Source organism: Anoxybacillus eryuanensis (assembly GCF_051200995.1).
GTDB classification, from domain to species: Bacteria; Bacillota; Bacilli; order Bacillales; family Anoxybacillaceae; genus Anoxybacillus; species Anoxybacillus tengchongensis.
This window is the reverse complement of sequence record NZ_JBPODS010000002.1, coordinates 304,835-361,776: the sequence shown is the minus strand read 5'-3', so window position 1 is coordinate 361,776 and position 56,942 is coordinate 304,835. Positions and strand designations below refer to the sequence as shown.

Sequence of the window (56,942 nt, the reverse complement as noted above, 5' to 3'; positions counted from 1 at the left end):
CATTCCAGCGATCGCTCATGCGATTGCGATTGAAGCGGTGACGTAAAGATGGAAACGTACGTATACGCATTTCTCGTTGGCGGTATGTTATCACTTATTGGGCAATTATTGCTTATAAAATGGTCGTTTATTCGCATGATGACGATATTGTTGTTCATCGGTATGGCGATCGAAGCAATGAGTTTATATGATCTTATGCAGTTATTTGCGCATGCTGGGATCGAGATGACGCTTGTTCATGTTGGTGCTTCTTGTATACAAGCGGTAAAAACGGGGGACTTTACAAATGTCATCTTTTTCATTTCATTTCCGATTTTTGTCGCATGGATGACCGCTATCGTTTGTAGACCGAGAGGAAGGATCGAATGAAAAAAAGGAAAGTCATTTTAGTGACAGATGGTGATCAACATGTACAACGTGCGCTTGAGAAGCTGGCAAAGCAGCTTGGTGCTCGTTGTATTAGCCAATCGCAAGGCAATCCATCGCGGTTAACAGGGAAACAGCTTGTTGACCTTATTTTACAGACGCCATATGACCCTGTTTTTGTCATGTTTGATGATAGTGGCGTTATTGGTGAAGGAGCTGGTGAGCAAGCGCTCCGTTATGTTGCGACACATGAACAAATTGATGTGCTCGGAGCGGTTGCTGTTGCGTCTGACACGAATAATCAAGAATGGACAAAAGTCGATGTTTGTGTCGATTATGATGGGAATTTGACAACATACGGTGTCGATAAAGAAGGCATTCCAGAATGGGAGTTTGGCCGAGTGAATGGAGATACGGTATATTGTTTAGATCAATTATCAATTCCGATCGTCGTCGGAGTTGGGGATATCGGAAAGATGAGACGTCGGGATGACATTCGTAGCGGTTGTCGCATTACTCGCAAAGCGATTGAATATATTCTCGAAAGGAGCAAACATGATGAAAATAGAAAGTTACACACCGATTTCTCCGAAGTTGAATGAAAACGAACAGTTTTTCAAAGACGCAATCGGGGTCGGAACGAGCTTCGATTTAGGTGTGCGTAAGCTACACATTTTAAAAACAGATGTCCACTTATATTATTGTAACGGACTTTGTGATACGCAATATATTATTGAGCTGCTTGAAATGCTCGTTCAAGTAAACGATCGTGAGCGCCAACCAGCTAAGTTACTTGAAATTATCGAAAATCGTCTCGTTCACCAACAAGTGAATCCTGTAAAAAGTTTAGATGAAGCGGTTGACTTTTTGTTAACCGGTCTCATTTTATTGTTTATTGATGGAGAGACGAAAGCGTTTGCTGTCGATGTGCGCAGTTATCCAGGTCGCTCGCCTGAGGAACCAGATACAGAAAAAGTGGTGCGTGGGGCGCGCGATGGGTATGTTGAAAATATTGTCGTTAACACGGCACTCACGCGTCGACGCATTCGCGATGAACGGCTTCGCTTTGAAATGATGCAAGTAGGTGAGCGGTCAAAAACGGACATTTGTATCGCATATATTCAAGACGTGGCCGATCCGGGGCTTGTTGAACTCATTAAGAAGGAATTAAACGAAATTCAAATTGATGGGTTAACGATGGCAGATAAAACGATTGAAGAATTTTTAGTGAAACAAGGATACAACCCATACCCGCTCGTTCGTTATACAGAGAGACCTGACGTCGCGGCCACTCATTTGTTAGAAGGGCATGTCATTATTATGGTTGATACGTCGCCAAGCGTCATTATTACACCAACGACGTATTTCCATCACGTTCAACATGCAGAAGAATATCGGCAATCGCCAGCTGTGGGGACGTTTGTGCGTTGGGTAAGATTTTTAGGTATTTTTGCTTCACTTTTTTTACTTCCTCTTTGGTTTTTATTTGTTCTTGACCCATCGTTATTACCTGAGAAATTAGCATATATTGGTCCAAATGAAAAAACAAACATCCCGATTTTTGTGCAACTTCTCATTGCTGATATTGGTATTGAGTTTTTACGTATGGCTGCAATCCATACTCCAACACCTCTCTCCACAGCAATGGGCTTAATTGCAGCAGCGTTAATTGGACAAATCGCGATTGATGTTGGGCTGTTTGTACCGGAGGTGATTTTATACGTATCTGTCGCAGCGATCGGTTCTTTTGCGACACCGAGCTATGAATTAAGCATTGCAAATAAAATTTTTCGCCTTTTATTTTTAGTTGTTATTGCTTTGTTCGGTGTTCCTGGGTTTATGATTGGCGTTACGGTGTTTTTACTTTTCCTTGCAAACATTCGCTCGTTAAATACTCCATATTTATGGCCGTTTATCCCATTTGATCCGGGGGCGTTTATGCAAATTATTGTGCGACGATCTGTGGCTGGTTCATCGATTCGACCGAGCATTGTGCATCCACAAAATAAGCAAAAGCAGCCAACATAAAAAGGTTGAAACGTACCAAAATTTATGGTACGTTTTCTTTAATTATTTCGGAATCATCAGGGGGAATGTATAATTATGCACGGAACGATGCGAATTAATGAACGGGGTCATTTAGAAATTGGTGGTGTCGATACGATTGAACTTGCTCGCACATATGGAACACCGCTTTATATTTACGATGTTGCCCTTATTCGAGAACGCGCGCGAGCATTTAAACGAATGTTTGATCAACACGGTGTGCGCGCGCAAGTCGCTTATGCAAGTAAAGCATTTTCGACAATAGCGATCGTGCAATTAATGGAACAAGAAGGTTTGTCGCTTGATGTTGTTTCTGGTGGCGAGTTATATACGGCGTTAGCTGCTAAATTTCCTGTAGAACGCATCCATTTTCACGGAAATAATAAAAGTGAAGAAGAGTTACAAATGGCGATCGAAGCGAAAATTGGTTGTATCGTCGTCGATAATTTTTATGAGTTAGAGATGCTACAACAGCTTTGTCATACTCATAAATATACGATGCCGATTTTATTACGTGTCACACCTGGAATTGAAGCTCATACACATGACTATATTTTAACAGGTCAAGAAGACTCAAAGTTCGGATTTGATTTGCATAACGGACAAGCGGATGAAGCGTTGCAACGTGCTCTGGCTTCCCCACATGTTCATGTACTCGGCATTCATTGTCACATTGGCTCGCAAATTTTTGATGCGACGGGTTTTGTGCTTGCGACAAAGAAATTATTTGAAAAACTTGCTGTATGGCGTGATACGTATCATTTTACTGCGCAAGTTGTCAATCTTGGTGGCGGTTTTGGCATTCGATATACGAAAGAAGATGACCCGCTCGCACCTGAACAATACGTGGAACAAATTATTGAAGAAGTGAAAAGAAATGTGACATCGTTTCATCTGCCATTCCCGGAAATTTGGATTGAGCCGGGTCGTTCGCTTGTCGGGGATGCTGGAACAACCATTTATACGGTCGGTTCCCGTAAAGAAGTGCCAAACGTTCGCCAATACGTTGCGGTAGATGGGGGAATGAGCGACAACATTCGGCCTGCGCTATATGAAGCGAAATATGAAGCGGTGCTAGCAAATCGGATGCATGACCGTTGTGAAGAAGTGGTAGCGATTGCGGGGAAATGTTGTGAGTCAGGTGATATGCTCATTTGGGATTTACCGCTTCCGCAGGCCCAACCAGGCGACCATTTAGCTGTTTTTTGTACCGGTGCTTACGGCTATGCAATGGCAAATAACTACAACCGCATTCCGCGTCCAGCCGTCGTATTTGTTGAAGATGGCGAGGCAACGGTTGTTGTAAAGCGTGAAACGTATGAAGATTTAATTCGCCTTGATTTGCCATTAAGAACGAAAGTGAAAAAATAACCGAGGCGACAACCTCGGTTATTTTTATGATCCAAATGCTCCGCGAAGGGCATTCCATATTTCGCGCAAAATGTCAACGATGCGTTGAATAAACGTCCGACCTTCTTCCGTTTGTAAAAAAGCAGATAGCTTGTCTTTCGCTTGAGCAAGCTGTTCGTTTACTTGATTCCAATCAATGTTGACGTTTTTCATTTTATTGAATAAAGAAAGCAAGCTGTTTATTTCGTCCTCTGTTAACGTAATGCCAAGCTCTTGAGCGATTTTCTCAATGAGTGCACGCATATCCGCATCTGTTTGCGGTGGATTTTTCGCTATTTCTTCTTTAATTTTTGCAAGCAGCGCGACCGCTTTATCGTTTCCGATTGATTCGCCGAGTTGCGCTGTTTTTACCATTTCTTCGTTTGCTACTTTTTTTACTTCATCAGGAATGACCTCATTTGATGAAAGTTCGTACGCTTTCATTAACCCTGTTAACGCAGCTGTCCCTGATACAGGAAACGGTGCAGTAATATAAATGACTGCATCTTTCACCCCTGCGGTAATGAGTGCATTCATATACATTTCTTTTGTTACCCAGTTAATGTTATTTGTTTCAACTTGCAACCCCGAACCTGGTGCTCCAATTGTAATTTTTGATGACGAAATCGCCTTCGTTCCGATTTGTCCTTTTGGAATAATGTCACCGAGATATTTATGCTCTTCTGCATTTGTGACCGTAATCATTTCCGCGTTCTCTGGTGCATTCATCTCTTTTAATATTTGTTGCTTTTGCTGTTCTGTTAAATTTTCTCCGAGCGTAATAATGACATCTCCTTCAATCGCATCAGCTAAACTAACCGATGGAATCATAAACAGTAATAAAATAAATATCGTAAACCACTTCTTCATTTCATGCCCTCCTTCAGTCTCCTTCTGTACTATTGTACAAACATTTGCGTGAATATAGAAGCGAAATATAGTAAAATGAAGCTACATTTGTTTTTACGATAGAAAGGTGGAAAAGTTTCATGAAGAAAAAAGGATACATTTTAATGGAGAATGGTGGAAAGGTGCAATTTGAACTATTCCCAAACGAAGCGCCAACAACAGTTGCGAATTTTGAAAGGTTAGCGAATGAAGGATTTTATAACGGATTGACATTTCATCGCGTCATTAAGGGATTTGTGAGCCAAGGTGGTTGCCCAATTGGAAATGGAACAGGGGATGCAGGTTACACGATTCCTTGTGAAACAGATAACAATCCACATAAACATATCGAAGGTGCGATATCGATGGCGCATCGCGGTCGTCATACGGGAAGTTGTCAATTCTTTATTTGTCATGAGCCACAGCCACATTTAGATGGTGTACATACAGTATTTGGTCAAGTGACGGCTGGAATGGATGTTGTCAAAGCGATGAAAAATGGTGATGTGATGAAAGAAGTGAAAGTGTGGGACGAACAATAAAAGGAAGATGAAGAGATGAAAAAAAACTGGGTATTATTTTTCATCCTTTTGTTTGTTAGCTTCATTTGGGGAGTCGTGTATTGGCTAGTTATAGCAAAATCATAGACATTTCGTTTTATTGTGCTATAATGAATAAAAATGGAATAAACGCATCCTTCGGGGCAGGGTGAAATTCCCGACCGGCGGTAATGAAACAGATGTTTCTCAGCCCGCGAGCCGTTAAGGCATGATCCGGTGCGATTCCGGAGCCGACAGTATAGTCTGGATGGGAGAAGGATTGCCAAAACTCACGTCACTTATTGGAAAAAATAAGCTTGGCGATGGGTTATTTTTGCTATGCAAAAAAGGCGATCTTTACATACATCTTGCCCTAGGACGTCGTTCCTAGGGTTTTTTATTCATGCTGGAAAGGTGGTGTGATATGGACGAACGATATATGCGCTTGGCGTTACAATTGGCGGAATCGGCACGGGGACAAACTTCACCAAATCCGCTTGTTGGCGCAGTTGTTGTAAAAAATGGTGAAATTGTCGGCTTTGGGGCGCACTTGAAAGCAGGGGAACCGCATGCGGAAGTACATGCGCTACGCATGGCGGGCGAGAAAGCGGAAGGAGCAACTGTTTATGTGACGCTTGAACCGTGCAGTCATTATGGAAGGACGCCTCCTTGTGCCGATTTGTTAATTGAAAAAAAGGTGAAGCGTGTCGTTGTGGCGACAACGGATCCAAATCCGCTCGTTGCAGGAAAAGGCATTGAAAAATTAAGGCGAGCGGGAATTGATGTCACCGTCGGGGTGTTGAAAGAAGAAGCGGATGCGTTAAACGAAATGTTTTTTCATTATATTTCAACGAAAACACCGTATGTGACGTTAAAGTATGCGATGAGTTTAGATGGAAAAATTGCAACGAAAACAGGTGAAAGCAAATGGATTACGTCGGAAGATGCGCGGCGTGACGTGCATCGCGAGCGACGGATGCACGATGCGATCGTTGTCGGTGTTGGCACGATTTTAGCGGACGATCCGAGTTTAACCGTTCGTTTCGGTCATGAAGGGAAGCAACCGATTCGTATTGTGCTCGATACGCATTTGCGCACACCGCTTCATGCGAATGTTGTCACAGACCGAATGGCGCCAACATGGATCGTCGTCGGCCATCACGTCACAGAAGAACAAATGAAGCCATATGAACATGCAGGTGTACAAATCATTCGTATGAATGAAAATAAAATTGATGTTCCAACACTTTTACTTGAACTTGGTAAGCGCAACGTCATGTCCATATTTGTTGAAGGTGGCGCACATGTGCACGGCAGCTTTTTACGTTCCCGTTCCGTGCAACAAGTGTTGGCATATATCGCCCCCACATTAATTGGGGGGAACGAAGCGCCTTCCGCTGTTGGTGGGGAAGGTTTTGGACGAATGATAGATGCGCTTCGCTTGCAAGTGAAACATGTCGAAAGGATCGGATCAGATATAAAAATCGTTGCTAAAGGATGATCGCGATGTTTACAGGAATTATTGAAGAAATTGGCACGATTCAACAAATGAAACAAACAGGGGAAGCGATCGTTTTGACGATCGGGGCACAAAAAGTGTTACAAGATGTACAGCTCGGTGACAGCATTGCGGTCAATGGCGTTTGTTTAACGGTGACGTCATTTACAGATCGCTTCTTTACTGTCGATGTCATGCCTGAGACGGTCCGGGCAACATCGCTTCGCACGCTTACAGTAGGAGCAAAAGTAAATTTAGAGCGGGCGATGGCAGCAAACGGTCGTTTTGGCGGACACTTCGTTTCGGGGCATGTCGATGGCATCGGACGCATCGTGCGTAAACAACCTGTCGCAAACGCTGTTTATTATGACATTGAAGTGCCAAGTCATTTGCGTAAATATATGATTTTAAAAGGCTCTGTTGCTGTCGATGGCACAAGCTTGACGATTTTCGGTTTAACGGATCGAACGTTTACGATTTCGCTCATTCCGCATACGCGTGAAGCGACGATTTTAGGAGCAAAAAAAGTCGGTGATGTTGTCAATATTGAATGTGATATCATTGGAAAATATGTTGAACAGTTCGTCAGCGGTAAACGTGAAGGATTGACGATGCAATTTTTACAAGAGCACGGATATAAGGAGTGAGCGCGATGTTTCATACGATTGAAGAAGCGATTTACGATTTAATGCAAGGAAAAATTATTATCGTTTGCGATGACGAAGACCGTGAAAACGAAGGTGATTTTGTAGCGCTTGCTGAAAAAGCGACACCGGAAGTCATTAACTTTATGATTACACACGGTCGTGGCCTCGTATGTGTGCCGATTACCGAAGAACTAGCTGATCGGCTCGATTTAACGCCAATGGTCAATCATAATACAGATGCTCATGGCACAGCATTTACTGTCAGTATTGACCATAAAGCGACAACAACAGGCATTAGCGCATTTGAACGCTCGTTGACGATTCAAGAAATGCTCAATCCAGAAGCAAAAGCAAGCGATTTTAAACGACCAGGTCATATTTTTCCGCTTGTTGCGAAAAAAGGTGGGGTATTGCGCCGCGCTGGACATACGGAAGCAGCTGTCGATTTAGCCCGTCTTTGCGGGGCGAAACCGGCAGGCGTCATTTGCGAAATTATAAAAGATGATGGAACGATGGCGCGCGTACCTGATTTGAAACAAATCGCTGAAAAATTTGATATGAAAATGATTACGATTAAAGATTTAATCGCCTATCGCAACCGGAAAGAAAAGCTCGTCAAACGCGAAGTCGAAATTACGTTACCAACCGATTTTGGCGAATTTAAAGTGATCGGATATTCAAATACGTTAGACGGGAAAGAACATATCGCCATCGTCAAAGGAGAAATCATCCCAGATGAACCTGTGCTCGTGCGCGTTCATTCGGAATGTTTAACAGGTGACGTATTCGGCTCGCATCGCTGCGATTGTGGCCCGCAACTTCATGCCGCATTAGCGCAAATCGAAGAAGAAGGTCGCGGGGTATTGTTATATATGCGCCAAGAAGGTCGCGGCATCGGCTTGTTAAATAAATTGCGCGCCTATAAGTTGCAAGAACAAGGATATGATACGGTAGAAGCGAACGAAAAATTAGGCTTTGCGCCAGATTTGCGCGACTATGGAATCGGTGCGCAAATTTTAAAAGATTTAGGTGTCACAAAAATGCGTTTATTGACGAACAATCCACGCAAAATTACCGGATTGAAAGGATACGGCTTAGAAGTCGTTGAGCGCGTTCCATTGCAAATGCCAGCGAAACGCCATAACGAGCGCTATTTGCGCACAAAATACGAAAAGCTAGGACATATGTTGCACTTTTAAGGAGGAGAATGAGATGAACGTATATGAAGGAAATTTAGTTGGAACAGGGTTAAAAGTAGGCATCGTTGTTGCACGATTTAACGAATTTATTACAAGCAAATTGCTAAGCGGTGCGCTTGATGGCTTAAAGCGCCACGGAGTAGAGGAACAACATATTGATGTCGCTTGGGTGCCGGGGGCGTTTGAAATCCCGCTTGTCGCGAAAAAAATGGCGGAGTCGAAAAAATATGATGCAGTTATTACGCTTGGCGCCGTCATTCGCGGAGCAACGAGCCATTACGATTATGTATGTAATGAAGTGGCGAAAGGAACGTCCCATGCAGCGCTTTCATCAGGCGTTCCGGTTATTTTTGGTGTGCTGACGACAGATACGATTGAACAAGCGATTGAGCGTGCTGGGACAAAAGCCGGAAATAAAGGTTGGGAGGCCGCTCTTAGCGCCATTGAGATGGCGAATGTCATGCGCACATTTTCTTAAAAAATGTTTAAAAAAGCGACAAGACCGTTTATAATAGCAATAGCGAGTAAACAATAAGTCTTGTCGATAATGAGGGATTCGTATGCTAGTTCGCTATCGAAAAAACTATGAGAAAATTGCGATGGGTCTTTTGTCGTTTATGCCAAATGAAAAAGACTTAAAACAGCTTCAACAAACGATGAAAAACTACGAGACTAACGACGATTGGCATCTGTTTTTATGGAAGCAAGAAGAAGATTTTATTGGCATCATCGGTGCAATCGTGCGCGAACATGCGGTTGAAGTGCAGCATATTAGCGTTAATCCGTCCCATCGCCATCAAGGAATAGGAAAACAAATGGTGAAAGCATTAAAAGAATTGTATCCAAATAAGTCGTTATGTGCCAATGACATGACCGCTCCATTTTTGGATAAATGCGAACAATGACAGGGATCAACGCCCCTGTCTTTTTTGTTTTTGTCGTTCGCGTTCAGCAATGACATCACTTCGGTCGCGCAACTTATGTTTATGAATGAGATACTCGTTTGTCATATCGCTTTTTTCTCCCCATACAAGCCTTTGTTGCCCACATTGTTGTTGACATGTGTGTAATAAGGAAGCATCAATGATCGGCAAGTAAGAGCTTTCATACGGTTGTCCATGATGGATTCGCTCTACATATGTATGAATAAGCGCAATAAGTTGTTCTGCATGTATGCCTAACGCTTCATATGCTTGTTTTTCTCTTTCGCATGCGTTCAATGCTTTTGTAAACATTCGTTTTGCCCCCGCAATATTTCCTCGGCGATAATGATACATCCCAACTGCGAGTTGAATAAAGCCGACCCATACATGTTCGCCTGTTTGTTTCCAATGTTCTTCTAGCACTTCATGACATTCAAAATAATCGCGCGTAGCGTGAAAATGAAGTAAATATTCGATATATGCCTTCGGATACAAGTGAAAGCCCCCTTTTTTTCATATGCATACTTATATTATACTATTGGTTATGAACAAAGGTGGGATCGATGTGCATTATCATGTGAAATTAGATCAATTTGAAGGACCGCTTGATTTGTTGTTACATTTAATTCATCGCTATGAAATTGATATTTACGATATTCCTGTCGCGCAAATTACCGAGCAATATATGGCTTACATTCACGCGATGAAAGAATTGCAGCTTGATGTAGCGAGCGAATATTTAGTAATGGCGGCGACGCTTATTGAAATGAAAAGTAAAATGTTGTTACCTAAACATGAAGAAACGCTTGAGAATGATGAATTTTTTATCGAAGAAGACCCGCGTGAGCAATTAATGCAACAGTTAATCGAGTATAAAAAGTTTAAAGAAGCGGCGAAACAGTTGCGCGAGCGAGAAGAAGAGCGAGCGCTCTTATTTACGAAGCCGCCAAGCGATTTAACCGCTTATGCGTCAAACGGTGCACCGCTCGCACTTGATGTCGATTTGTACGATATGCTTGGGGCGCTTGCGAAATTGTTGCGGCGAAAAAAATTACAAAAGCCACTTCATACGAAAGTAGCACGTCAAGAAATTCCGATCGGACGGCGGATGGAAGAGATTTTACACATATTAAAACATGGAGAGCGAATGAACTTTTACGATTTATTTCCGTATGACGATCGCGAACAAATTGTCGTGACGTTTTTAGCTTTGCTTGAATTGATGAAACGAAACGAAATTATTGTTGAACAAGAAAACAATTTTGCTGATTTATATATTCGACGAAAAGGTGATCGATATGAATGAATTAGCGATTATGGAAGCGTTATTGTTTGCAGCAGGTGAAGAAGGATTGACGTATAAACAAATGGCTGATGTGCTTGATATACAAGAAGAACGTGTATATGAGCTTGTGCAGCAATTGAAGCATATGTATGAAACAGCGGAACGCGGCATTATGGTCGTTGAGATGGCAGGAACGCTTCAGCTTGTGACGAAAAAACAATGCGCGCCATATTTGCAAAAGCTTGTTGAGTCACCAGCGACGTCATCGTTATCACAAGCTGCGCTTGAAACGTTAGCGATCATCGCATACCGCCAACCAATTACGCGTGCGGAAATTGAACAAATTCGCGGTGTCAAAAGCGATAAGCCGCTTCAAACCTTATTAGGAAAAGCGTTAATTAAAGAAGTAGGCCGCGCAGAAGGAACAGGTCGCCCGATTTTATATGGGACGACGAAAGAGTTTTTAGACTACTTTGGCTTAAAGACGTTAGACGAACTTCCGCCTCTTCCAGAATGGGACGAACAAGAAGAAGAACGCGAAGCCGACTTATTTTTCGAACGTCTAAACGAACAACTGCAAGAAGTGAATGAGTAAATCAAAGGTGATGGGGGATGAGTTCTCGTTTTTTCTTTGGGCTTCTTTTTATTTTTGTTTTTGGAAGAATGGTTGAGTACCATGTAGAGACGTATATTTTACATCCAATTTTGCAAAGTGCCGTTTTCGCTATTTTTGTTGCTGTTGTGTTTATATTAAGTGGGAAGGTGAGTAAGCGTTACGATCTTTTGGATAAAAAAGTGAAGATGCACATCTGGCTCTCAAGCCTGATCGGTGCGTTATGTGTAGCGATCTTTTTATACGAAATTGGCATATTGCCAGGAAAGTAAACAGGTGCTTTTATGCGCCTGTTTTTCTTTTTGGAGAAGAAGTTTTATTAATTTGTTAGGTTTCTAGTAACGACTCTGGGGTGAAATTAATCCTATTTTTATTTTTAAATTTCTAATATTGACAAAAAAAAGAATCTGTAGTAACATTATTACGTAATTACGTAATTACGTAATAATGTAATTATGTAATTATATGAGGAGGAATGGTCAGTGATTGACTTGAGAAGCGATACGTTGACGTTACCAACTCAAGAAATGAGAAAGGTTATTGCTGATGCGATAGTTGGTGATGATTGTTATGGAGAAGATGGAAGTGTTATTGAATTGGAGGAATATTGTAAAAAATTATTTTGTGTGGAAGATGCTCTATTTGTTCCAACGGGCACAATGGCTAATCAATTAGCAATTAAATCACAAGTAACTGAAGGAAATGAGGTGATTACAGAAACAAATTATCATATAAACTTTTACGAAAGTTCTTCAATTGCTATGTTAAGTAGAGCTGTTTTGCATACATGTAGAACAGAAGATGGCATTTTAAGAGTCGAACATGTTGACGAGTTAATTCATTCTAAGCCTAGAGGTTCTTTTTATGCTTATCCTCAATTAGTTTCTATCGAGAATACTGTTAACTATTATCAGGGAAAAATATTTCCTCTTAAAGAAATCGAACAATTGTATGAGTTCACGAGAGAGAAGAACATATCTTTACATATGGATGGAGCAAGGTTGTTTAATGCACACGTAGCAACGGATATTCCATTAAGTAACTATGCAAAATTTGTGGATTCACTTAGTATATGTTTTGCAAAAGGACTTGGTGCTCCATTTGGGTCGATGCTTATGGGAAAAAAGGAAGTGATCAGCAAAGCTAGGATTTATAGAAAACAATTTGGAGCAGGATTTCATCAAATAGGTATGTATGCAGCTGCGGCGTCGTATGCTTTAAAACATCATATATCCTATTTGCATACAGATCATCTGCTTGCAAAAAAATTAGCAATGATGCTATCTAAAATAGATGGACTGTATGTCGATCCTCATGCCGTTGAAACAAATATGATCTTTTTCCATGTGAATAACTTTCATATCAATTCATTTGAGTTTGCCGATAGGTGCAAGAAAAAGGGATTACTTTTATTTCCTTGGTTACCTTATGAAGTAAGGATTGTGGTTAGTAGAAATGTTAATGAAGAAGATATATGTGAAGCAGCTAATATTATTGAAGCAGTATGTAAAGAGCTGACGAGAGGGATTATGTATGCTTTCTAAAGTTAATGAAGGAGTTTTAACGTTTAGTATCAGAATTTTCAATTCCATCGGTTTTTTTGTGTATGTTCCGTTACTTTCTTTATGGTTAGTGAAAATGAAAAATCTCGATATTACGGAAATGAGTGTGGTGGTGGCAGCGTTTACGTTTGTATCGAAAGCAGGGAATGTATTGGTTGGGGGAGTTGTTAATAAGCTTGGAATTAAAAATAGCCTTATTGTTGGTTTATGGGGATCGGCTTTGTTGCTCACAATTTTAACGTTCATTCAATCTTATACATTCATATTTGTAATCGTGTTACTATTGGGAATATCGATCTCGCTTTACAATGTGAGTTTGAAAACACATATTTCGTTATTAAAGGAAGACGAGAGGTTGCAGGCGTTTGCATTATTAAACGTCGCTGTCAACGTTGGTGCTTCTGTTGGCCCTTTATTAGGTGGATGGTTATTGGATTGGAATTCTTTTGGTATCATCATTGCTGCGATTGTTTGTTATGTTTTGGCCGGATGTGTTTCGTTACTATTACCTCGCATCATCATTGAAGATGCAGAGAAGGGGATTAATATCGTACAGTTCGTTAAAAGCAGCAAATCGAACCCGCATTTTTTTGTCTTTGTAAGATTTATTGCTTTTTCAGGGTTATTTTGGTTTTTGTACACACAACTATTTACGACTTTTCCTGTCGTAGTTTCTCAATATTTTTCTGGAAAAACGATTGGATTGTTTTTTACGGTAAATGCGATGACGATTATTGCTCTTCAAGGCTTCTATCCAAAAATACAGCCGAAATGGAAGTTGGAGTATTGGTATGCGCTAGCCTTAGTTCTCAACACCATATCTTATTTCTTACTATGGATTTCACATCATTTTTGGATCATCTTTGTCGGTGTGATCTTGTTCAGCATTGCGGAAATTATTTGGGTTCCTACCGTTGATCATCAAATTGTAGAAAAAAAGGGGATGTTAAGCTCTTCGTGGGCTTTTGGACTATCAGGTGTAATATGGGGAATGTGGGAGTCTATCGGTGGATTCGTTGGTCTGAATCTGTATGAGTATGTTGGACAGAAAACCTTTTTCTATCTAGCTATGATAAGTACCATGATTTTTATTGGCTATATGCTTCATCTATCATATAGAAAAATGTCTTTTTTCACGAATAAAAATCAAGTAGAGAGAAAGGACTGGCGATGATGCACTTGTTATTTGTCGAGACGAATACAACAGGTACTGGTACAAAGGCGATGAAAATCGCTAAACAACTAGGTTATAAAATCCATTTTTGGACGATGGATTTAGAACAATATAAGTCCATGACAGATGACCATCCGCTGAATTTTGCTGATCAAGTCGTTATTATCGACACGTATGATACGGAGCGGATGAAAGAAGAAATGGTACGCTCTGGGGTGAATTTTTCCGGAATCCTTGCTTTCGATGACTACCATTTGATCCCAGTTGCTGAATTAGCGAGTTATTTGGGAGTGAGGGGTCACGATATCGAAGCATTGAAAAGAGCTCGTTATAAACATATAATGAGAAATTATCTAAAAAATAAAAAAATTAGATATTTTTTACAACCTAATTTCCATATCATTCATCATCCTGACGAAGTCATAAATTTGGAAATCTCGTTTCCATGTGTCATTAAACCTGTGGATGATAGCGGGAGTAATGGGGTAACGATTTGTCAAAATCGTTGTGATTTAGAATTGTCCCTGCGCGAAGAATGGCAAAGACAGCGTAATGAACGTGGATATGTACTGGAAAGGAAATGGCTGATTGAGGAACGGATCGAAGGTCAAGAATTTTCAGCTGAAATGTTATATACGATTGATGGATGGAAATTAATATCCGTTACGAAAAAAGAAACGTATGGTTCTCACGCTGTTGAATGTGGACATGTAACAGGTCCGAAATTAAATCCTTTTTATGATTTAGAAGAAAGATGCAAAAGGCTACTGAACTTATTGGGATTGACCTATGGAGCAGCACATATAGAATTTTTTGTTCGCGGAAACAACTTATATTTGGTTGAAGTCAACCCTAGACTAGCAGGTGACTGTATCCCTGAATTAGTAGAATTAGCTACAGGGGTGGATATGATTAGGCATGTTGTTTTACAATCCATAGGAAAATATGAAGAAACAGTGAACACTAGACGACGCTATGCCGCTATTAAGTTTATCCTGCCTGTTGAGCAGGGGATATATCAAACGGTTAGGGGGATGGAGGAAGCGCAAAAAGTAGCGGGAGTAAAAAGGATAAGCATAGGGAAGTTGCCTTTTAAGGCGAATGAAATTAAAAGCAGCTACCAAAGATTAGGGTTTGTCATAGCTGAAGGAGATAGTATGGAAAACGCCATCGCTTCGATACAAGAAGCAATGGATTTATTAGAATGGGGGATTGTACATGAATAAATACATCATCATTTTAGGGGCAAGTCGCTACGGAGCGGAAGCAGCGTCTAAATGTGGATTGCATCCAATTATTGTGGCGGATCAGCATTCAAGCATTGACAAGGAAATAGCACAGTGGGCTAAAGCTGTATTTTATGTTCACGATATTGCGGAGAGGACAGAGGTATTTTGTGTTGTTGAGAAAATCATGAATTTATATCAAACAGTAGAGCTCGTGGTAAGTTTTACAGAATTAGGGCTAGAAACAGCTGCTTATATTAGTGAAAGGCTACAATTGCCGACGAATTCACTCGAAACAGTCGTGAATACGAGGAATAAGGGATTGATGCGCCAGATTTTGTGGAGGGATCCAGAATTACGATTAGACGTTGTGAGTGGAAAAGCATCTGATCTTCCTAAAAAGTTCCCATATTCAAGATCGGCCATCATCAAACCACTTGACGGATTTGGAAGTAAAGAGGTTGATTATGTTTCCGATCAACAGGAGTGGGAAAAATGGTTAAAGAGAAATCAAGATCATCCTCACGAATGGATCTTAGAGCCGTATGTTAAAGGTCCGGAATATAGTGTGGAGACGGTTTCTTGTAGAGGAAAACATTTCATTTTAGGAATAACTGAAAAACAAACAACTGGAAAACCTCACTTTATTGAGACTGGGCATATTGTGCCTGCGAGAATGGAACAACAAAAAGTTAAACAAATTGAACAAGTGGTGATGAAAGCGTTGCATTTGTTAAATGTCCAATATGGACCGGGGCATATCGAGATCAAATGGGATGTAGAAGAAGATAGACCAGTGGTGATTGAAATGCATACGAGACCCGGGGGAGATTTTATTCCTTATTTACATCAATTAGCGTCTGGTTTCAATCAATATGAGTTAGGAATTTTATCTTATATGAACCAGGTGCCACTTGATGTAAAACCAATTTATACAAAGGCAAGCCTTGTCAAATTTTTTATGTTTCCAGAGGGCGAGTTGCGACAGATTTCCCTTACCACAGAAGTTAATCGAGAATATATCCGAGATTGGACCATCTACTATCAAGTAGGGGATCATATAAAGAAAACGGTGGATTCTTATACACGTTCTGCTCATGTGATTATTTGTTCATCGACAGTTGAAGAATGCCAGCGGTTATGCGACAATTTTGTTAAGCAGTTGAAGTATCAAATTGTTCAAGAATAAAAACAGAAAGCATGGGATGTCGAATGGCTGTATATACAATGGAAGAAGTGAATCATCATTGCAAAGTAGAACTATCGACCTCTTCTTTATTTGAGATGATGGCGTGTTTAAGGAAGTGTTACGTTTCATCGGGAAAAATGGAAGGTGTAACTCATTTACCTGTTGCTTGTTTTGAGGAGTTTTTTCAACAACATGAATCATTATTGAAAAAGTTTTACGGTCGGTATGAATACGGAGCTCAGTTGGCGGAATTTTTGGTCGATTTGCCCGTCCCCCATACCTTTTCGCAACTCATGTCATATATTGGTCGCGTATCTCCGTATGAATTTTTGTATTATTTATTCGGTCGTTACTTGTCTGAAAAGGAGATCGAGATTTGTCTAACGAACACCGCTTCTCCCCTTGATGAGATTCGCTCGAAAATCACATCTTTGGGCGGATTTGTGAATGACGAACAGTTGGAATTTGCACAGAACTATGAGCAGTATTTACGGGAGCTGACCTATCTTTGGGAACAATTTTATCGGCAATGTTACGTTCATATTGAGCCAATCCTATCCCCTCTCTGGGGTCAAGCAAATGAGCGATTGAGAGTGGAACTCAACGAGTCGGGAATAGAGAAAATGGTTCGAAAATTGTTGTACGATTACCCAATTCCAGAACAGTTTCCAACGAAAGAGACAAAATTGATCAAATTGTATCCCTCGTATTTTGTGTCGCCGAAATTCATCTTGGTTTGGGGGCTCGGTGAACTTCATATTATTTATGATATGAGACATTGTATTAATGAAAAGAAGCTCTCTCTCATCGGATATCCGATGGAAATGAAGTATGATGAAAGTCAGCTTCAGTATGTCGTTGATATTTCCAAGGCATTGTCTGAAATCGTTCGTATGAAAATGCTGTCGTTTATTGCAAATAAAGAAAAAATGAAGTCGCAAGAGATGGCAAATCAATTAAATATTACGGCTGCTACCGTTTCACGACATTTAAATCTTTTGAAACAAGCGAATCTCATTACGGAGCAGAAAGAAAATGGCTATCATGTTTACGAGGTTAACGAAAATGAGATACAAAGATATTGTTCTATGCTAAAAGAAACACTATGTGTAAAAAAAGGGGGAAAAGATAACTAAGTGTCGTTTGTCATTTGTTCATCCCCTTTATTTAACAAAATTCTTTTGCTGATTAATTAATAAGACAAACACAGGTGCCTTTGTGCGCCTGTTTTTTCTTTGTTATAGAAATGATAAAATTTTTCGCACGATTCGTAATTTATGGTAAAATAAATGTAGCTTCGTTGTTGAAAAAGGGGTGTATCGTTTGTGAAAATTATTTCTTGTCATGGGTACGAATTACAAAAAGCACAGCCGAATACGTCGGAAGATTTTTTTAACCGTTCGGAAGTGACGTTTGTTGATGATGATGGAACGGAGCGGACGTTGCGTGTGTTATATGTTCGATATTTCGATGAGCGTTTTTCACAATGGACGCCGTATGAACAAGACCCGATATTTCAAGCAGGTGGGAAAGACGTATATTTTAAAGATGTTGTCGCGCTCGTCTGTTTGCTTGTCGATCCATCGCTTCGGATGAGAAAACGTGTATATATAAGTGAGGAAGAAGAGCTTCGTCGCTATTTTTCATCGATCGACTTTGCCAAATTGCCAGAAGTATTTGAATCGCTTGCGAAACAACAAGCGTACGATGTGAAATCATCGCTTTTATTCATCGCGCAACCGTAAAGGAGGATACTATGGGTAACACTGTTGTTTTTAACCAAACAAAGCAAGTTGAGCAGTTGCTAAGTGGCATTGTAGCACAAATTACTCGTTATTTGAACGAAACGACGATTGAACAAATGCAAGCAGAATGTGCGGGCGACCGCCATTATTATGAAGGGGTGCTTGCGGATTTACGCCGTTTAGCTGTATATGGCGAAGAAGGGATTGACGCATGTCGCATCGTCCTTCAAGAAGAACCGTTTCGGAAAGCTGCTGCAGAACAGGCACTATATAAAATTTATCACTCATGTGTCGCGGAGTTTTTTACACCAAAGCGCGATTTATGGTATGAAGATAGCCGCTCGGCATACACAGGGAGACATTCGATTAAATTGCGGCAACCTGCGCCTCAATCGTTACAACAATTGCTTCATGCGATTGAAGCTGATTTTCAAACGATGCGGGAAGAGCTCGAGTTTTACGAAACAGACTACCGAACAAAAATGATTCAATCGCAATAAAGAAGCTGCGTGTGTCAGCTTCTTTTTTTGCTGCATATGATGCCGAAGGAGGTGTGAAGATGAACGAATATATTCATAACGTGCAAATGTGGCTTGAGCGCATAAAGCCGTTTGTCGACGAAGAGGCGGTTGAGCAATTAATGTTAGAGCTTGAACGTGGAGATGTCGTACGCATTCATGGGCAAGTGACAAACATATATGAACAATTACAGCGTAAGCGCGTGCCGATTGGAGGACATACGCTACCTAAGCTGCCGTATGCGTACAATGCATTAGAGCCATATATTGCGGAAGAGATTATGCGTTTGCATCATGAAAAACATCATCAAAGCTATGTGGATGGATTAAACCGGGCGGAGCGAATGATGCAACAAGCGCGTGAAAAAAATGACTATGCGCTATTAAAACATTGGGAAGGTCAAGCTGCATTTCATGGATCGGGACATTATTTGCATACAATTTTTTGGAACAATATGAAACCGCGTGGCGGTGGGCGTCCAACGGGGATGCTACTTCAACAAATCGAGCGCGATTTTGGCAACTTTGAAGCGTTTCAACGACATTTTACAGAAGCGGCAAAACAAGTAGAAGGAAATGGATGGGCACTTCTCGTTTGGTCACCATTTGCAGGACGGTTAGAAATTTTACAGACGGAAAAACATCAATGTGGTACACAATGGACGACTATTCCACTCCTTGTATTAGATGTATGGGAGCATGCGTATTATTTGCAATATAAAAACGATCGTGCGACGTACGTTCAACAATGGTGGAACGTCGTGAATTGGGACGATGTCGAGCGACGATTTGTAAAAGTGAAAGACCGTGCTATGTAGCGGTCTTTTTGTCATACATCGTTGACTAGCGCATACACTTGTACAAAACGGACAAAGGGATGAGGGTGTTATGCGACGGCAATGGTTCATATGGATGATCGCGCTTTGTTTTTTTTGTTCACTATTTCCGAATGAAGCGAAAGCGATGTCGGTTAGTGCCAAAAGTGCGATTTTAATGGAACAAACGACAGGACGGGTGCTATTTGAAAAAGATGCGCATACGAAGCGACGCATTGCGAGCATTACAAAAATTATGACCGCCATTTTAGCGATCGAATCGGGAAAATGGGAAGAACTTGTGACGGTAAGTGAACGGGCAGTTCGTACAGAAGGATCTTCAGTTTATTTAAAGCCTGGTGAAAAAATTGCGCTCAAACATTTAGTATATGGGCTTATGCTTCGTTCTGGAAACGATGCGGCGGTAGCGATCGCTGAGCACGTTGGTGGTAGCGTTGAAGGCTTCGTTTTTTTAATGAATGAAAAAGCGGCAGAAATCGGTATGACAAATACGGAGTTTGCAAATCCGCACGGGTTAGATGACGCGGAAAATCATTACTCTACTGCGTATGATATGGCGCTATTGATGCGATATGCGATGCAAAACGAGCAATTTCGCGAAGTATCGGGAACGAAATTGTATCGTGCACCAAATCCGACAGAAGATTGGGATCGTGTTTGGCGCAATAAAAATAAGCTGTTGACGCATTTGTATGAATATTGTACAGGTGGAAAAACAGGGTATACGAAGCGGGCGAAGCGTACATTAGTGACAACGGCTTCAAAAGACGGGCTTGACCTCATTGCAGTGACAATTGACGCGGGCGATGATTGGAACGATCATATCGCGATGTATGAACACGGATTTGCGCATTATGAACTTGTAAAGATTAAAGCAGATACGATTGTGAAAGATATGGACGATCCTTTTTATGATCATCATTTGTTTGTTGCACGCGATTTTATATATCCGGTCACAAAAAAGGAAGAGTCGTTAATTCGTTTAGAGCGAAAATTACTTCGCCCACAAGAACGATGGGAAGAGACAGGCGTCCCATCTGTTGTTGGTAGAGCGGAACTATATATCGGAAACGAAAAAGTTGATGAAACACCGATTTTTTATAGGCAACAAAAGAAAACACGTTCTTTTTTTGACTGGCTGTTGGGGGTGGGGCGAGATGGTTAATTTCATTTGGGTTGCGCTTTTGCTTATCGGGCTTATGTTTGCGGGAATAAACGGGACGATGAAAGACGTCAACGAGGCGATGTTTCAAGGAGCAAAAGAAGCGGTAACGATTAGCATTGGGCTAATTAGCGTGCTCGTTTTTTGGCTCGGTTTAATGAAAATTGCTGAGCAATCTGGGCTACTTTCGTTTTTTGCCCATTTGTTCCGCCCGATTGCGAAAAAAATTTTCCCAGAAGTGCCGCCTGATCATCCTGCGCTCGGATATATATTATCTAATATGATTGCAAATATGTTCGGGCTAGGAAATGCTGCGACACCCCTTGGCATTAAAGCGATGGAGCAATTAAAGCAATTAAACGGTCAAACAGACGAGCCGAGCCGTTCGATGATTACGTTTGTCGCTCTCAATACTGCAAGCATTACACTTATTCCTGCGACCGTCATTTCCATTCGCATGACATATCACTCTGCCTCACCAGGAGAAATTATCGGGACGACGTTTGTCGCTTCCCTTATTGCCACGATATCAGCGATCATGATCGACCGCGCATTTTACATACGGAGGCGGAAAAAAGGAGGGATGTAATGTACGTCATTCAATTTTTGTCGCTTTGGCTTATTCCGATGGTCATCGCTTGCATTTTATTGCACGGGACGTACAAGCGTGTGCCGACGTATGAAGCATTTGTCGAAGGAGGAAAAGAGGGAATTCAAATCGCCTTTTCCCTTATTCCGTATTTAGTTGGCATGCTTGTAGCTGTCTCCGTTTTTCGCGCTTCTGGTGCGCTAGATTTTTTTATTTCATATATGAAGCCGTTTATCGTCCCGCTCGGCTTGCCGCCAGAAGTCGTCCCGCTTGCGATCATCCGTCCGATTTCAGGAACCGCATCGCTCGGCATGGTCACCGACTTAATCGCAACATACGGACCCGATTCGTTTATCGGACGATTAGCCTCTACGATTCAAGGAAGTACAGAAACGACGTTATACGTGCTCACTGTTTACTTCGGTGCGGTCGGCATTCGCAAAATGGGCGATGCTCTAAAAGTCGGCTTGCTTGCCGATCTCGTTAGCTTTATCGTATCATTTTTTATTGTATTATGGATGTTTGGAAAATAAAGCGGTCGATATGCTTGTTGCCCGATGACAGATATATTGGTAACATGATCAGAGTATACGGGATCGACTGGTTTGAATAATAAAATACAATGTTTAGATTGGTGTGAGTGTGGGGAATGACTGAAAACAAGAGATTGATTCTAAATATTACTGTTTTATCCTTTATTTTAAGTTTTGTATATAGCTTGGTACTTCTGATGATTGAACACCCTCTTTTTTCTAACGAGATGAGTAGTCCGGGAAGTATTGTTGTTTTTACAGCTATATTTTTGATTTTATATATGTTTCATCTGTTTATTTCATGGCTACATTACATGTTTGTAAATAAAACAGTGGGTTCGATGAGAAGGAAGGCTATTGCTTTCTATTTGGTAGGTCTTGTTTTATTATTCTTTTTATATATGTTTTTTCAAGTGAAAATCGTTTGGTTACTGCTTATTTCTTTTGTTATTGTTTCTTTTCCTTCATACAAGCGTTGCTAGGAGAAAGTCGCGTTCTATGCGATTTTCTCCTTTCTTATTTTTGAACTCCTGTACCGAATGTGGTAAAACTATATAGTGAGGTGAATGAAATGGAACGATTACAAAAAGTGATTGCTCATGCAGGCGTGGCATCGCGAAGAAAAGCAGAGCAATTGATCGTCGAAGGAAAAGTAAAAGTGAATGGAAAAGTGGTGACCGAACTTGGGGTGAAAGTAAGCCCACAAGATCGCATTGAAGTAGATGGTATTCCGCTTGAGCGTGAAGAGCCCGTATATTATTTGTTGTACAAGCCACGGGGCGTCATTTCGAGCGTAAAAGATGAAAAAGGAAGAAAAGTAGTGACTGACTTTTTTAAACATGTAAACAAACGCATTTATCCAATCGGACGGTTAGATTACGATACGTCAGGATTGTTGTTGTTAACAAATGATGGAGAGTTTGCGAATTTATTGATGCATCCGCGTTATGAAATTGAAAAAGTGTACATCGCAAAAGTAAAAGGCATTCCAGCGCGTGAAAAAATAAAACAGCTAGAAAAAGGTATAGTGTTAGAAGACGGCATGACGGCGCCAGCGAAAGCGAAAGTGTTATCCATTGATAAACGAAAACAAACAGCCATCGTTGAACTTCGTATTCACGAAGGACGAAATCGCCAAGTGCGTCGCATGTTTGAAGCGATCGGTCACCCTGTGTTAAAGCTAAAACGAGAACGTTACGCTTTTTTAGATTTAAAGGGACTCAATCCCGGAGACTACCGCGAGCTATCGCCACATGAAGTGAAGCAATTACGCGCATTGGCGTCGGCTGGTTCGCCTTTTCCATCATAATTTTGTCACAATTTGTTCAAATCATTTTCATTATTTGTATAGTAGTAACTTGTATAATGGGATTGATGAAAACGGTTTATAGGAGAGTTGGCGATGAAAGAAAAGCGATTTTGGCTTCGGACGGTCATTTTGGCTATCATGCTTGCAGCGATCGGTTATACCATTTATTCGAACGTATTTGTCGAGAAAAAAGCAATTCAAGTTGGCGATTCGGCACCAGATTTCGTCCTTACCGATTTAAATGGCAACAAAATTCAACTATCTGATTACCGTGGAAAAGGTGTATTTTTGAATTTTTGGGGAACGTGGTGTAAGCCGTGTGAAAAAGAAATGCCATACATCAATAATCAATACAATCTATATAAAGATGAAGGGGTAGAAGTGATCGCTGTGAACGTAGGAGAAGCGAAAGTAGCTGTACAAACGTTCGTTAATCGTTTCCAGCTTTCATTTCCAGTTGTCATCGATCAACAAGATCAAGTAATGAACGCGTATCATATCGGTCCATTGCCAACGACATTTTTAATCGACAAAGACGGAAAAATTGTAGACATTATTACAGGAACAATGACAGAAGAAGATATAAGAAAATATATGGAAACAATTAAGCCGTAAGGGGTTTTCAATATGGAACACGTAAAATGTGAATGCGGACACGTCAATCCGATCGGAACAGTACTTTGTGAAGCATGTGGCAAACCGCTTGAAGAGGTGCCAACATTAGTAGATATGCGCTATGAAGGTAGCGCGCGACGTTCACAAACGTACAACAAAACGATTATTGATAAAATTTGGAACTTTTTTTCGTCTGTCAAAGTTGGGGTTTGGTTAATTGTTATTACATTAATTGCTTCAGCTATCGGTACGATTTATCCGCAACAAATGTACATCCCGCCAACTGTATCACCGGCCGAATATTATGAACAACAGTACGGCTGGTTGGGAAAATGGTACTATACACTTGGCTTTCATGACTTGTATAGTTCATGGTGGTATATGTTGCTTATTGCACTCATTGGTGTATCGCTTGTCATTTGTAGTTTAGACCGCGTCGTTCCGCTATACCGAGCGTTAAATAATCAGCGGGTGACGCGTAACGAACAATTTTTACAGCGGCAACGGCTATTTAGCCGCGCGCAAGCAACAGATTATGAAACGGCGTTGCAACATGTCGTGGACAAGTTAACGAAGCGTGGCTATCGCGTTCGTGAAGAAAATGGGAACATTTTAGCGGAAAAAGGACGTTTTTCGCGTTGGGGACCGTATGTCAATCACATTGGTCTCATCATTTTTTTAATTGGTGCGATGCTTCGATTCGTTCCTGGAATGTATGTGGATGAAAACATGTGGATTCGCGAAGGTGAAATAAAAGAAATTCCTGGAACAAAAGGAAAATATTTTTTGGAAAATAAAAAGTTTATTTTTGAAGTATATGAGAAAGAAAAAGAGAAAGAAGCGTTTCAACCAGCGATTGACCGCGTTGGTAGCGGAATGATGGCGAAAAACTATCAAACAGACGTTGTATTATACGAACGTGTCGGTCCCGTCGTTCCTGGCGAAGAGCCGAAGCTCAAAAAAATAAAAAGTTTTTCGATTCGTGTCAACGAACCGTTAAAGCACGATTATTATGCATTATATCAAGTAGACTTTAAGTTAGATGAATTAAAAAATATGTCATTTCATTTGACAGATAAACAAACGAACAAATCATTTGGCACGATTACTATTGACTTAATTCAACCTGAAAAAGAGTATGATCTCGGTAACGGCTATAAAGTACAACTATTAAGCTATTTTCCAGATTTTTATTTTGATGAAAATGGAAATCCGAATACGCGCTCGAAAGTTCCAAACAATCCAGCGTTTGTATTTAAAATGTTTGCCCCTGATCGTCCAAAAGGGGAAGTGAGTTTCACCGCCATTCGTCAAACGATTGAACCGCTTGGTGACAATAAATATAAGATGTCGTTTGCCGGTATTGAAACACGAAACGTATCGGCATTAACGGTGCGACGCGATTTTACACTTTGGATTTTAGGGGTTGGCGGCGCAATTTTTATGATTGGTCTTATTCAAGGAATGTATTGGAATCACCGCCGCTTATGGATTCGCCGGATGAATGAAGAAGTGCTTATTGCCGCACATACGAATAAAAACTGGTTTGGATTGAAAAAAGAGCTTGAAGGAATATTTAACGATACGCCGTTTGTCATGCCGATCGATCAAGCGGACAAGCGGTCATAGGGGGGAACATTGTGGTTCAACTAAGCAGTACATTACTATATATAGCATTTGTTCTTTATTTAATTGCCACACTTTTCTTTGGCGGTGCCATTCGCGTCAAAAAGAAAGATGGGATAGACCGCTGGGCGACAATTGGGATCGTTGTGACGACCATCGGATTTATTGCACAACTCGGTTATTTTATTACACGATGGATTGCCGCTGGGCATGCACCTGTCAGCAATTTATTTGAGTTTACGACATTTTTCGGCATGATGCTTGTCGGAGCGTTTATCGTCATTTATTTTATTTACAAAACAAGTTTGCTTGGCTTATTTACTTTGCCGATTGCTATTTTAGTGATTGCTTATGCGAGTATGTTTCCACGGGAAATTTCTCCGCTTATTCCAGCGTTACAAAGCGATTGGTTGCATATTCATGTAACGACAGCGGCAGCTGGAGAAGCGATTTTAGCAATTAGTTTTGCAGCAGGATTGATTTATTTAATTCGCGTTGTCGATCAATCGAAATCGAGTAAGCGCACGTTTTGGCTCGAGTTCGTGCTGTTTTTCTTAATTAGTACGCTTGGTTTCGTTATCGTGACAACGTCGTTTCGTGTCGCTGGCTACGAAGCAACGTTTGAATGGATCGATAAAAACGGTAAGCAAGATGAAATGGTATATCATATGCCAGCACTTGTTGGACCGCACGAAGGTGTGTTAAAAACAGAAGGACGCATGACACCGCTTATTGACATGCCAGCGATCATTAACGCGCGCAAATTAAATACGGTAATTTGGTCTTTATTTGCAGGTCTTGGCCTATACGGTTTGCTTCGCCTCGTTTTACGGAAGCGCATCGCAGCCGCGCTACAGCCGCTTGTGAAAAACGTTAATTTAGACTTGGTTGATGAGATCGGATATCGTTCTGTAGCCATCGGATTTCCAGTATTTACGCTCGGTGCTCTTATTTTTGCGATGATTTGGGCGCAAATTGCATGGACACGTTTTTGGGGCTGGGACCCGAAAGAAGTATGGGCGCTTATTACATGGTTGTTTTATGCTGCCTTTTTACATTTGCGTTTATCGAAAGGATGGCATGGCGAACGTTCGGCATGGCTTGCGGTCATCGGATTTGCGATTATTATGTTTAACTTAGTAGCAGTGAACTTAGTTATTGCCGGTTTACACTCATATGCTGGATCTTAAAACGTCTTCGTAATGAAGGCGTTTTTTTATGAGAAGTAGAAAAAAGTTTACCGGTTTTGTACAATAGTGAATGAGGAGGTATGACATCATGGAGAAGGAAATTAAAATTTTAGTTGTTGATGATGAAGAACGAATTCGTCGCTTGCTCCGCATGTATTTAGAACGTGAGCAATATGTCATTGATGAGGCAGAAAACGGCGAAGATGCGCTAGCGTTAGCGCTTGAAAATGATTATGATTTAATTTTACTGGATCTTATGTTACCAGGAAAAGATGGCATTGAAGTATGTAAACAGCTACGGGAGAAAAAAGCAACGCCTGTTATTATGTTAACAGCAAAAGGAGAAGAAGCAAACCGCGTGCAAGGATTTGAAGCAGGAACGGACGATTATATTGTAAAACCGTTCAGTCCACGTGAAGTGGTGCTTCGTGTTAAAGCATTGCTTCGTCGTACCGCCAACTCTCCATATGTACCGACGGATACGACTGCACGAGATGTGCTTGTTTTCCCACATTTAACAATTGATCATGATGCCCATCGTGTCACAGCGGACGGACATGAAGTAAGCTTAACTCCGAAAGAATACGAGTTGCTTCACTTTTTAGCGAAATCGCCAGATAAAGTGTTTGATCGTGAACAGTTGTTAAAAGAAGTATGGCATTACGAATTTTTTGGCGACTTACGCACAGTCGATACGCATGTCAAACGATTGCGCGAAAAACTAAATAAAGTGTCGCCTGCTGCGGCTAAAATGATTGTCACCGTTTGGGGTGTCGGGTACAAATTTGAGGTCGTGAATGAATGATGGCATTATGGCGTAGTGTAGTTGGCAAACTATGGCTGACCATTTTGTTGCTCGTTGCTTTCGTCCTTTTTATTTTAACAGTTTTGTTACTTGGTTTTTTTGAAAAATATTATTTAGAAAAGACAGGAGATCAATTAACCCAACAAGCAGTGAAAGTGGCTCGTGTCGTGGCGGAACATGATGAACAATTTGCACGTTCCATTGCCTGGACGATGGTTGATGACGTCTCGAAGCTCATGATCATTGTTGATGATCGGCATTATTGGTACTCACCGAATGAAAAGCTTGCTGATTTGCCACTCTCGTTTATTCAGCAAGATAGGCAGTTATCGCGTGTTTTTAATGGGAAAAAAGTGGTAAAACGAACACTGATGCCAAATCAAACGATGCGAAACAATGAATATAACGAGCTATTTATTGTCGGCGTCCCGCTTCAAACATCTAATGGAAACGGTGCTGTTTTCGTGTATCAATCGTTAAAAGCAGTAGAAGAAACGACAAAACAAACGACGAAATTTATTTTTCTTGCGGCATTTATTGCGATTGTACTAACGACGGTGTTCGCATTTTTCTTGTCTACACGCATTACAGCACCGCTTCGAAAAATGAGGCAAGTGGCATTTGAAATCGCACGTGGAAAATTTGATTCTAAAGTGCCGATCGTCACCCATGACGAAATCGGGGAACTTGCGATGGCATTTAATCAAATGGGTCGGCAACTGCAATTTCATATTAATGCGTTAAACCAAGAAAAAGAGCAATTAGCAAGCATTTTAAGTAGCATGGCAGATGGTGTTATCACGCTCAATCGAAATGGCGAAGTGCTCATTACAAATCCGCCTGCCGATAGATTTTTACAAGCGTGGTATTACGAACAAGGGCAGCGCGACGATTTATCGCCACTTCCTCCGCAAGTAAATGAATTGTTTAAGAAAGCGGTAACGGAAGAGAAGGAACAAGCGATAGAAATGGCGTTACAAGGTCGCAATTGGGTCATTGTCATGACGCCGTTATACAACGGCAAAATGATTCGCGGAGCGGTTGCGGTGCTTCGCGATATGACGGAAGAACGACGATTAGATAAGTTACGCAAAGATTTTATCGCCAATGTCTCTCATGAATTGCGCACGCCGATTGCGATGTTACAAGGATATAGCGAAGCAATTGTCGATGATATTGCAGCGACAGATGAAGAGAAAAAAGAATTAGCAAAAGTCATTTATGATGAATCGTTGCGCATGGGACGCCTCGTCAATGATTTGCTTGATTTAGCGCGCATGGAAGCCGGCCATTTAACGCTTCATCACGAGCAAGTGTCCCTTCGACCGTATATTGAACGTATCATTCATAAATTTCAAGGGTTAGCGAAAGAAAAAGGGGTTCGTTTGCTTGTTGACATGAACAACGAGCCCATTGTTTCGTTCGATCCCGATCGTATTGAACAAGTGATGACGAATTTAATTGATAACGCTCTTCGTCATACAGACGACGGTGGGGAAGTGCGTGTCATTGTCGCTGCGGATGAAGAAGTCGTACGCATTTCCGTACAAGATTCTGGTACAGGTATTCCAGAAGAAGATTTACCGTTTGTATTTGAGCGTTTTTATAAAGCGGATAAAGCGCGTACGCGCGGTCGATCTGGTACGGGATTAGGTCTTGCGATTGCGAAAAACATCGTCGAAGCGCATAAAGGAACAATTACTGTTCATAGCAAACTCGGAGAAGGAACGACATTTACATTTGCATTGCCATTAAAATAGAAAAAATTTGTTGCTATTCATCATATTTTTCGTTATGATAGAAACGTAAAAATTGTTCGACAATTACATACATCCGTTGCAAAAAGGTGTCGAACGGGCGACCTAGTAGACTTAATAGGGAATCTGGTGCAAGTCCAGAACTGTCCCCGCAACTGTAAGTGCTGACGAAATGAAATATGCCACTGTACGATTCGTATGGGAAGGCTTCAAAGTAGGATGACGCATAAGTCAGTAGACCTGCCTTTTTGCATCGTCATTCGCGTCTTCGGGGAGTGAGATAGCGAAACGACAAGAGGAGTTATTATCTTTTGTTGTTTCCAACTCATTCCATTTGGGATGAGTTTTTTATTTTGATACATAAAAGGGGGTAAAATCATGAAAAAATGGAAACAGTACATGTGGCTTTTGGCACTCGTGTTGACGCTCGGATTAGCAGCGTGCAACAGTAGCGCAGAGCCAGCGAAAGAAACAAAACAAGAGACCAAAACAGAGGAAGTTGCTTTTCCAGTGACCGTCAAAGATGCGGTTGGTGATGTCACGATTGAAAAAGAACCGACAAAAATCGTTTCACTCATTCCGAGCAATACAGAAATTGCATACGCGTTAGGGCTTGGTGACAAAATTGTCGGTGTCAGCGATTTTGATAATTATCCAGAAGATGTGAAAAACAAAGAAAAAATTGGTGGCATGGAATTTAATGTAGAAAAAATTATTTCGCTTCAACCAGACGTTGTGCTTGCGCATGCATCTAGTGCCCACAATGCTGAAGAAGGGTTAAAGCAGTTAAAAGATGCAGGCATTACGGTCATTGTTGTGCCAAATGCGACGTCGTTCAATGACGTATATGCGTCCATTGAGCTCATCGGGAAAGCGACAGGGAAAGCGAAAGAAGCAGCGGATGTTGTGCAGCAAATGAAACAAAAAATTGATGCGATTGCTGAAAAAGCGAAAGAAGTAAAAGAGGAAGCGACAGTTTGGGTCGAAGTTTCTCCTGCACCAGAAATTTATACAGCAGGAAAAGGAACATTTATGGATGAAATGTTAACGATCATTCACGCGAAAAACGCAGCAGGTGATCAAGAAGGATGGCCGATGTTTACTGAAGAAGATGCGGTGGCATTAAATCCAGATGTCATTATTACGACGTATGGCTATTATACGCCAAACGCTGTCGAGCAAGTGCTCGCTCGCCCAGCATGGAAGGAAGTTCCTGCGATTAAAAATAAACGAGTATATGATGTCAATTCTGATTTAGTTTCTCGTCCAGGGCCACGTTTAGTTGAAGGGGTCGAAGAAATTGCCAAAGTCGTTTATCCAGACATTTTTAAATAATTACATTACTGCATCAATCATTGCGATCGTTGCATTATTATTAGGGATATCGATTGGATCACAATCGATTCCCTTTTCTTCTATATGGGAAACGTTGTTGCATCATACGTTTCATACATCTACAAATGTTCCCGCGGCCATTTCGCAAATTATTGTTTCTATTCGCTTACCACGAGTTGTGCTCGCTTTTTTAGTTGGCGCCGCACTAGCACTTGCAGGGGCAGCGTTTCAAGGTCTTTTGAAAAACGTGTTAGCTGATCCGTATACGATCGGTGTATCATCTGGTGCAGCTGTTGGAGCGGTCATCGTTTTCTTTTTTCAGCTTCATTTGTCGTTTCTCGGTCGTTTTACGTTACCGATTGTGAGCATTATGTTTGCGCTCGTGACGTTATTGTTTGTTTTGTTATTTGCTCGGCTTGCTGAGCGCAATATGGGAATTGAAACAATTGTTTTAATCGGTATTATCATGAATGCGTTTTTCGGCTCTGTTATTTCACTTATGGTTGCCTTTAGCGGTGAGGAATTGCGTCAAGTTATCAGTTGGTTAATGGGAAGTGTCGCGATGCGCGGCTGGCCATATGTTTCTTTATTTGTACCGTTTTTTATCATCGGCTGTCTCGGCTTATTTGTACATATTCGCGAGTTAAACGCCTTTTCATTTGGAGAGCGAGCAGCTGCAAACATTGGTGTACATGTATTACAAAAAAAGTTATTCATTTTACTTAGCGCCTCACTACTTACAGGCGCAGCGGTAGCTGTATCGGGAACGATCGGCTTTGTCGGACTGGTCATTCCGCATATGACTCGTTTGATTTGTGGGGCGAATCATCGAAAATTGTTGCCGCTTTCCTTTTTATATGGTGGCGCGTTTTTAGTATTAGCAGATGTCGTGGCGCGAACGATTGTTGCACCGCGGGAATTGCCGATCGGAGTCATTACATCGTTGATTGGAGCACCGTTATTTGCGATGTTGTTATTTAAAAGTTTAAAACGGAAGACGGGATGAACATGATTGATGTGAAAGACGTTTCGTATCAATATGGGGAAAAGCAAGTATTACACCATATTTCATTTACCGTTCATGAAGGGGAGTTTTTTGGTATTTTAGGGCCGAACGGAAGCGGAAAAACAACGTTAATGAAACTGTTAAGTCGAGAACTGCCGTTACAACGAGGAAATATTGTTGTTTGCGGACGACATATTGAAACGTATAAACCGAAACAATATGCTAAACTCATTGCTGCGTTGCCTCAACATATAGACGTTTCGTTTGGATATACAGTCAAAGAAATGGTTGAGCTTGGACGCTATCCTTACCAATCTACTCTTTTTCCTAAATGGACGGAGGAAGATGATCAAGTTGTTGATGAAGCACTTCGTTGTGTGACATTAGCGCATAAACAACATGTTTTCCTAGAGCAATTAAGCGGCGGAGAACGTCAACGAGCGGCGCTTGCACGTGCGTTAGCACAACAACCGCGCGTATTATTACTAGATGAACCAACGAACCATATGGATGTGGCGCAACAGTTCAAGTTGTTAAATTTATTAAAGCAATCGAAGCTTACGGTTGTTGCTATTTTTCATGATATAAATATCGCATCGCTATATTGCGATCGTCTTCTTTTTTTGCGAGATGGAAAGGCAGTTGCGTGTGGAACACCGAGAGAGTTGTTGAACGAGTCCATGATTGAGGGTGTATTTGATACATGTATGAAACGACATGAACATCCTGTATTACCGAAACCGCTTGTAACGTTCGTTCCGTTTTTAGAACAACCGATTGACGATGTGCCATGGCACGTCACACAACATGAAACGATGGTTGTCATTGAAACGATAAAACCGTTTAAAGTGCTTTCTTCGGCCATCGTTGGCGGTGGCACGCGTTGGGCAACGACTTTTGTAAATCGCCATGTTTCACTGGACTACCGTTGTGACGATGCTGCACAAGAGATGATTGAATTTTTGCGACAACAAGGTTTTGATGAGCAATGGACCGTTGGGATGATGACAGCGGTTGATGTAAGAGATGTTGTGTTTACATCCGCTTATGAACCTGTTCGCCTTTTTGTTGCGGTAACTGCTGGGGTGGGAAATGCCGTTGATAGCGCGAATGCGTGGCGTCGAACGGATGTGATCGCTTCTCCTGGGACAATTAATACGTTTGTTTTTATTGATGCCCATTTATCGGAAGCAGCGTTTGTGCAAGCGTTAATGACTGTAACAGAAGCAAAAACAAAGGCTCTGTACGATAAACAAGTCGTTGATACACAAACAAATACAATCGCAACAGGCACATCAACAGATTGTATTGCCATTGCTGCATCACAACAAGGTACATATTATGAATATGCAGGAACGATTACACCGATCGGCAAACAGCTTGCTCGTTTCGTCTATGAAGCTACACAAATGGCAATCGATCGCTATAATGAACGAAAGGGGTGAGAATCGGTGGCGCACGTGTGGGCTATATTACTTGCGCTTTTGCTTGACCGCATATTCGCTGATCCTCATCGCTTTCATCCTGTTTGTTGGATCGGACAAGTGATTACGTATATGGATCGTCGCTTGAATAAAGGAAAATGGCGAAAAGGAAAAGGGCTACTCACGCTTTTTGTCGTTTGTGCGCTTACGCTTGTCGTAAGCTATAGTGTCATTACTGTTGCGTATCGGCTTTCTTTTTTAGTTGGCATGTTTATCGAAGCGATGATCATTTTTGTTTCTATTGCTCCGACAAGCTTAGCAAAAGCCGCATACAGTGTGCTTGAGCCACTAAAAAGAGGTGATATGGAGGAAGCGAGAAAAAACGTGGCGATGATTGTCGGGCGTGATACAGAGATGTTACAAGAAGATGGAATCGTGCGTGCATGTGTGGAAACGGTAGCGGAAAATACGAGCGATGGAGTGACAGCGCCCCTTTTTTATGCTTTTCTTGGCGGGGGAGCTTTGGCGATGTTATATCGTGCGGTGAATACGTGCGATTCCATGCTTGGCTATAAAAACGAACGGTATGCCCAATTCGGCTGGGCGTCTGCTCGCTTAGATGATGTACTCAATTACATTCCTGCAAGATTAACAGCGTTTGTTATGCTTCTTGTCCATCGTGCTAACAAGCGGGCATGGACATTATTATTTCGTGATGCCAACAACCATCCAAGTCCAAACAGCGGATGGTGCGAGGCAGCGGTGGCCGCATTATTAGGCATTCAGCTTGGTGGGGTGAATACATACAAAGGTGTCGTATCGATTCGTCCGACGATTGGTGATCCGTCTGTTCCACTTGCGTCCGCGCATATTGAACAAGCTGTGGCGATAATGAAACGAACGACAGTTGCTTTTACGATTGGGGGGAGCTTGCTTGCATTTGCCTGTACATGGAGCTAATCCGCATCGCTTATATGAAGCGATGAAAATGAATATACCAAGCGAATATATCGATTTTAGTGTAAATGTAAATCCGCTTTCGCTCCCAGACGAATATATGCTAAACAAAAAACAATGGTTTCATTGGATGAGTGAGTATCCAGAAGAGCGAAGTGAGGCGCTTCGCACGATTATTGCTGAACGAGAACATGTTATGCCGTCAAACGTCTTTGTTGGAAATGGTGCTGCCGAGTGCATTTATTTGCTTGCTGAACAATTTGCAGGAAAACATATCGGTATCATCGAGCCAACGTTTTCAGAATATCGTCAGGCATGTGAAGCGTACGGTTGTACTGTTCAGTCTTTTATGTTAGATAAACATTGGCACCCACCAATTGACCGAGTGATCGAGCGTTTGCCGTCTTTACACGCTCTATTCGTTTGCCATCCGAACAATCCAACGGGCACGGTATGGTCAAAAGAAACGATGTATACTTTGTTAAGAGCGGCAAATGATGAAGGAGTATATATTATTGTTGATGAAGCGTTTTACGACTTTTGGCTTGACGGTTATTCTGTTTCTCCATGTTTGCGTACGTTTGATCGTTTAATTGTATTGCGATCGTTAACGAAAATGTATCGACTAGCAGGTGTACGAATCGGTTATGTGCTTGCACACGAACATGTTGTAAACAAGTTAATGAAGAAACAGCCGCCGTGGAGCGTTAATACGATTGCTCAACAAATGGCAAAACAATTATTAAAAGACGATGCATTTGTGGAGCGAACGAAAGTGTATATTGCATCGGAACGGAAGCGATTATTTGCGCAATTTACAGAACTCGGCTATATATATACACCGTCTGTCGTCAATTTTTATATGTTGCATGATGAGACGATGACGCTATTCCCATTTCTTTTACAACATAGCATTGTCGCTCGTCATACGTTTAATTTTCAAGGGCTTGATGGCAAATATGTTCGTTTAGCTATCCGAACGAAAGAAGAAAATGATTGCCTTCTTTCTTGCTTAAGAAGGTGGAAGACATGATCATATTTATTAGCGGTGGTGTACGTAGCGGAAAATCTTCATTGGCGGAACAATGCGCGAAAAAGATAGCAGAAGCGGGTGATTCGCTTCATTATATCGCCACAGCGATGCGGACAGATGGAGAAATGGAAGCGCGCATCATTCATCATCAACAACAACGAAAATATGATCATTGGCGAACGTGGGAACAGCCGTATGATCTCGATCAGATCATTCCTATTTTTTCTAACCGCCATATCGTATTGCTTGATTGTTTAACAAATTTGTGGGCTAATGAGCTGTTTCGTGATGATCGATGGCACATAGAGGAGAAAGCGCCACGCATCGTGCAACAAATCAAAAAATTAGGCGATCAAGCGAAAGCATGTATAGTTGTAAGTAACGAAATATTTTATGATGGTATACCTCATGAACAAGGAACGTATGCATATATGCACGGACTCGGTTTATTGCACCAACACATTGTTGCATTTAGTGATGTAGCTATTTTGATGCGTTACGGTTTGCCGATTGTAAAGAAAGGAAGATGGCCATGTGGCGCGGAGTGATCTTAGCGATACAGTTTTTAACTGTGTTTCCCATTCGTATGCAAGTCGAATGGAATGAACGAACAGCGCGCGGAGCTGTCTTTTCATTTCCGTTCGTCGGTGCAATCATTGGCACGTTTCTTGTTGCCCAACATGAGCTATTGTTTAATCACGTTTCTTTGCTCGTCTTATCGTTTTCATTCCTATTTTCTTCTATCTTTCTGTCAGGGGGACTGCATGCGGATGGGTGGATGGATTGTAGCGATGCGTATTTTTCATATCGTGATCGAAAACGCCGCCTTGACATTATGAGCGACTCGCGCGTTGGGGCGTTTGCGGTGTTATCGATTTTATTTTTGCTTGGCTTTCGCTTCGTTTTCATATTTGAAACGGTCGCACATATGTCATTGTTTTCTCTTTTTTGTATTCCGTTATTTTCTCGCCTTGGAATGACAGTGCTTTTATTGACAACACCGCTGGCGAAACAAACAGGCATGGCGGCTGCATTTCGTCAATATGTCGATTACCAATATGTGCCAGCTATCATCATGTACGGGCTCATTGCTTTCTTATCGCGTGAAACGATCGTGTTATTTATAGCATTGGTGTTATTTTATGTTGTCGCACGCGCGTTTGTAGTGAAGCAGTTTGGTGGGATAACAGGCGACGTGCTTGGCGCGTTCATTGAAGGGAGCGAAACCTTTTTATGGCTCATCATTTGGCTATTACATACATTCGTCATTTTGTAACGAAAGAAAATGAAGCGAAGCAATATATCGGTTGGACGAATGTGCCGATTGTCAAACAACCGAATGTGTCGCATCAGCTTGAAGCGGACATCGTTATGGCAAGTGATTTGCTTCGTTGTCGACAAACGGCACAGCTTTTATTCCGAGATGTTGTTATTGAATGTTCGTATCGTTGGCGTGAACTCCATTTTGGCGATTTTGAAGGAAAAACATATGAACAATTGCAAACGGTTGAAGCGTATCGCTACTGGCTCGGCGATCCATTTCGTTATGCGCCTCCAAACGGAGAGACGTTTACCGATTTTGAAGCACGGGTGGAACAAGCGATTGACGATGTTGTTCGTCGGTCGGTGTCGCATGTTGTTGTTGTGACGCATGGCGGAGTGATTCGTTATGTGTTATCACAGTACGCACCAGACGTACGTCCGTTTTGGGAATGGCACGTCTCTTTTGGCGAAGGAGTGACACTTTATAATACGAAAGAACGATGGAGGGAGAGAAAGCGATGCATTTCGTTAGCGGCGGTGCGTTTCAAGGAAAACGAAAATGGGTAAACGCATATTATTCATTAACGCATACGCCACACGTTTGGCATTGTGCATATGAACAGCCGTTTTCATTTCCAAACGGTCATGAACATGCCACTATTGTTGTGCTTGAAGGAATTGAGCAATGGATTCGCGAATATTTCTTTCCTTATACAACACGTGAAAAAGAAGCAATCATGTCGTATATGTATGCGTGGGAAAGATGGGAAAAAGAGGGGAGACGGACGGTCATTTGGATTGGCTGTGATATTAGTCAAGGAATTGTGCCAATTGATGCGCATGAACGATCGTGGCGAGATGCGGTAGGCTGGACGTATCAACAGCTTGCGCGCATATGTAACCGTGTGGATTACATATGGTGTGGTATGCATGAACAAATAAAATAGGGGTGATTGACTATGAAATTGTACACGAAAACAGGAGATCAAGGGCAAACGAGTTTAGTCGGTGGACGAGTTGATAAAAACCATGTGCGTGTGGAAGCATACGGAACAATTGATGAAGCAAATTCAGTCATCGGTTGGGCGATGACATTATTGCAAGATGAGAAATTTCGCGATATTTATCAAGAACTACAGCGCATTCAACATGAGCTTTTTGATTGTGGTGGCGATTTAGCGATCGTTAGTGAGAAAATGCCGTACAAAGTGAAAGAAGATATGGTGACGTTTTTAGAGGAACGGATTGATGCGTATATTCAACAAGCACCACCGTTAGAACGGTTTATTTTGCCGGGAGGGTCACCGCAAGCAGCTGCGTTACATATGGCACGTACAGTAACGCGGAGGGCGGAACGTTGTGTCGTGGCGTTAATGAAACAAGAACAAATGAACAAAGTCGTTTTGCAATATATTAACCGTTTATCAGACTATTTATTTGCAGTTGCGCGCGTTGTTAACGCTCGCTTGCAAGTGAAAGACGTAGAATATGAACGAAGCGCCATCGTGTTTCGTGATAAAGAAGAAAAGAAGGGAGAATGATGATGCGGCGTCTGACGTTGCTTGTTATGTTTATTAGTTTATCAGTCATCGGTTCGCTTATAAAAATCCCATTTACAATTGGCAGCATTGCGCTCGATAGCGCCCCTGCGGTTGTAGCGGCCTTTTTACTCGGTCCGACGGCGGCTGCGCTCATTGCTAGTGTCGGTCATATTGTATCTGCATTGTTTGGCGGTTTTCCGCTCGGGCCATTTCATCTGCTTGTAGCGTGTGAAATGGCTGCGCTTTTGTATGTTGTCGGCTTACTCATAAAAAGAGGTTGGCTCATTTACAGTTATATATGTTTTTTTATAGGCAACGCATTTATTGCACCGTTGCCATTTATATGGATTATTAGTCCAGCATTTGTTTTATCTATTGTCCCTTCTCTTGCGTTAGCAACAGCAGTCAATTTGGCGATTGCTATTGTTGTTTCAAAAGCGCTACAACGTGTCAGGGGGGAGCAGCATGCGTGATGTATTATGTGTGCCGCTTGACGAACAACATGAGCTCGTTTTTGCGGCCGATTGTTCGGGCGGGATTGGATTAAAGCAACATGATGTTGTTCATGTACCATATGACGTTGTCGGTTATTACGGAGCGCGCGTTGCGCTCATGGAACTCCTAAGCATTGGGGCAACACCTAATGCTTTTATACTACAAAACTTTGTCGATGATCGTTCATGGGGTGCACTTGTCACAGGCGTCGAACAAACGATGGCAGAGTTACAGTTATCGCTTCCTGTAACAGGAAGTAGTGAGTCAAACATACCGCTGATGCAATCCGCTGTTGGATTTGTTGCTGTCGGCACGGTGCGTAAAACAGAAAAAAGGATAAATTTTACGCCAACGGATGCGTGCTGGGCAGTGATCGGTGAGCCGCTCGTTGGCGAAGCGGTTATACATAAAAAGGACCGTATGATTCCGCTTTCTTTATTTCGCATGTTGTTGCACGTAGATGGGGTGTATGAAATGATCCCAATCGGTTCAAAAGGAATATGTCATGAGTGGAAACTCATTCATGGGGATAAACCGATTCATTGCGCCCTTCCGCTACATGCTTCTGCTGGTCCAGCGACATGTGTGTTGGTAAGTTATCATCGAAAGCAAGCACCGTTATTACAATCACTGGCGCAAACACTTTTTTATCCGATTGTAAATGAATTGTAAAATGTCATGTTCTATCGTTCTAACCGTTCATTTTTTCGCATACAACATATATGGTCATTAGTGAACGGGAGGGAATAAACGATGGAAGATATGATGAAACGGGTGCTTGTTGTTGTTGGCATGGCAGCATGCATTCATTTATTGTTTTTTGTTGGCTTAAACAACTAGAAAAAGAGAGACATGTGCTATATAATGAAAAACAATACGAAAGGGGGAGAAAAAAATGTTAACAGATTACCATAATCATTTAGAGCGCGGGACGTTAACGCTCGACTATTTGAAGCAATTTACGGACGAAGCCGCGCGAAAAGGCATTGAACATTTTGGTATTTCCGAACATGCGTATCATTTTTATCAAACGAAAAATATTTTATCGAATCCATGGATTGAAGAACGTCGTTATTATGACATGGCTGACTACGTTCGTTTATTTCACGAAGCGTGGGATGCTGGAATTGATGTAAAGATGTCGATCGAAATGGACTATACGCCAGGTAAACATGAAGAAATGGCGCAATTTATTCGCGCCTACGATTTTGATTATGTCATCGGTTCGATTCATTGGGTTGATGATTTTGGCATTGATTTAGCCGAGTTTCGGAAAGAGTGGGATCGTCGTGATCTATACGATACATACCGAAAATATTTCGATCAAGTCGTGACGTTAGCTGAATCGAACTTATTCGATATCATCGGTCATTTAGATTTAGTAAAAATTTTCAAATACGTGCCAGAAGACGAAGAGTTTTTGCTTGAACAGTACGATCGTGCAACAACAGCGTTAGCGAATTCTAAAACGTGCGTTGAAATTAGTACCGCAGGTTTGCGTAAACCGGTCGGTGAACTATATCCCGATCCTCGTCTATTACAAATGTGCTACAACAAAGGTATTCCGATCGTGCTATCGTCCGATGCACACGTACCGCAAGATGTCGGTGCCGATTATGACAAAGCGATCGCTCTTGCGAAAACAGTCGGTTACGAAGAAATTATGACGTTTTGTAAAGGGGAACGAAAAGCCGTTCCGCTTGGATAAAAAAGGTTCAGCCATGCGGCTGAACCTTTTATACTTCTAATCTTTTTACAACATCAATATCGCTAATTTGTTCGAGCGTTTCAACGAGCGTATCATCAAGCGGTTTATCGAGCGAAAGCATCATAATCGCTTTTCCGCCAGCTTCTTGGCGACCGACTTGCATCGTTGCGATATTTACTTGATGGTCACCTAAAATATTTCCGACTTTTCCGATCATTCCTGGTTTATCATGATGTTGAATGTATAGCAAATGTCCTTCTGGAGCAAAGTCGATCGCAAAACCGTTAAAATGAACGATACGATCACCATAGTGAGCGATATGCGTTCCTTTCATCGTAAACGTTTTGTTTTCACCATATACTGTTAATGTAATGCTGTTATTGTAGTCGTTTCCGTTTGCCGAAAATTTTTCGCTAAAGGCGATGCCGCGTTCTTTGGCGATCATCGCTGCGTTCACTTCGTTGACGGTTGAAGCGACGCGAGGTTTTAAAAATCCAGCGAGCAAACTACGTGTAATAAATGTTGTTTCTAAATCTGCAACAGAACCAGAATACGTAATCGCAATTTCTTGAACAGGTTCGCTCATATATTGCGAAGCGAGAATACCCATTTTTCGAGCTAATGTATAAAACGCTTGAATTTTCTCGTATACATCTTTTGAAAGTGTCGGCAAGTTAATGGACGATGTGACAGGTTTTCCTTGTAAAAATGTTAATACTTCTTGAGCTACTTGTGTCGCTACATTCACTTGCGCTTCGACTGTTGATGCCCCGAGATGTGGAGTGACGATGACGTTATCAAACGAAAGAAGCGGATGATCTCCTGGAGGCTCTTGTTCAAATACATCGAGCGCAACGCCTGCCACGTGTCCATTTTCTAAAAACGAAATGAGCGCTTGTTCGTCGATAATTCCACCGCGGGCGCAGTTAATTAAATACACACCTTTTTTCGTTTTTGCTAAATTTTTTGGACCGAGAAGTCCTTTCGTCTCTTTTGTTAACGGTGTATGTACGGTAATGATATCCGCTTGTGCAAGCAACTCATCAAGCGTGCAAACGTCGACACCAATTTTTTCTGCTCGTGCTTTCGTTAAAAATGGATCGTACACATGAACATGCATACCGAATGCTCGTGCCCGTTTCGCTACTTCAGAACCAATGCGACCAAAGCCGATAATACCTAAATGTTTTCCAAATAACTCGACACCAACGAAAGCGGAACGATTCCATTCACGTGATTTGACCGAGATGTGCGCTTGTGGAATACGACGCACTAATGAAGCCATCATCGCAAATGTATGTTCCGCTGTTGAAATCGTATTGCCGTTTGGGGCGTTAATGACGACGACACCGTATCGTGTAGCTGCATCAACATCAATATTGTCCACACCAACCCCAGCGCGTCCAACAATTTTTAAATTTTTCATTTTTTGTAGTAACTGTTCTGTTACTTTTGTTGCGCTACGAACGAGTAACGCATCAAATTGATCAAGCTCATCTTCTACATCACCTACTTTTTTTTGTACGACTTCAATCGTTGGATCAGCAAGAAGTGGGGCAAGACCTTCTTCACTCATCGCATCAGCTACTAAAATGCGAACCACAAATATCCGCTCCTTTCAAGCTATTAGTTTTTAAATTTCTGATAATTTAACATAACCGTATACGCGTGTCAATAACTTTCGGAAAGGTCATACAAATGAAAGCGTTTTTATATATAAATGTTCGGAAAAAAGACGAAAAGCTGGCTCAAAGCCAGCTTAAAACATGGAATGTATTTATTTTTGCTCATTGTAACGCGCGATGCATTCGTCAATAAGTTTCGCAGCTGCTTCTGGGCCTTCCCACGTACCGATTTCTGTTTTCTTTCCTTCTAAGTCTTTATAACGCTCAAAGAAATGAGCAATCTCTTTTAGTTTATGTTGTGGAAGATCTTCAAGCGTACGCACATCAGCAAAGCGAGGATCATCGACAGGAACACCGATTAACTTCGCATCTTCTTCGCCACCGTCTACCATGTTTAAGTAGCCGAGTACACGTGTTTCGATGACGCAACCAGGGAATGTTGGATTTGTCACGATAACTAAAATATCAAGTGGGTCGCCATCTAATGCGAGTGTATTTTCTAAATAGCCGTATTCTGCAGGATAAAACATTGGTGAATATAAGACGCGATCGAGTTTAAATACGCCACGCTCTTTGTCATATTCATATTTGTTTTGGCTACCTGTTGGAATTTCAATAAACGCTTCAACAACTTTGTTTTCAAACGCCATGCCAAATTCCTCCTTTTTGTTATGTATACTTTTTTATTATAGTCGATTGGACAAGTGGTGACAATGACTGAACGAAAGAAAAGGGCAAGCTTCATATGAAGTTTGCCCTTAGATGTTTCTTATTCGAATTTGTTTGGATCGCCGTCAAATGGCTCGTCCGCTACTTTGATCGAGTCTGTTGGACAGCCTTCAAATGCATCCATCATATCATCAATGAGTACGTCTGGCACTTCGACAATGCCTTGGTTGTCGTCTAGTGTAACGTAAGCGATACCTTCATCATCGTAATCGTAAATGTCTGGTGCAGCCGCTCCGCATGCACCGCAAGCAATACATGTTTCTTTGTCAACAATCGTGTACTTTGGCATACAATGACCCTCCTTAATTATATGGAACCAATCGCTTCGTATGAAACGTTGGAAACGTATTCCTCACACTTTTATAATAAAGGTGTTGCGGTAACTTTTCAATAAAAAACTCCAATGAAAATGCTTATCAGTACGTAGTTTTCCCTCACATCCCCTCGCTTAATCTGATAAAATGAAAGGGAAAATGGAGTGAATGTCGCATGTTACAACATATCGTTTTATTTTGTATCGATCGGTTTCGTGGAGAACGATCACTAGCTGCGATCGATCATTTACTCAATGGAAAAAAAACAGCCCAAACGTTACAAGATAGTAAATGGTATGACGTTAGCCGTTTATTTGGAATGGTACCGATTGATCGTTCTCGTTTATTTGATGTCGCACGAGCATTAGAGGCGGATGGATTCATTTCTCAAGTCGATGAACATATATATTGCACAACTGCAAGTGGAAAAGAGAAACTTCGACACTTTATCCTTCCTCCTTACATTGATGGATGGAAATATATGAATGAATCTTCTTTGTTTTGGAAAAGGCTCTCTTTACTCATTCAAACGATCTCAAACATCATTCATCGTACGTCATTTGAGCCTATACATCGCGATGAACACATTCAATCGTTCGTGAAACGGTGGCTGTTTCAACATACACATATAAAAACGCTCGCTCGTTCATTATATGAAGAAATGTACGAGCTACTTAGTTATGTGGAAGAAAAAGATGCTAACATTTTCGTTTGGCGGTTAACAAGCCATGAACGCATCGGATGGACGAACGAACAAATTGCTTATGCCATAAATGAGGAAGATGTGGCGGTTTTGTTATCGTTTCAAAACGTCCTTCATTTTATGCTTGAAATGACAGAGAAAGAAACGGAAAAATTTCCGCTTTTATATTCGTTACGTGAACGAAAACGTTCACAATTGACAAGTTCAGCTCAAAAAACGTGGGAATTGCTAAAGGAAGGTTATTCACTTGAACAAATTGCACAGCTGCGCGGGTTGAGAAAAGGAACGATTGAAGATCATATTGTAGAAATTGCCACGTATATTCCAACGTTTGTGTCGACACCATTTTTGGAGGAAAATAAACGCAAGCGCATTATTCAACAAGCACGTCAATTAAAGACGAAAAAATTGCGGGCGATAAAAGAATTGTTACCAGACGTTTCTTATTTCGAAATTCGGCTCGCGCTAGCAAGGTGGGAGAGAGAAGATGCTTGACATATTAAAGGAACGATTTGGTTACGATTCGTTTCGCATAGGACAAAGGGAAATTATTGAAGATGTGTTGAATGGACAAAATTGTGTTGCTATGCTTCCGACCGGTGGAGGAAAATCGCTTTGTTATCAGCTCCCGGGTTATATGTTAGACGGCAGTGTGTTGATTATTTCCCCGCTTGTTTCACTTATGGAAGATCAAGTACAACAACTGAGAAATCGTGGTGAAAAACGTGTGGTAGCCCTCAATCGTTTCCTTTCTTATCGCGAAAAAAAAGACGTGTTGCGTGAGTTGGCATCGTATCGTTTTATTTATGCTTCTCCTGAAGTTTTACAATCTCCGTTACTCATTGAAGCGCTAACACGTATAAACATTTCGCTGTTTGTTGTAGATGAGGCGCATTGTATTTCACAATGGGGACACGATTTTCGCCCTGATTTTTTGAAGCTAGGTCTTCTTCGCGAGACGCTTGGCAATCCGCCTTGTTTAGCACTAACGGCAACCGCTACACGCCAAGTCATTGATGATATCGTGACAACGCTTCGCCTGGATCATGTCAAACAACACGTGTATCCACTTGATCGCACAAACATTTGTTTATGCGTTCAATATGTTCGTACGCTAGAAGAAAAAATCACGATGTTAAAACATCTCGTTGCGATATTGCCGAAACCTGGAATTGTGTACGTCGCTAGTCGGCAATGGGCAGAAACATTATCCGAGGTGCTTCGTGAGGATCATCGTGTAAGCTACTATCATGGAGGCATGGATGGTGAACAGCGACTACTTATTCAACAACAGTTCGTTTATGATCAGTTAGACGTCATTTGTTGTACAAATGCGTTTGGAATGGGGATCGATAAACCGAACGTTCGCTTTGTCATCCATTTTCATTTGCCGACACAACCAGAAGCATATTGGCAAGAAGTTGGGCGAGCCGGGCGCGATGGAAACGAAAGCATCGCGATATTATTGTATGCACCAGGAGATGAACAAGTGGGACAAACGATAATCGACATGGAATTTCCGACGATGGAACAAATCGTTTATGCGCTACACGCTTTACGTCATGGGCAGAAAGAAACAGGGCTGACAGATGTACAACAACGTCTACTTTTATATTGGCTTGAACAAATGGACAAACAGGAGCATATCCACACATTAGCGAAGCAACTATATGCCCGCATGGAACAAAGAAAAAAAGAAAAACTGACAAAATGGATATTTATGCAACGATGGGTAACCGGGCACACATGTCGTCGACGTTCGCTTCTTTCGTATTTTGAACAACAGCCGCTTAAAAACGAACGTTGTTGCGACCAATGTGGCGCCCATATACATACAGATGCCACTATCGAACGCATTCAACAAATACAGCTTCGGTCTTGGCATGAAGAGCTTTGTTCAATGTTTGCCATAAAGGTGGGGAACAAATGATTAAAAAACAAATGGAAATAGCAAGTCAAATGAACGACCGAGAAATTGTATATCATCTATATATAACACAAGCGCTTATTTTTCTTGTTGCTGTCATATTCAGTCTATTTTTATTTACGCCTGTGACATTTTTTTCGATGTGGCAGTGGGATATACGGGAAATACTATTATACGGTAGCGGTTGTGCGGCGCTCGTCCTTTTTGTCGATTTTTTACTTATTCAGTATGCTCCTGAACAATGGTATGATGATGGTGGAATTAATGAAAAATTATTTCGTTCCCGTTCGGTACCGAGCATTTTTCTGATGACTATGGTCATTGCATTTTGTGAAGAGCTGTTGTTTCGCGGTGTCATTCAAACACACGTTGGCTTATTTTTCGCAAGCGTCATTTTTGCTTTATTGCACATTCGCTATTGGCGAAAATGGCTTCTCCTCGTTGCTGTTGTTAGTTTGAGTTTTTGGATTGGGCTTATATATGAATGGACAAATAATTTATGGGTAACGATTTTTGCTCATTTTCTTATAGATTTTATTTTAGCGTTACACATCCGATATTGCACAAAAGAGGTGACAAATGATGCGTGAAGATCAAGCAGAAAACTTGCGCAAGAAGATGGAAAGTATCGGGAATCGGCTAGAAAATGATGAACTTCAGTTGCCACCCCGTAGCGAAGTGCATAAAAAGAAAAAAACGAAATGGAAAATCAAACATCCGCTCATTCGCATTCTTGCGCTCTTTTTTGCTTTATTACCTATTTCCATTTATAGCATATACCACTTAGTTGAAAAACGACCGATCCAAGTCGTGACGATTGATAATGAAAGCTATGAGACTGTTGATGTCGATCAACAAAAAGAACATAAGCCACAACAGCCGCTTGAAAACGAAGCAAAAGAAGTGGAACAGGAGTCGAATGAGACAGAGTCATCCTTTACGTATCATACGGTACAAGAAAATGAAACATTATATAGTATTGCGATGAAATATTATGGAAATGAAAAAGGAATGGATCTCATTAAAGAATGGAATCATTTAACGAGCATGAAGCTACAAAAAGGCCAAGTATTAAAAATCCCGAATATGAATGGAAAATAAGGTATACTGCCTCACCGATGGACATACAATCGTAGTAAAACATGATCGGTAGGGGTGGTTATGATTTTTCCGATTGAATTAGACGAAGTAACAGAAGTGATTTTAAAGCGAGTCATGATGCATAAAAAAGAATGGAATGACATGAAAAAAAGAATGCAACTATCATTCATTTTGTTTTTGCTTTCACTTGCTTTATTTGGATTATATATGTATCAGACGATCGTTATTCCGCATCGTCCATCCATAGAACGAATGATGATGGCACTCATTGATGATGAACATACCTTTTGGTTCGCTGTATTCGTTGGATCGCTCGCCTGGCTCGCCTTTTTTTATAAAAAGAAAAGCGAAAAAGCGGAGCAAGACTTCCATGCACTCCGTTGTGAATTCATTCAGAAAAGTAACGAATTGCTTCAAGAGCGGGCGTGGGAGAAAAGGCACGTTCTTTATGAATGGATGAAAAAAACGTACGATATTTCGCTTTACCATGAAAATAAGTGACCACAAACTCTCTCGCTTCATATGTTGAAAAAGGGAGGGAGCAACATGTGGTTTCTTTTTATTGTTGGATTGTTATGTGGATATTTTATGATCGCTTGGACGCCAACGGTAGAGCCGTTCGTGTTGGAAGTGTTTTTGACGGATATCATTTTCGATCCACTGAAAACATTTTTTGCGCTTGTTAGTTTTTTTATTGGTTTTATTTCCAATGCTATCTTAATTCGCTCAGCGACTTGGCATACGTTACAAGCGTGGCGAAAGGAAACAACGAACCGAAAAGAGCAATTTCTTTCGTATAGCGTATTGCTCACATTTTTTATATTGTCGATGATTGATGTGAAAAAAACGATAATTTTTTTTCTCTTTTCTTTTGCATATGGTATGATGTCAATGAACGTATACAAAGAGAGGGAAAGTTAATATGGTGTATATTATCGTAGCTTTTGTTGCATTTATGATATACATGTGGATCGAAGCGCATCGTCATCGAGTAGTTTTTCATTCATTATCATTTCCAACGTTTCCAGAAAGCTTTTCTCGCTTTCGTCTTTTTTTTATTTCAGATATTCATCGTCGACGTATATCTGAAACGTTTATTGATTCATTAAAAGGAAAAGTCGATCTTGTCATTATCGGCGGCGATTTAACTGAAAAAGGGGTCCCATTTTCACGTGTCAAACGAAATATTGAATTGTTAAAACAGCTCGGTCCTGTTTATTTTGTTTGGGGAAATAATGACTATGAAGTAGATTACCATGAGTTAGACGCACTACTACTTGAAAGCGGTGTGAAAATATTAGATAATACAGCGGTTACATTTGAAAGTGAGCGAGGTGATTGCATCGCTTTGCTCGGTGTTGATGATATGAATAAAAGGCGAGATCGGCTCGATCTTGCGTTAAGCGATGCAGAGCATACAACGTTTCGCATTCTCGTTAGTCATGATCCACGCATTATTGAAAAAATCATGCCACAACATCAAATTGATCTCGTCTTAAGTGGACATACGCATGGTGGACAAATTCGTCTCGGACCGTTTGGCTTATATGAGAAAGGATGTTTGCAAAATATAAATGGAACGATGTTGCTTGTTAGCAACGGATATGGGACGACGACGCTCCCACTTCGTTTAGGTGCACGCGCAGAGACGCATCTCATTGAATTAAAACATGAAAAAAGTTAAGCAAAACCTATACAAATTTTACACACTTCCTTCACATCCGCTATAATGTTGACAGAATGACGCGAGATATGGAGGATTTTGTATGTCAACACAAGAAGGAAAATATAATGTGAAGGCGGTCTCAAACATGCTAGGGATTCAACCCGGGACGTTGCGGGCGTGGGAGCGCCGTTATCAAATTATTGCCCCACCGCGCAATGAAGCAGGGCACCGTCTATATACAGAAGAGCAAGTACAAATATTAAAATGGCTCGTTGATAAAGTAAATCAAGGGTTTACAATTAGCCAAGCCATTTCGCTGTTAGAACAGCGACCGTCAGAAATGCATATACAAGCAGAAGATCATGTCACTGCGCTTCGCGAACGGTTATTGCAAGCCCTTTTATCATTTGAAGAGTGGACAGCACATGAATTGTTAAACGAGGCGTTCAGTTTATATACGGTTGAAAAAGTTGCACTTGACATATTAAGTCCACTTCTTGTAAAGATCGGGGACTTATGGGAAAATGAAAAAATTACGAGCGCACATGAACATTTCGCTTCCGCCTTTTTACGCTCACGACTTGGTATGGCCTTTTCTATGATTCCAGTGAATCGCTTGCTTCCGAAAACGATTTCTGTTTGCGGGCCAAATGAATGGCATGAACTTGGATTACTTATTTTTACTTTATATTTGCGCAGAAGAGGTTATGAAACCATTTATTTAGGGGCAAGCATTCAACAACAAGATTTACCGATTGTTATTCATGAAGTGAAACCCTCATACCTCTTTTTATCTTGCACGTTACAACAAAATGTACGAGCGACACTACAACTTGTCGATCAATTGAAACAAACATATCCACATATTCGTATTGGAATTGGGGGACGGGCGTTTGATGAGATGGACGAACCAGTGAAAAATAAGTATCGCGATCATCTTCTTGGACAGTCAAAAGAGCAATGGGATGAATGGTTAAAATCGAATGAAAAATACTTGTCTAAAAGGGAGAAAACGATGTAAACTCATTAGTAATATGACGAACATTTTTACACGTTCGTCATATGCTAACAGTAAAGTCTGTGTAGGTAAGGAGGGATGTTTATGCGGCTTGAACGCTTAAACTACAATAAAATTAAAATATTCCTCACATTTGATGATCTAGTCGAGCGCGGTTTAACGAAAGAAGATTTATGGAAAGACACGTTTAAAGTGCATGAACTATTTCGTGATATGATTGAGGAAGCAAGTGAGGAGCTCGGCTTTGAAATTAACGGGTCGGTCGCTGTTGAAGTGTACTCTTTACCGGCACAGGGCATGGTCGTGATCGTAACGAGCGAAGGTGAGATGACAGATGAGGAAGACGAGTTTAGCGATGATTATATTGAAATGCAAGTAACGCTAGATGAAAGCGATGATATATTTTTCGAATTTCAAACGTTTGAAGATGTTATTCAATTAGCAACGCGTCTTTATTCGCTCGGTTGTCATGGCGGCTCGCTTTACAGTTATGAAGGACGCTTTTATTTACATTTTGCTGAATCCGTTATCCCGACAGATGACTTTGTTGCTATTTTGGCTGAATATGGAAGTCCGTCCACATTGACGATTTATCGTGTCGAAGAGTACGGCAAAAAATTGATCGCCAACGAAGCGATCGCCCAACTATATAAATACTTTGTACAAAAATAACCTTCGCTCATGCGCGAAGGTTATTTTTTTAAAATGGATAAGGTGGCTCACTTTCTTTGGACCATGCACGTATAAAGTATTCACGGTTTTGAAACTTATGAAACGAGTCATGATGAACAGTTGGGAACACGCGCTCGACAGATAAATGTTGCGTGCGGTGCGCAAGTAAAGCTTCGCGCACTTTTTTTGCTTCTTCATCTGTAAACGTAAAGACGATATCAATGTTTTCGATTGGATCGCCGTAGCGGTCAGGTCGACCAACGACAGTTACATAATACAACTGTTCGACAATATGATCCATTGATGTTACTGCTTGATAGGTGGCGCGCTGAATCGCTTTGTGGTCCTGGTGTCCAGAAATACCGTGTGGCGGAAAGGTCACGACAACGGTCGGTTTATATTGTTCAATCATAAGACGAATTGAATCAACAAGTTGTGTTTCGTATTCGAGTAGTTTTCCATCGGGATATGTACCGGTAACAACGTGATCAACACCTAAAATAGCTGCTGCCTGTTCTAATTCTTTTTTACGCACGTGAGGGAGCTGTTCCTTTGTACAAACTGGCGGATTTCCGCATTTCCCTGCATCGCCAAGTGTCGCGCTATATACGATCGTTTCGACATCCTCACGTTTGGCTAATGAGGCAAGCAATCCCCCAACCGTAAACGTTTCATCATCAGGATGTGCAAAACAAAATAAAATTCGTTTTTTCATCTTTTTCGCCCCTTTCTATTGTATGTTCATTATATCGCTTTCATATTGTGATGTGAATGATCGTTTTTTTTTTGAAAACGATTACAAAAAATCGATAAAAACTTCTTTGCATATGCGCATAGAAGGTGTATACTATGACATGAAAGGCGGACAATATTTTACAAAAGGTTATGGGAGGTTTACAAATGGTAGCCGAAAAGCATACCAACGAAGAAAAACATGATGTCCTACGAGCAACGCAAATCGTCATACATAGAGCACTTGAAAAGCTCGGATATCCTGAAGAGGTGTATGAGCTGTTGAAAGAGCCGTTGCGCATGTTAACGGTGAAAATTCCGGTGCGCATGGATGATGGCTCAGTAAAGGTGTTTACTGGCTACCGTGCACAGCATAACGATGCGGTCGGTCCAACTAAAGGGGGTATTCGCTTTCACCCGAATGTGACAGAACGAGAAGTGAAAGCACTTTCTATTTGGATGAGTTTAAAATGTGGGATTGTTGATTTACCGTATGGCGGTGGAAAAGGTGGAATCGTATGCGATCCACGTACAATGTCATTCCGTGAATTAGAGCGACTAAGTCGTGGTTACGTTCGCGCCATTAGCCAAATTGTCGGCCCAACGAAAGATATTCCTGCGCCTGATGTGTTTACAAATTCACAAATTATGGCGTGGATGATGGATGAATATAGCCGAATTGACGAATTTAACTCACCGGGATTCATTACAGGAAAACCGCTTGTACTCGGCGGTTCACACGGTCGTGAAACGGCAACAGCTAAAGGAGTTACAATTTGTATTCGTGAAGCGGCCAAAAAGCGCGGCATCGACTTAAAAGGCGCGCGTGTTGTTGTGCAAGGATTCGGTAACGCGGGAAGTTATTTGGCGAAGTTTATGCATGATGCTGGAGCGAAAGTCATTGGCATTTCTGATGCATACGGCGGTTTATACGATCCGAATGGTCTTGATATTGATTACTTATTAGATCGTCGCGACAGCTTTGGTACAGTGACGAAGCTGTTTAAAAATACAATTACGAACAAAGAGTTGCTTGAATTAGAGTGCGACATTTTAGTGCCAGCTGCAATTGAAAACCAAATTACAGAAGAAAATGCGCACAATATTAAAGCGAAAATCGTTGTCGAAGCGGCAAACGGCCCAACGACATTAGAAGCGACAGAAATTTTAACGGAGCGTGGCATTTTAATCGTTCCTGACGTTCTGGCAAGCGCTGGTGGGGTAACGGTGTCTTACTTCGAATGGGTGCAAAATAATCAAGGATATTACTGGACAGAAGAGGAAGTAGAAGAAAAACTTGAAAAAGTGATGGTAAAAGCGTTTAATAACGTATATGAAACCGCACAAACACGTCGCGTTGATATGCGCTTGGCTGCATATATGGTCGGTGTGCGGAAAATGGCGGAAGCGTGCCGTTTCCGCGGTTGGATTTAATGTTTGCATGAATGCACGAAATCTCCTATCATTGTATGATAGGAGATTTTTTGAATTGGAGTGAGCGTCAAGTGAAAAAAGAACAAGTCATTATTGTCGGTGGAGGACCGTGTGGATTAGCAGCTGCGATTGCATTGCAAAACGCAAACTTTTCACCGCTTGTTATAGAAAAGGGTAATATTGTAAATTCAATATACCATTACCCGACACATCAAACATTTTTCAGCTCGAGTGATCGTTTAGAAATTGGCGGGGTACCGTTTATTACCGAAAATCGAAAGCCGAAACGCAATCAAGCGCTCGCTTATTACCGAGAAGTTGTGACGCGGAAAAATATTCGTGTTCATTCGTTTGAAAAAGTAGAGCGCGTGACGAAACAAGCCAATGGAACGTTTATTGTGGAGACAAGTAAAGATACGTACGAAGCAACGTACGTCATTATTGCAACGGGGTATTATGACAATCCAAACTATATGAATGTACCTGGCGAACATTTGCCAAAAGTGACTCATTACTTTAAAGAAGCCCATCCGTACTACAATACAGACTGTGTCGTCATTGGCGGAAAAAACTCAAGTGTTGATGCAGCGCTAGAACTAGTAAAAGCGGGGGCGCGCGTCACCGTTTTATACCGCGGTTCACAATATTCTTCAAGCATTAAACCTTGGATTTTACCTGAGTTTGACTCGCTTGTGCGCCAAGGTGTCATTACGATGGAATTCAATGCCCATGTGAAAGAAATTACGGAAGATGCCGTCATTTATACAGTAAATGGTGAAGAAAAGAAAATAAAAAACGATTTTGTTTTTGCGATGACGGGATATCATCCTGATCACGATTTCTTACAGAAAATGGGCGTTCATATTGATGCAGAAACAGGGCGACCAATGTACAACCCGGAAACGATGGAAACAAATGTAGAAGGTATTTTTATTGCCGGGGTTATTGCTGCTGGAAATAATGCCAATGAAATTTTTATTGAAAATGGTCGTTTCCATGGGGACTTCATTGCTACATGTATTGCAAAAAGAGAGAAAAAAGTGTCCGAGTAACGCTCGGGCATTTTTTTGTTGTTTTATATTGTTAACTATAATAAAATAAAAGTTAACAAATGGAGAGGGAGAGGAAGGTAATGAAAGGTTTTTTTATTACAGGAACAGATACAGATGTCGGAAAAACATTTGTTACCGCTTGCATGTTGCGTACTCTTACCGATAAACGTATACGTGCAACGGCTTATAAGCCTGTGCAAAGCGGAGCGCAATGGCGAGATGGAAAATGGGTTGCGCCTGATGTGGACATGTATCGAAAAGTGATCAATGTGGCTGATGAAGATGGATGTACATATTTACTAAAAACTCCTTGCTCGCCACATCTTGCTGCAAAAATTGATGGGGTCACAATAGAACCAGATCGTATTTTGTTACATATGAGAAGGCTACAACAAACGCATGATTTTGTACTTGTCGAAGGTGCAGGAGGAATTGCCGTTCCGCTCGTTGACGAATCGTTTCTTGTTGCTCATTTAGCTCAGTTGTTATCTCTTCCGATCATTATTGTTGCTCGAGCGAGTGTCGGAACGATTAACCATACGGTGTTAACCGTACAATATGCAAAATCATTTGGTTTACAAATAGCTGGCATTATCATGAACGGCTTTTCTACACCAAAAAATGAAATTGAACAAGAGAACATACGAATGATTGAAGCGATGACAAATATTCCAGTGATTGGTGAAATTCCGCATATGACGAACTTTTTACGAGGTGAAATTGTATGGCGAAAGGAATGGTGGCAATGAACGAGTGGATTGAAAAAAGTAAAACATATTTATGGTTACCATTTACACAAATGAAAGATTATGAGCAACATCCACTCGTCATTGAAAGCGGTGAAGGTATTTTTTTGACAGATGTGAACGGAAAAACATATTATGACGGATATTCATCCCTTTGGTTAAACGTTCATGGTCATCGAAAAAAAGAAATTGACGATGCGATTCGGACTCAACTTGAACGAATTGCTCATTCGACGCTTTTAGGTGCAGCGAATGTTCCTGCTATTGCATTAGCTGAAAAATTAATCGAATGGACGCCAAATCATTTAACGCGCGTGTTTTATTCGGATAGTGGAGCAGAAGCGGTAGAGATTGCGCTAAAAATCGCTTTTCAATATTGGCGGAATATCGGGAAAGATAAAAAACAAAAATTTGTCACGTTGACAAACGGCTATCACGGAGACACAGTTGGTGCCATTAGCGTCGGAGCCATCGACATTTTTCATACCGTATATGAACCGCTTATGTTTACGAGCTATAAAGCCCCATTTCCGCTTGTCTATCGTCATCCAAGCAACGATCCGAACATTGTGCGCGATGAAGCGTTAGAGGCATTACAAAAAATATTTGCCGAACATCATGAAGAAATTGCAGCGATGATTGTTGAAGGGATGATTCAAGGAGCAGGTGGCATGCATGTAATGCCAACAGGGTATTTAAAAGGAGTAGAGCAATTATGTCGGAAATATAACATTTTATTGATTGTCGATGAAGTAGCTACGGGCTTTGGACGAACAGGAAAGCGATTTGCGATTGAGCATGAAGATGTGAAACCTGATATTATGACGGTTGCAAAAGGTATTACTGGCGGTTATTTGCCAATTGCTGCTACATTGACAACTGAAACGATTTATGAAGCGTTTTATGGCGATTATACAGAGTTTAAAACGTTTTTCCATGGACATTCTTATACAGGGAACCAGCTCGGTTGTGCGGCTGCTTTAGCGAACATAGAAATTTTTGAGCGTGAGCGACTGATAGAACAAGTAGAAAAAAAGGCGGCGTTTGTTGCCGAACAACTTGCATCGTTTACTGAGCTCGAGCATGTTGGTGATGTGCGCCAACTTGGACTCATGTGTGGCATCGAACTTGTGCGTGATCGCCAGACACACGAACCGTATCCATGGGCCGAACGTATGGGATATAAAACTACGCTAACGATGAGAGAAAAAGGGATGTTAACACGTCCGCTCGGGGATGTCATCGTCTTTATGCCACCGTTAGCTAGTACATTTGAACAACTAGAAGTGATGATCACTATTATGCGTGACGCCATCATCGAAACGACAGAAAAAAGGGGCTGATTGCTAGCCCCTTATATTTCACCATATATAGGTTCAGGATTTTGAAGTTTTTCTACTTTTTCTTCGATTCCATTTTGTGCATTAATGAAAATGCGGTATGTGTCGTCCCCGAGCGTTCCTAAAAATTCATAGCAAAGTACTTCTTGATTTACATTGTTCATAATAATCGCTTTTCTTTCTTCCATAATGGTGACATTCGGATTCATTTTTTTGCGTGCTTGTTCAATCGAAATCGCTGGTTTTGGAATGGTTCGTTCACGTTTTGACGATAAGTAGTCGCGAGCGGAAAAACCAATAATGTTTCCATCATCTAGTGCGATTTTCATTTTAATTGATTCAGGATAAATACGAACACCGTTTTGTGCTGTAACGAACGTGAGCACAGCGACATGATCATACTGCGTACTTTCGTACAGTTCGAAGTTGTTAAATTTATGTTGTTTTAAAAAGCGAAGCCCGCGTATCGTTGCGTCATTTAAACTGATGTTTTGTTTGTTAACCGGGCGATTTTCAATAACCCAAATCGGATATCCCCCTTTTTCGGTAATATCCATATACGTCTCACTCTTTGTTTTTGGATTTTTAATCGTCACACTATAAAACGCATCACTCGCTCCTTCTCCGCTATGAACAACTTGTATTTCCTCATTTCCTTCTAGCCCAAGAAATGTTTTTGCAATTTGTTTTGCTTCTTCTTTCGTAATCTTTTTTCCAGAAATATGTTCAAACCCTTTTGTTCGCTTTTCAACGTTTGTAAACGAAGGGCCGAAATCGGTTTCGTTATAAGATTGAACGTTTTTTTCTACCGTTTTAAACCCATCAATAATTGTGTTGTCATTTGGACGGTTGTTTGTCGCGAGTGCCAGCTCAACATCCATCCACCGCAAGTTGTTTTCTAATACGAGATGTTGCACGTTTCGCAACTCTTGTTGAATATCGGCAGACTTTTTATATAGTTGTTGTAATGTTTTATATTCTTCACTATTTAACGGTTGTTTATCCAAATCCCGAATCGCCGCGCGGTAGCTAAATGAACCAATATTAGACAAAAACTCTTCTGTTTTGTTAAAAGGTAAAAGAGAAAGAGGGAGCTGCCCAACAGTTGCGTGCGCTTCCGAGGCAAGACGCCATACTTCCGCAAGCGCTGGTGACAAAGATTGACGGGAGTTCATCGCAAGCGTTGTTCCAATTTGATCGTGAAGCAAGTCAATTTGATACGTTAAATCGTGAAATGCACGTTGATAGTTGTTTTCCGCATGAATCAAAATCGCATTTTTTTGTTGGTGTTCTCGATAACCCCAATATGCTGTGCCAGCAATGCCAATCGATAGAACGGCAATGAGTAAAATTCGTAGCAAAAAACTCCCCTCCTATTTACAAAAAATATGTTTTCCAATTTGTTTAATTTGCGGACGACTCCAAATCCATCCGTTTGTCGCTGTGTTTGGATTGAAATAATATAGCGCTCCACTAGATGGATCCCATCCGTTTAACGCATCAAGTACCGCCTTGCGAGACGTTTCATTTGGGGTGAGCCAAATTTGTCCGTCCGCGACAGCTGTAAACGCTCCTGGTTCAAAAATGACGCCAGCTACTGTGTTTGGAAACGAAGGACTATTGATACGATTTAAAATGACTGCTGCAACAGCTACTTGGCCGATATACGGTTCACCCCGCGCTTCACCATGCACAGCGTTCGCCATCAGTTGTATATCATTTTGAGAAAAGCCATTTGGTACATTTACTGCAGCCGTTTTTACACGTTTTACAGCTGTTTGCTGAGGACTTGCCGTTTTGTTTGCTTGTTTATTTGTTGTTCTCGTTGCAGTTGCTTGATTTTTGGCTTTCGTTTGACGTACCTTGACTTGTTTGCTTAATGGGATGCCACC

65 protein-coding genes and 2 riboswitches (2 of these 67 running past the window's edge) are annotated in these 56,942 nt (G+C 41.3%); of the genes, 57 read left to right on the top strand and 8 right to left on the bottom strand.

Features of this window, described 5'->3' with window-relative positions; genetic code table 11:
* The 5 genes from spoVAD to lysA all read left to right on the top strand — a co-directional run.
* Positions 1–46: the end of a stage V sporulation protein AD gene (gene spoVAD, locus HNQ84_RS04380; RefSeq protein WP_435621285.1), read on the top strand. The gene continues 962 nt to the left of window position 1, outside the view; 46 of the gene's 1,008 nt are visible here — the last part of the coding sequence; its start codon lies beyond the left edge, outside the window; it ends in the stop codon at positions 44–46.
* 2 nt (positions 47–48) lie between these two features.
* The gene (locus HNQ84_RS04375) at positions 49–369 is read left to right on the top strand and encodes a SpoVA/SpoVAEb family sporulation membrane protein (protein WP_435621284.1); all 321 of its coding nucleotides are present in this window, start codon (positions 49–51) and stop codon (positions 367–369) included.
* The gene (spoVAEA, locus tag HNQ84_RS04370; RefSeq protein ID WP_435621283.1) at positions 366–968 is read left to right on the top strand and encodes a stage V sporulation protein SpoVABEA; all 603 of its coding nucleotides are present in this window, start codon (positions 366–368) and stop codon (positions 966–968) included. The genes HNQ84_RS04375 and spoVAEA overlap by 4 nt, the downstream gene beginning before the upstream one ends.
* A complete protein-coding gene (locus HNQ84_RS04365; RefSeq protein ID WP_435621282.1) occupies positions 925–2,394 on the top strand; it encodes a spore germination protein in 1,470 nt (489 codons plus the stop codon). The genes spoVAEA and HNQ84_RS04365 overlap by 44 nt, the downstream gene beginning before the upstream one ends.
* Before the next feature lie 69 nt (positions 2,395–2,463).
* On the top strand, positions 2,464–3,783 hold the full coding sequence (gene lysA, locus HNQ84_RS04360; RefSeq protein ID WP_435621316.1) for a diaminopimelate decarboxylase: 1,320 nt from the start codon (positions 2,464–2,466) through the stop codon (positions 3,781–3,783).
* Between the two features lie 24 nt (positions 3,784–3,807).
* Here lysA and HNQ84_RS04355 read toward each other — a convergent pair whose 3' ends face one another.
* Positions 3,808–4,671 (bottom strand): DUF1002 domain-containing protein, encoded by an 864-nt coding sequence (locus HNQ84_RS04355; RefSeq protein WP_055440709.1) that lies wholly within the window; start codon positions 4,669–4,671, stop codon positions 3,808–3,810.
* Positions 4,672–4,790: 119 nt separating this feature from the next.
* Here HNQ84_RS04355 and HNQ84_RS04350 point away from each other — a divergent pair, with 119 nt between their 5' ends.
* From HNQ84_RS04350 to HNQ84_RS04325, 6 genes are all read left to right on the top strand, one after another.
* Positions 4,791–5,231: a peptidylprolyl isomerase gene (locus tag HNQ84_RS04350; protein ID WP_055440708.1), complete on the top strand. Its 441-nt coding sequence runs from the start codon at positions 4,791–4,793 to the stop codon at positions 5,229–5,231.
* Between the two features lie 148 nt (positions 5,232–5,379).
* Positions 5,380–5,512, top strand: a riboswitch (FMN riboswitch).
* A 140-nt stretch (positions 5,513–5,652) separates the two neighbouring features.
* Positions 5,653–6,729 (top strand): bifunctional diaminohydroxyphosphoribosylaminopyrimidine deaminase/5-amino-6-(5-phosphoribosylamino)uracil reductase RibD, encoded by a 1,077-nt coding sequence (ribD, locus tag HNQ84_RS04345; protein ID WP_435621281.1) that lies wholly within the window; start codon positions 5,653–5,655, stop codon positions 6,727–6,729.
* Positions 6,730–6,734: 5 nt separating this feature from the next.
* On the top strand, positions 6,735–7,373 hold the full coding sequence (gene ribE / locus HNQ84_RS04340) for a riboflavin synthase (RefSeq protein ID WP_032100493.1): 639 nt from the start codon (positions 6,735–6,737) through the stop codon (positions 7,371–7,373).
* A gap of 5 nt (positions 7,374–7,378) precedes the next feature.
* A complete protein-coding gene (locus tag HNQ84_RS04335) occupies positions 7,379–8,572 on the top strand; it encodes a bifunctional 3,4-dihydroxy-2-butanone-4-phosphate synthase/GTP cyclohydrolase II (protein ID WP_055440705.1) in 1,194 nt (397 codons plus the stop codon).
* A gap of 13 nt (positions 8,573–8,585) precedes the next feature.
* Complete coding sequence (gene ribH / locus HNQ84_RS04330) at positions 8,586–9,050, top strand: 6,7-dimethyl-8-ribityllumazine synthase (protein WP_032099951.1); 465 nt, start codon at positions 8,586–8,588, stop codon at positions 9,048–9,050.
* Between the two features lie 82 nt (positions 9,051–9,132).
* The gene (locus HNQ84_RS04325) at positions 9,133–9,477 is read left to right on the top strand and encodes a GNAT family N-acetyltransferase (protein ID WP_032099950.1); all 345 of its coding nucleotides are present in this window, start codon (positions 9,133–9,135) and stop codon (positions 9,475–9,477) included.
* Positions 9,478–9,483: 6 nt separating this feature from the next.
* Here the strand turns inward: HNQ84_RS04325 and HNQ84_RS04320 are convergent, their stop codons facing one another.
* Positions 9,484–9,990, bottom strand: coding sequence for a DUF309 domain-containing protein (locus HNQ84_RS04320; protein WP_435621280.1), 507 nt, complete (start codon positions 9,988–9,990; stop codon positions 9,484–9,486).
* Positions 9,991–10,060: 70 nt separating this feature from the next.
* Here HNQ84_RS04320 and HNQ84_RS04315 point away from each other — a divergent pair, with 70 nt between their 5' ends.
* The 33 genes from HNQ84_RS04315 to HNQ84_RS04155 all read left to right on the top strand — a co-directional run bounded on the left by HNQ84_RS04315 (position 10,061) and on the right by HNQ84_RS04155 (position 39,991).
* A complete protein-coding gene (locus HNQ84_RS04315; RefSeq protein ID WP_209424221.1) occupies positions 10,061–10,801 on the top strand; it encodes a segregation/condensation protein A in 741 nt (246 codons plus the stop codon).
* The gene (gene scpB / locus HNQ84_RS04310; RefSeq protein WP_435621279.1) at positions 10,794–11,375 is read left to right on the top strand and encodes an SMC-Scp complex subunit ScpB; all 582 of its coding nucleotides are present in this window, start codon (positions 10,794–10,796) and stop codon (positions 11,373–11,375) included. The genes HNQ84_RS04315 and scpB overlap by 8 nt, the downstream gene beginning before the upstream one ends.
* A gap of 68 nt (positions 11,376–11,443) precedes the next feature.
* Entirely contained in the window at positions 11,444–11,665 is a 222-nt protein-coding gene (locus HNQ84_RS04305) for a hypothetical protein (RefSeq protein WP_435621278.1), read from the top strand.
* Between the two features lie 210 nt (positions 11,666–11,875).
* On the top strand, positions 11,876–12,937 hold the full coding sequence (locus HNQ84_RS04300) for a threonine aldolase family protein (RefSeq protein ID WP_032099946.1): 1,062 nt from the start codon (positions 11,876–11,878) through the stop codon (positions 12,935–12,937).
* On the top strand, positions 12,927–14,129 hold the full coding sequence (locus HNQ84_RS04295; protein WP_032099945.1) for an MFS transporter: 1,203 nt from the start codon (positions 12,927–12,929) through the stop codon (positions 14,127–14,129). Before HNQ84_RS04300 ends, HNQ84_RS04295 begins: the two co-directional genes overlap by 11 nt.
* Positions 14,126–15,355: an ATP-grasp domain-containing protein gene (locus tag HNQ84_RS04290; RefSeq protein WP_435621277.1), complete on the top strand. Its 1,230-nt coding sequence runs from the start codon at positions 14,126–14,128 to the stop codon at positions 15,353–15,355. The genes HNQ84_RS04295 and HNQ84_RS04290 overlap by 4 nt, the downstream gene beginning before the upstream one ends.
* On the top strand, positions 15,348–16,544 hold the full coding sequence (locus HNQ84_RS04285) for an ATP-grasp domain-containing protein (RefSeq protein WP_435621276.1): 1,197 nt from the start codon (positions 15,348–15,350) through the stop codon (positions 16,542–16,544). Before HNQ84_RS04290 ends, HNQ84_RS04285 begins: the two co-directional genes overlap by 8 nt.
* Before the next feature lie 23 nt (positions 16,545–16,567).
* Positions 16,568–17,680 carry an ArsR/SmtB family transcription factor gene (locus HNQ84_RS04280; RefSeq protein WP_032099944.1) on the top strand — a complete coding sequence of 371 codons (1,113 nt, stop codon included), beginning with the start codon at positions 16,568–16,570 and terminating at the stop codon, positions 17,678–17,680.
* A 189-nt stretch (positions 17,681–17,869) separates the two neighbouring features.
* Positions 17,870–18,289, top strand: coding sequence for a hypothetical protein (locus HNQ84_RS04275; protein WP_032099943.1), 420 nt, complete (start codon positions 17,870–17,872; stop codon positions 18,287–18,289).
* 11 nt (positions 18,290–18,300) lie between these two features.
* Complete coding sequence (locus HNQ84_RS04270) at positions 18,301–18,789, top strand: YpuI family protein (RefSeq protein WP_032099942.1); 489 nt, start codon at positions 18,301–18,303, stop codon at positions 18,787–18,789.
* Between the two features lie 59 nt (positions 18,790–18,848).
* Positions 18,849–19,625 carry a superoxide dismutase gene (locus HNQ84_RS04265; protein WP_032099941.1) on the top strand — a complete coding sequence of 259 codons (777 nt, stop codon included), beginning with the start codon at positions 18,849–18,851 and terminating at the stop codon, positions 19,623–19,625.
* A 70-nt stretch (positions 19,626–19,695) separates the two neighbouring features.
* Positions 19,696–20,808: a D-alanyl-D-alanine carboxypeptidase family protein gene (locus tag HNQ84_RS04260; protein ID WP_435621275.1), complete on the top strand. Its 1,113-nt coding sequence runs from the start codon at positions 19,696–19,698 to the stop codon at positions 20,806–20,808.
* The gene (locus HNQ84_RS04255; RefSeq protein WP_435621274.1) at positions 20,801–21,394 is read left to right on the top strand and encodes a nucleoside recognition domain-containing protein; all 594 of its coding nucleotides are present in this window, start codon (positions 20,801–20,803) and stop codon (positions 21,392–21,394) included. The genes HNQ84_RS04260 and HNQ84_RS04255 overlap by 8 nt, the downstream gene beginning before the upstream one ends.
* Positions 21,394–21,927 (top strand): spore maturation protein, encoded by a 534-nt coding sequence (locus HNQ84_RS04250; RefSeq protein WP_435621273.1) that lies wholly within the window; start codon positions 21,394–21,396, stop codon positions 21,925–21,927. Before HNQ84_RS04255 ends, HNQ84_RS04250 begins: the two co-directional genes overlap by 1 nt.
* Before the next feature lie 571 nt (positions 21,928–22,498).
* Positions 22,499–23,236: a 23S rRNA pseudouridine(2605) synthase RluB gene (gene rluB, locus HNQ84_RS04245; RefSeq protein ID WP_435621272.1), complete on the top strand. Its 738-nt coding sequence runs from the start codon at positions 22,499–22,501 to the stop codon at positions 23,234–23,236.
* A gap of 93 nt (positions 23,237–23,329) precedes the next feature.
* The gene (gene resA / locus HNQ84_RS04240; RefSeq protein ID WP_435621271.1) at positions 23,330–23,851 is read left to right on the top strand and encodes a thiol-disulfide oxidoreductase ResA; all 522 of its coding nucleotides are present in this window, start codon (positions 23,330–23,332) and stop codon (positions 23,849–23,851) included.
* Positions 23,852–23,863: 12 nt separating this feature from the next.
* Positions 23,864–25,480, top strand: a complete 1,617-nt coding sequence (resB, locus tag HNQ84_RS04235) for a cytochrome c biogenesis protein ResB (protein ID WP_435621270.1) — start codon at positions 23,864–23,866, stop codon at positions 25,478–25,480.
* A gap of 11 nt (positions 25,481–25,491) precedes the next feature.
* Positions 25,492–26,667 (top strand): c-type cytochrome biogenesis protein CcsB, encoded by a 1,176-nt coding sequence (gene ccsB / locus HNQ84_RS04230; RefSeq protein WP_435621269.1) that lies wholly within the window; start codon positions 25,492–25,494, stop codon positions 26,665–26,667.
* An 88-nt stretch (positions 26,668–26,755) separates the two neighbouring features.
* Positions 26,756–27,472 carry a response regulator transcription factor gene (locus tag HNQ84_RS04225; protein WP_055440689.1) on the top strand — a complete coding sequence of 239 codons (717 nt, stop codon included), beginning with the start codon at positions 26,756–26,758 and terminating at the stop codon, positions 27,470–27,472.
* On the top strand, positions 27,469–29,232 hold the full coding sequence (locus tag HNQ84_RS04220; protein WP_435621268.1) for an ATP-binding protein: 1,764 nt from the start codon (positions 27,469–27,471) through the stop codon (positions 29,230–29,232). The genes HNQ84_RS04225 and HNQ84_RS04220 overlap by 4 nt, the downstream gene beginning before the upstream one ends.
* A 67-nt stretch (positions 29,233–29,299) precedes the next feature.
* A riboswitch (cobalamin riboswitch) is annotated at positions 29,300–29,491 on the top strand.
* A 116-nt stretch (positions 29,492–29,607) separates the two neighbouring features.
* Positions 29,608–30,564, top strand: a complete 957-nt coding sequence (locus HNQ84_RS04215; RefSeq protein ID WP_032099931.1) for an ABC transporter substrate-binding protein — start codon at positions 29,608–29,610, stop codon at positions 30,562–30,564.
* Positions 30,530–31,570: a FecCD family ABC transporter permease gene (locus tag HNQ84_RS04210; protein WP_435621267.1), complete on the top strand. Its 1,041-nt coding sequence runs from the start codon at positions 30,530–30,532 to the stop codon at positions 31,568–31,570. The genes HNQ84_RS04215 and HNQ84_RS04210 overlap by 35 nt, the downstream gene beginning before the upstream one ends.
* Before the next feature lie 2 nt (positions 31,571–31,572).
* Positions 31,573–33,015 carry an adenosylcobinamide amidohydrolase gene (locus tag HNQ84_RS04205; protein WP_435621315.1) on the top strand — a complete coding sequence of 481 codons (1,443 nt, stop codon included), beginning with the start codon at positions 31,573–31,575 and terminating at the stop codon, positions 33,013–33,015.
* Positions 33,016–33,021: 6 nt separating this feature from the next.
* Positions 33,022–33,954 carry an adenosylcobinamide-phosphate synthase CbiB gene (gene cbiB / locus HNQ84_RS04200; RefSeq protein ID WP_435621266.1) on the top strand — a complete coding sequence of 311 codons (933 nt, stop codon included), beginning with the start codon at positions 33,022–33,024 and terminating at the stop codon, positions 33,952–33,954.
* On the top strand, positions 33,929–34,984 hold the full coding sequence (gene cobD / locus HNQ84_RS04195) for a threonine-phosphate decarboxylase CobD (RefSeq protein WP_435621265.1): 1,056 nt from the start codon (positions 33,929–33,931) through the stop codon (positions 34,982–34,984). The genes cbiB and cobD overlap by 26 nt, the downstream gene beginning before the upstream one ends.
* On the top strand, positions 34,981–35,532 hold the full coding sequence (locus HNQ84_RS04190) for a bifunctional adenosylcobinamide kinase/adenosylcobinamide-phosphate guanylyltransferase (RefSeq protein ID WP_435621264.1): 552 nt from the start codon (positions 34,981–34,983) through the stop codon (positions 35,530–35,532). The genes cobD and HNQ84_RS04190 overlap by 4 nt, the downstream gene beginning before the upstream one ends.
* Positions 35,511–36,260: an adenosylcobinamide-GDP ribazoletransferase gene (locus HNQ84_RS04185; protein WP_435621263.1), complete on the top strand. Its 750-nt coding sequence runs from the start codon at positions 35,511–35,513 to the stop codon at positions 36,258–36,260. Before HNQ84_RS04190 ends, HNQ84_RS04185 begins: the two co-directional genes overlap by 22 nt.
* Complete coding sequence (locus HNQ84_RS04180) at positions 36,218–36,814, top strand: histidine phosphatase family protein (protein WP_183246561.1); 597 nt, start codon at positions 36,218–36,220, stop codon at positions 36,812–36,814. Before HNQ84_RS04185 ends, HNQ84_RS04180 begins: the two co-directional genes overlap by 43 nt.
* Complete coding sequence (locus tag HNQ84_RS04175; protein ID WP_435621262.1) at positions 36,766–37,194, top strand: bifunctional adenosylcobinamide kinase/adenosylcobinamide-phosphate guanylyltransferase; 429 nt, start codon at positions 36,766–36,768, stop codon at positions 37,192–37,194. The genes HNQ84_RS04180 and HNQ84_RS04175 overlap by 49 nt, the downstream gene beginning before the upstream one ends.
* 12 nt (positions 37,195–37,206) lie before the next feature.
* Positions 37,207–37,788, top strand: coding sequence for a cob(I)yrinic acid a,c-diamide adenosyltransferase (locus HNQ84_RS04170; RefSeq protein ID WP_032099922.1), 582 nt, complete (start codon positions 37,207–37,209; stop codon positions 37,786–37,788).
* A gap of 2 nt (positions 37,789–37,790) precedes the next feature.
* On the top strand, positions 37,791–38,261 hold the full coding sequence (locus HNQ84_RS04165) for an ECF transporter S component (RefSeq protein WP_435621314.1): 471 nt from the start codon (positions 37,791–37,793) through the stop codon (positions 38,259–38,261).
* Positions 38,254–38,955: an ATPase gene (locus HNQ84_RS04160; RefSeq protein WP_435621261.1), complete on the top strand. Its 702-nt coding sequence runs from the start codon at positions 38,254–38,256 to the stop codon at positions 38,953–38,955. The genes HNQ84_RS04165 and HNQ84_RS04160 overlap by 8 nt, the downstream gene beginning before the upstream one ends.
* Before the next feature lie 223 nt (positions 38,956–39,178).
* A complete protein-coding gene (locus tag HNQ84_RS04155; protein ID WP_183243018.1) occupies positions 39,179–39,991 on the top strand; it encodes a histidinol-phosphatase in 813 nt (270 codons plus the stop codon).
* Positions 39,992–40,019: 28 nt separating this feature from the next.
* On the opposite strand, the gene serA is transcribed toward HNQ84_RS04155, so the two are convergent.
* The 3 genes from serA to HNQ84_RS04140 all read right to left on the bottom strand — a co-directional run bounded on the left by serA (position 40,020) and on the right by HNQ84_RS04140 (position 42,634).
* Complete coding sequence (gene serA, locus HNQ84_RS04150; RefSeq protein ID WP_183243020.1) at positions 40,020–41,594, bottom strand: phosphoglycerate dehydrogenase; 1,575 nt, start codon at positions 41,592–41,594, stop codon at positions 40,020–40,022.
* A gap of 174 nt (positions 41,595–41,768) precedes the next feature.
* Positions 41,769–42,266: an inorganic diphosphatase gene (locus tag HNQ84_RS04145; protein WP_032099918.1), complete on the bottom strand. Its 498-nt coding sequence runs from the start codon at positions 42,264–42,266 to the stop codon at positions 41,769–41,771.
* A 119-nt stretch (positions 42,267–42,385) separates the two neighbouring features.
* The gene (locus HNQ84_RS04140; protein WP_003394452.1) at positions 42,386–42,634 is read right to left on the bottom strand and encodes a ferredoxin; all 249 of its coding nucleotides are present in this window, start codon (positions 42,632–42,634) and stop codon (positions 42,386–42,388) included.
* Between the two features lie 200 nt (positions 42,635–42,834).
* Between HNQ84_RS04140 and HNQ84_RS04135 the strand changes: the two genes are divergently transcribed.
* The 9 genes from HNQ84_RS04135 (at position 42,835) to HNQ84_RS04095 (ending at position 49,746) form a co-directional block, all read left to right on the top strand.
* Positions 42,835–43,857 (top strand): YpbB family protein, encoded by a 1,023-nt coding sequence (locus HNQ84_RS04135; RefSeq protein ID WP_435621260.1) that lies wholly within the window; start codon positions 42,835–42,837, stop codon positions 43,855–43,857.
* Positions 43,850–45,292 (top strand): RecQ family ATP-dependent DNA helicase, encoded by a 1,443-nt coding sequence (locus tag HNQ84_RS04130; RefSeq protein ID WP_183246573.1) that lies wholly within the window; start codon positions 43,850–43,852, stop codon positions 45,290–45,292. The genes HNQ84_RS04135 and HNQ84_RS04130 overlap by 8 nt, the downstream gene beginning before the upstream one ends.
* On the top strand, positions 45,289–45,879 hold the full coding sequence (locus HNQ84_RS04125; RefSeq protein WP_183246574.1) for a CPBP family intramembrane glutamic endopeptidase: 591 nt from the start codon (positions 45,289–45,291) through the stop codon (positions 45,877–45,879). Before HNQ84_RS04130 ends, HNQ84_RS04125 begins: the two co-directional genes overlap by 4 nt.
* Positions 45,872–46,390, top strand: a complete 519-nt coding sequence (locus HNQ84_RS04120; RefSeq protein WP_435621259.1) for a LysM peptidoglycan-binding domain-containing protein — start codon at positions 45,872–45,874, stop codon at positions 46,388–46,390. The genes HNQ84_RS04125 and HNQ84_RS04120 overlap by 8 nt, the downstream gene beginning before the upstream one ends.
* Positions 46,391–46,450: 60 nt before the next feature.
* On the top strand, positions 46,451–46,891 hold the full coding sequence (locus HNQ84_RS04115; protein WP_183246576.1) for a DUF2663 family protein: 441 nt from the start codon (positions 46,451–46,453) through the stop codon (positions 46,889–46,891).
* Positions 46,892–46,936: 45 nt separating this feature from the next.
* The gene (locus HNQ84_RS04110; protein WP_183243032.1) at positions 46,937–47,311 is read left to right on the top strand and encodes a hypothetical protein; all 375 of its coding nucleotides are present in this window, start codon (positions 46,937–46,939) and stop codon (positions 47,309–47,311) included.
* 1 nt (position 47,312) lies between these two features.
* A complete protein-coding gene (locus HNQ84_RS04105) occupies positions 47,313–48,074 on the top strand; it encodes a metallophosphoesterase (protein WP_183246580.1) in 762 nt (253 codons plus the stop codon).
* An 82-nt stretch (positions 48,075–48,156) separates the two neighbouring features.
* On the top strand, positions 48,157–49,077 hold the full coding sequence (locus HNQ84_RS04100; RefSeq protein WP_183246582.1) for a MerR family transcriptional regulator: 921 nt from the start codon (positions 48,157–48,159) through the stop codon (positions 49,075–49,077).
* 81 nt (positions 49,078–49,158) lie between these two features.
* A complete protein-coding gene (locus HNQ84_RS04095; protein ID WP_032099910.1) occupies positions 49,159–49,746 on the top strand; it encodes a genetic competence negative regulator in 588 nt (195 codons plus the stop codon).
* A 28-nt stretch (positions 49,747–49,774) separates the two neighbouring features.
* On the opposite strand, the gene HNQ84_RS04090 is transcribed toward HNQ84_RS04095, so the two are convergent.
* Positions 49,775–50,461, bottom strand: a complete 687-nt coding sequence (locus HNQ84_RS04090) for a PIG-L deacetylase family protein (RefSeq protein ID WP_183243038.1) — start codon at positions 50,459–50,461, stop codon at positions 49,775–49,777.
* A 185-nt stretch (positions 50,462–50,646) separates the two neighbouring features.
* Between HNQ84_RS04090 and HNQ84_RS04085 the strand changes: the two genes are divergently transcribed.
* From HNQ84_RS04085 to bioA, 4 genes are all read left to right on the top strand, one after another.
* Complete coding sequence (locus tag HNQ84_RS04085; RefSeq protein ID WP_035046061.1) at positions 50,647–51,912, top strand: Glu/Leu/Phe/Val family dehydrogenase; 1,266 nt, start codon at positions 50,647–50,649, stop codon at positions 51,910–51,912.
* Positions 51,913–51,983: 71 nt separating this feature from the next.
* Positions 51,984–52,964 (top strand): YpdA family putative bacillithiol disulfide reductase, encoded by a 981-nt coding sequence (locus tag HNQ84_RS04080; protein ID WP_435621258.1) that lies wholly within the window; start codon positions 51,984–51,986, stop codon positions 52,962–52,964.
* Positions 52,965–53,044: 80 nt separating this feature from the next.
* Entirely contained in the window at positions 53,045–53,713 is a 669-nt protein-coding gene (gene bioD / locus HNQ84_RS04075; RefSeq protein ID WP_183246588.1) for a dethiobiotin synthase, read from the top strand.
* Positions 53,689–55,053, top strand: coding sequence for an adenosylmethionine--8-amino-7-oxononanoate transaminase (bioA, locus tag HNQ84_RS04070; protein ID WP_183246590.1), 1,365 nt, complete (start codon positions 53,689–53,691; stop codon positions 55,051–55,053). The genes bioD and bioA overlap by 25 nt, the downstream gene beginning before the upstream one ends.
* 11 nt (positions 55,054–55,064) lie before the next feature.
* On the opposite strand, the gene ypeB is transcribed toward bioA, so the two are convergent.
* Both ypeB and sleB read right to left on the bottom strand, forming a co-directional pair.
* The gene (gene ypeB / locus HNQ84_RS04065) at positions 55,065–56,411 is read right to left on the bottom strand and encodes a germination protein YpeB (RefSeq protein WP_183246592.1); all 1,347 of its coding nucleotides are present in this window, start codon (positions 56,409–56,411) and stop codon (positions 55,065–55,067) included.
* Between the two features lie 12 nt (positions 56,412–56,423).
* Positions 56,424–56,942, bottom strand: partial view of a spore cortex-lytic enzyme gene (gene sleB, locus HNQ84_RS04060; RefSeq protein WP_425486230.1) — the 3' portion only. The gene runs 339 nt beyond the window's last position; 519 of the gene's 858 nt are visible here — the last part of the coding sequence; its start codon lies off the right edge, out of view — the gene reads right to left on this strand; it ends in the stop codon at positions 56,424–56,426.

Bases quoted from the DNA above. Each gene is read 5' to 3' on its own strand.
- HNQ84_RS04305 (WP_435621278.1), top strand. From the start codon at position 11,444: ATGGTTGAGTACCATGTAGAGACGTATATTTTACATCCAATTTTGCAA.
- HNQ84_RS04285 (WP_435621276.1), top strand. From the start codon at position 15,348: ATGAATAAATACATCATCATTTTAGGGGCAAGTCGCTACGGAGCGGAA.
- HNQ84_RS04160 (WP_435621261.1), top strand. From the start codon at position 38,254: ATGCGTGATGTATTATGTGTGCCGCTTGACGAACAACATGAGCTCGTT.
- HNQ84_RS04255 (WP_435621274.1), top strand. From the start codon at position 20,801: ATGGTTAATTTCATTTGGGTTGCGCTTTTGCTTATCGGGCTTATGTTT.
- ribD (WP_435621281.1), top strand. From the start codon at position 5,653: ATGGACGAACGATATATGCGCTTGGCGTTACAATTGGCGGAATCGGCA.
- HNQ84_RS04225 (WP_055440689.1), top strand. From the start codon at position 26,756: ATGGAGAAGGAAATTAAAATTTTAGTTGTTGATGATGAAGAACGAATT.
- HNQ84_RS04105 (WP_183246580.1), top strand. From the start codon at position 47,313: ATGGTGTATATTATCGTAGCTTTTGTTGCATTTATGATATACATGTGG.
- bioA (WP_183246590.1), top strand. From the start codon at position 53,689: ATGGCGAAAGGAATGGTGGCAATGAACGAGTGGATTGAAAAAAGTAAA.
- HNQ84_RS04270 (WP_032099942.1), top strand. From the start codon at position 18,301: ATGGGTAACACTGTTGTTTTTAACCAAACAAAGCAAGTTGAGCAGTTG.
- HNQ84_RS04355 (WP_055440709.1), bottom strand. From the start codon at position 4,671: ATGAAGAAGTGGTTTACGATATTTATTTTATTACTGTTTATGATTCCA.
- resA (WP_435621271.1), top strand. From the start codon at position 23,330: ATGAAAGAAAAGCGATTTTGGCTTCGGACGGTCATTTTGGCTATCATG.
- HNQ84_RS04180 (WP_183246561.1), top strand. From the start codon at position 36,218: ATGGCTCATCATTTGGCTATTACATACATTCGTCATTTTGTAACGAAA.
- HNQ84_RS04085 (WP_035046061.1), top strand. From the start codon at position 50,647: ATGGTAGCCGAAAAGCATACCAACGAAGAAAAACATGATGTCCTACGA.
- HNQ84_RS04335 (WP_055440705.1), top strand. From the start codon at position 7,379: ATGTTTCATACGATTGAAGAAGCGATTTACGATTTAATGCAAGGAAAA.
- HNQ84_RS04190 (WP_435621264.1), top strand. From the start codon at position 34,981: ATGATCATATTTATTAGCGGTGGTGTACGTAGCGGAAAATCTTCATTG.
- HNQ84_RS04170 (WP_032099922.1), top strand. From the start codon at position 37,207: ATGAAATTGTACACGAAAACAGGAGATCAAGGGCAAACGAGTTTAGTC.
- HNQ84_RS04130 (WP_183246573.1), top strand. From the start codon at position 43,850: ATGCTTGACATATTAAAGGAACGATTTGGTTACGATTCGTTTCGCATA.
- spoVAEA (WP_435621283.1), top strand. From the start codon at position 366: ATGAAAAAAAGGAAAGTCATTTTAGTGACAGATGGTGATCAACATGTA.
- ribE (WP_032100493.1), top strand. From the start codon at position 6,735: ATGTTTACAGGAATTATTGAAGAAATTGGCACGATTCAACAAATGAAA.
- HNQ84_RS04185 (WP_435621263.1), top strand. From the start codon at position 35,511: ATGGCCATGTGGCGCGGAGTGATCTTAGCGATACAGTTTTTAACTGTG.
- scpB (WP_435621279.1), top strand. From the start codon at position 10,794: ATGAATGAATTAGCGATTATGGAAGCGTTATTGTTTGCAGCAGGTGAA.
- HNQ84_RS04135 (WP_435621260.1), top strand. From the start codon at position 42,835: ATGTTACAACATATCGTTTTATTTTGTATCGATCGGTTTCGTGGAGAA.
- HNQ84_RS04215 (WP_032099931.1), top strand. From the start codon at position 29,608: ATGAAAAAATGGAAACAGTACATGTGGCTTTTGGCACTCGTGTTGACG.
- HNQ84_RS04115 (WP_183246576.1), top strand. From the start codon at position 46,451: ATGATTTTTCCGATTGAATTAGACGAAGTAACAGAAGTGATTTTAAAG.
- HNQ84_RS04350 (WP_055440708.1), top strand. From the start codon at position 4,791: ATGAAGAAAAAAGGATACATTTTAATGGAGAATGGTGGAAAGGTGCAA.
- HNQ84_RS04120 (WP_435621259.1), top strand. From the start codon at position 45,872: ATGCGTGAAGATCAAGCAGAAAACTTGCGCAAGAAGATGGAAAGTATC.
- ribH (WP_032099951.1), top strand. From the start codon at position 8,586: ATGAACGTATATGAAGGAAATTTAGTTGGAACAGGGTTAAAAGTAGGC.
- HNQ84_RS04090 (WP_183243038.1), bottom strand. From the start codon at position 50,461: ATGAAAAAACGAATTTTATTTTGTTTTGCACATCCTGATGATGAAACG.
- rluB (WP_435621272.1), top strand. From the start codon at position 22,499: ATGGAACGATTACAAAAAGTGATTGCTCATGCAGGCGTGGCATCGCGA.
- HNQ84_RS04290 (WP_435621277.1), top strand. From the start codon at position 14,126: ATGATGCACTTGTTATTTGTCGAGACGAATACAACAGGTACTGGTACA.
- HNQ84_RS04250 (WP_435621273.1), top strand. From the start codon at position 21,394: ATGTACGTCATTCAATTTTTGTCGCTTTGGCTTATTCCGATGGTCATC.
- bioD (WP_183246588.1), top strand. From the start codon at position 53,045: ATGAAAGGTTTTTTTATTACAGGAACAGATACAGATGTCGGAAAAACA.
- HNQ84_RS04295 (WP_032099945.1), top strand. From the start codon at position 12,927: ATGCTTTCTAAAGTTAATGAAGGAGTTTTAACGTTTAGTATCAGAATT.
- HNQ84_RS04280 (WP_032099944.1), top strand. From the start codon at position 16,568: ATGGCTGTATATACAATGGAAGAAGTGAATCATCATTGCAAAGTAGAA.
- HNQ84_RS04095 (WP_032099910.1), top strand. From the start codon at position 49,159: ATGCGGCTTGAACGCTTAAACTACAATAAAATTAAAATATTCCTCACA.
- HNQ84_RS04325 (WP_032099950.1), top strand. From the start codon at position 9,133: ATGCTAGTTCGCTATCGAAAAAACTATGAGAAAATTGCGATGGGTCTT.
- HNQ84_RS04220 (WP_435621268.1), top strand. From the start codon at position 27,469: ATGATGGCATTATGGCGTAGTGTAGTTGGCAAACTATGGCTGACCATT.
- HNQ84_RS04100 (WP_183246582.1), top strand. From the start codon at position 48,157: ATGTCAACACAAGAAGGAAAATATAATGTGAAGGCGGTCTCAAACATG.
- HNQ84_RS04260 (WP_435621275.1), top strand. From the start codon at position 19,696: ATGCGACGGCAATGGTTCATATGGATGATCGCGCTTTGTTTTTTTTGT.
- HNQ84_RS04265 (WP_032099941.1), top strand. From the start codon at position 18,849: ATGAACGAATATATTCATAACGTGCAAATGTGGCTTGAGCGCATAAAG.
- HNQ84_RS04155 (WP_183243018.1), top strand. From the start codon at position 39,179: ATGTTAACAGATTACCATAATCATTTAGAGCGCGGGACGTTAACGCTC.
- resB (WP_435621270.1), top strand. From the start codon at position 23,864: ATGGAACACGTAAAATGTGAATGCGGACACGTCAATCCGATCGGAACA.
- HNQ84_RS04140 (WP_003394452.1), bottom strand. From the start codon at position 42,634: ATGCCAAAGTACACGATTGTTGACAAAGAAACATGTATTGCTTGCGGT.
- HNQ84_RS04165 (WP_435621314.1), top strand. From the start codon at position 37,791: ATGCGGCGTCTGACGTTGCTTGTTATGTTTATTAGTTTATCAGTCATC.
- HNQ84_RS04375 (WP_435621284.1), top strand. From the start codon at position 49: ATGGAAACGTACGTATACGCATTTCTCGTTGGCGGTATGTTATCACTT.
- HNQ84_RS04125 (WP_183246574.1), top strand. From the start codon at position 45,289: ATGATTAAAAAACAAATGGAAATAGCAAGTCAAATGAACGACCGAGAA.
- HNQ84_RS04175 (WP_435621262.1), top strand. From the start codon at position 36,766: ATGCATTTCGTTAGCGGCGGTGCGTTTCAAGGAAAACGAAAATGGGTA.
- HNQ84_RS04365 (WP_435621282.1), top strand. From the start codon at position 925: ATGAAAATAGAAAGTTACACACCGATTTCTCCGAAGTTGAATGAAAAC.
- HNQ84_RS04110 (WP_183243032.1), top strand. From the start codon at position 46,937: ATGTGGTTTCTTTTTATTGTTGGATTGTTATGTGGATATTTTATGATC.
- HNQ84_RS04205 (WP_435621315.1), top strand. From the start codon at position 31,573: ATGATTGATGTGAAAGACGTTTCGTATCAATATGGGGAAAAGCAAGTA.
- HNQ84_RS04145 (WP_032099918.1), bottom strand. From the start codon at position 42,266: ATGGCGTTTGAAAACAAAGTTGTTGAAGCGTTTATTGAAATTCCAACA.